A 57,671-nucleotide genomic window follows, 5' to 3' on the forward strand; every position below is an offset into this window, starting at 1 on the left:
TGGCCAAGGAGTCGGACGGCTACTACCGCGGCAGCACGTACTTCGCCGACGACACGACCCCGGGCGACTGGACCCTGGAGGTCTTCGCCACCAAGAAGGGTCAGACGCTCAAGGGCGTGGCGTCGTTCACAGTCGTGGCGCCCGCGGGCGGCGCGTCCAAGAAGACCAAGACGAGGGTCACGATCGCGGCGCCGAACAAGGTGGCCAAGGGCAAGACGTTCAAGGTGTACGGCAAGGTCTACCGGGGCTCGAAGGCGTACAAGGGCAAGACCGTCGAGGTGTACTTCAAGGCGAAGGGCACCAAGACGTACAAGCTCCTGGGCTTCGCCAAGGCCGGCTCGACCGGCAAGTACTCGAAGGTGTACAAGGCGAAGAAGGACGGCTACTTCCGGGTCAAGGTGCCCGGCACGAGCAAGACGCGCAGTTCGCTGTCGCCGCAGGAGTTCGTGGACGTCAGGTAGTCAACGTCCCAGGTACGTCAGCACGGCGAGCACACGCCGATGGTCCTCGGGCGCCGGCCCGAGGGCCAGCTTGGCGAAGATGCCGGAGATGTGCTTCTCGACCGCGCCCTCGGTGACGACGAGGCGGGCGGCGATGGCGGTGTTCGAGCGGCCCTCCGCCATCAGTGCGAGGACCTCGCGCTCGCGAGGAGAGAGCGTGTCGAGCGGGGCGCCGCGGCGCTGGCGGCTGAGCAGTTGGACGACCACCTCGGGGTCGATGACCGTGCCGCCCGCCGCCACCTGCCGCACCGCCTCCAGGAAGTCGGCCACGTCGGCCACCCGCTCCTTCAGCAGGTAGCCGACGGCCTTGCCGATGAGGTCGCCCGCGTATCGCTCCTCGACGTACTGCGACAGGACCAGGATCGGGAAGTCCGGCCGGGCGGCGCGGACCCGTAACGCCGCCCGCAGCCCCTCGTCGGTGTGCGTGGGAGGCATGCGCACGTCGACGATCGCCAGATCAGGACCGTGCTCCTCGACCGCGGCCTCCAGCGCGGAGCCGTCGGCGACGGTCGCCACGGTCTCGATCCCACCGTCGGCGAGGAGCCGGGCGAGACCCTCACGCAGCAGTACGGAGTCCTCGGCGATGACTACGCGCATGGCCACATGACTACCACTCGCAGGGCAGCTCCGCACGCACGATGGTGGGGCCGCCGATGGGACTGTGGACGACGAGCACGCCGTCGATGGTGGCCGCCCGGTCGGCCAGCCCCGACAGGCCGCCGCCGGGGGTGACGAGCGCTCCGCCGACGCCGTTGTCCCACACGTCGACGACCACACCGCGCCGGTCCCTGAACACCGACACCGACGCCTCCGTCGCGGCCGCGTGCTTGGCCATGTTGGCCAGCGACTCCGCGACGATGAAGTACGCGATGCTCTCCACCGCCGCCGGCGGCCGCTCCTCCAGCTCGACCGAGACGTCCACGTGGATCGGCGCCCGCGCGGCCAGCCCCGACAGCGCCGCGTCCAGCCCGCGGTCGCTGAGGATGGCCGGGTGGATGCCGCGCGCCAGGTTGCGCAGCTCGGCGATGGCGGCCTTGGTGCCCGCGTGCGCCTGCGCGATGAGCATCCTGGCCTCGTCGGGCTCGGCGTCGAACTTGGCCTGCGCCCGCCCGAGATCCACCGCGACGGACAGCAGCCGCTGCTGCGCGCCGTCGTGCAGGTCGCGCTCGATCCTGCGCCGCTCCGCCTCGGCCGCGTCGATCCCCCGGGCACGGCTGGCCCGCAACCGCTCCTCCTCGCTGCCGCCGAGCAGCACGACGGCGAGCGTGCCGTGCAGCCAGGACATCCCGCGCACGAAGTACGCCGTCGCCACGAGCAGCACGACGCCGAAGAACACGGCGACACCAGCGGCGACCCGGTCCCCGCCGAAGTAGTCGCCGTTCCCCGTCGCCTCGTCGATCCAGAGCAGGAGCGGCGCGAGCAATGTCGTGCCCGAGGCGATCCACAAAGCCGCCGACACGGCCGCCTCCACGAGCCCGAGAGGCAGCAGCATCAGCAGGTAGCCGAGGTCCTTCCAGGTGGCGGGGTCCGTCACCAGCCAGCGGATGTGCGCGCCCACCCCGCGCTCCGGCCGGCTCCGGTACGGATCCGCGATCTTGATCCCGAACGCCGCCTGCAACATCCTGCGCTCGAGCATCGCCCCGCCGCGCCACATCAGCACGGTCGCCATCGCCAGGGGCACGCCGACCCAGACGATCGTGAGCGTGAGCGAGATCGGCACCGCGAAGGACAACACGATGAACCAGCCGAACCCGAACGCCACGCTGACCAGTAAGTACGGTGCCGCACGCCAGGTCATCGGATCGACCAGGACCCCCAGCGGGCCTTTCGGCCCGAACGGCACGCGGTCTCTCAACGCCACCGATCGCATGCCCCAAGCGTGCCGCCTGAAGCGGCCGGAGTGAATGCGGCTGCCGTCCGTCACGAGGGTAGGGCTAGCCCCACTCCCGCCACGGGCCCTCCCCCCGCCCGGCCCCGCACGCCACCGCCACACACGGCGCGGCACCGTACAGACGGAAAAGGGGCGGCAGGGAAAGTAACCCCTGCCGCCCCTCCAACTACGGAGCCGCTAGTCGCGGTCGTTGCTCACCGTGGTCTTCTGGACCTGCAGGAGGAACTCCGCGTTGGACTTGGTCTCCTTCATCTTCTCCAGAAGCAGCTCAAGCGCCTGCTGCATGTCCAGCGCGTGCAGCACGCGGCGCAGCTTCCAGACGATCTGGAGCTCGTCCCTGGCCATGAGGATCTCTTCCTTACGGGTGCCGGACGCGTCCACGTCCACCGCCGGGAAGATCCGCTTGTCCGCCAGCGACCGGTTGAGCTTGAGCTCCATGTTGCCGGTGCCCTTGAACTCCTCGAAGATGACCTCGTCCATCTTGGACCCGGTCTCGACCAGGGCCGTGGCGAGGATCGTCAGCGAGCCGCCGTTCTCGATGTTGCGGGCGGCGCCGAAGAACCGCTTCGGCGGGTAGAGCGCCGTGGAGTCGACACCACCCGACAGGATGCGACCGGACGCCGGGGCCGCCAGGTTGTAGGCGCGGCCGAGGCGGGTGATCGAGTCGAGCAGGACGACCACGTCGTGGCCCAGCTCCACCAGACGCTTGGCCCGCTCGATGGCGAGCTCGGCGACCGTGGTGTGGTCCTCGGCGGGACGGTCGAAGGTCGAGTGGATGACCTCGCCCTTGACCGACCGCTGCATGTCGGTGACCTCTTCAGGCCGCTCGTCCACGAGCACGACCATGAGGTGGCACTCGGGGTTGTTGCGGGTGATCGCGTTGGCGATGGCCTGCAGCACCATCGTCTTACCGGCCTTGGGCGGCGAGACGATGAGGCCGCGCTGGCCCTTGCCGATCGGCGACACGAGGTCGATGATCCGCGTGGTGAGGATGTTGTGCTCGGTCTCCAGCCGCAGGCGGTCCTGCGGGTAGAGCGGCGTCAGCTTGTTGAAGTCCGGCCGGTTGCGGGCCTGCTCTGGGTCCATGCCGTTGACGGTGTCGAGGCGGACCAGGGCGTTGAACTTCTCGCGCCGCTCGCCGTCGCGGGGCTGCCGGACGGCGCCGGTGATGACGTCGCCCTTGCGCAGGCCGTTGCGGCGGATCTGGGCGAGCGAGACGTAGACGTCATTGCTGCCGGGCAGGTAGCCGCTGGTCCTGACGAACGCGTAGTTGTCGAGGATGTCCAGGATGCCGGCGATCGGGATGAGCACGTCGTCGTCGCCGATGACGGGCTCGCCGCCACCCTCGAAGCGGTCACGGCCTCGGCCGCGGTTGCGCTCCCTGAAGCGGCCCCTGCGGCCGCGCCCGCCGCGCTCGTCGTCGTCGCCGCCGCGCTGGTCGGCGCGACTGTCAGCACGACTGTCCGCACGGCTGTCGGCGCGACTGTCAGCACGGCTGTCCGCACGGCTGTCAGCACGACTGTCCGCACGGCTGTCGACACGACTGTCAGCACGACCGTCGGCGCGGCTGTCGACACGACTGTCAGCACGACCGTCGGCGCGGCTGTCCGTGCGGCTGTCGGCACGACTGTCCGTGCGACTGTCAGCACGGCCGCCCTCACCGCGGTCGCTGCCGGACCGGTCGCCGCCGCGCTCGCCGCGCTCACGGCGCTCGCCACGGCTGCGACGCTCGCGACGGCTCTCGCCGCGGTCGGCGCGTCCTTCGCTCTGCGCGGCCTCGACGGCCTGGGGCTGCTGCTCCACGACCGGCTCGGCCGGAGCGGCGACGGGCTCGGGCGCCGCGGCCACGGGCTCCGGAGCCGCGGCCACGGGCTGCTGCGGGGCGGGCTCCTCGGCGGGCTTGGCACGGGAACGTTCCCTGCGGGTGCGGGTGGGCCGCTCGGCGGCCGGAGCGGCCTCCGCCGCTACGGCGGGCGCCTCGGCTGTGGCCGCGGGAGCCTGCGTGGCTTCGCCGGAACCGCCACCCTGCTTCTCCTGGATGGCCGCGATGAGCTGGCTCTTCCGCATGCGCCCGGTCCCGCTGATGCCCAGCTCCGCGGCGATTTTCTGCAGCTCAGGCAGCACCTTGGCGGACAGGCCGGTGCCGGAGCGACGCGCACGCGGCTTGGCCGCGGCGCGGGTGGGGGTGTCGCCGGACGCCGGCTCTGCGCCTGATGCGTCGGAGAGGAGTTCGGTGGTGTCGCTCAACTAAAAGGTCCTTCCCAGGGGTCGGGCGCCGGTTTTGTTCTGCCGGGCGTCCCGGAGGTGCTTGCGATCCGGCGGGACAGACCGGGTCGGGGTGCACTTTGCGATCTTCGGCTGTCACTGGTAAGACGGCCGCCACTCTTGGGGAGGGGCTCGTCCACGCCGCCAATGGGCCGTGGCGCGTGGCTGACACCCCCCAGATTGCTGTCGCCAACCAGATGTCGATGTGATTCGAACGCGCAGGTCCCCGTCGTCGCCGCCTCGTTTCGAGCCAACCGGGTGTGGGCCAACCGGAGGCGGAAAATTCCGGGGAGACAGCCGCGCTGCCCACGCCTCGCGACGTGAAGCATGATGCAGCGATGTGTGGCTGACAAGCACGCACCCACCAAGGGGGCATCTGGTGCGGCTATCAGCCTAACATCACCAGCGCACACGGCTATTCCCTGAAGGTCTAAAGAGGCATCAGCGTGTCTCGGGGAACTGAACGTTCGCACCAACCGGGTCGACGTCCATTAGCTGGATGTGCCAGTCATTACCCACTTCTGGCGCGATCAAATCCTGCGTATCCGATGTCGAAAACGCAAGAACCGTGGGACCCGCTCCCGAAACGACCGCGGGCACGCCCACTGCACGGAGACGTTCTACCAGATCCACGCTATCCGGCATCGCAGGCGCGCGGTAATGCTGGTGGAGCCTATCTTCGGTGGCGGCGAGCAACAGCCCCCGTTCCGGACGCTGGGTCAGCGCGGCGATCAGCAACGCGGCCCTGCCGGCGTTGAAGGAGGCGTCCTTGTGGGGCACGTCCTTCGGCAAAAGTCCCCGCGCGGTCTCCGTGGCCAGCCGCGTCGATGGAATGACGGCGACGGGGCGGACCCGTTCGTCGGGAACCAGTTTCACCATATGCGGTGACCCGGTGTGGTCGGACCACGCCACGGTCAGCCCGCCGGCCAGGCAGGGCGCCACATTGTCGGGATGGCCTTCCATCTCGGTGGCCAGCGCGAACACCTCGTCGTCGGAGAAACCGGAGTATTCGCTCTCCGTGAGCGCGCGGGCGGCGAGAATGCCCGCGCACACGGCCGCCGAGGAGGAGCCCAGGCCCCTGGCGTGCGGAATCCTGTTGCGGCAACGCAGGTGTATCCCCTCGGGCTGAGGGACCCCCATACGGCCGAACGCCTCGCGCATCGCCCTGACCACCAGGTGACCCTCGCCGCGATCGACCTCCCCCGCACCCTCGCCCTCAACGTCGACGCGCACGCCCCGCTCATCGGTCAGCGTGGCCTCGATCTCGTCGTACAGGCTCAGTGCCAGCCCCAGCGCGTCGAAACCCGGTCCCAGGTTCGCCGACGTGGCGGGCACGCGGATGTCAACGGTCCTCATTCACTCACTTCCCGTAGCCCCCGTCAGGCGAGGTTGAGAGCCGCCGCGGCGGCGTGGACGTCGATGGGGATGACCACCGGCGCCGGTGCCCCCGAGATGGCCCAGTCCGGGTCCTTGAGCCCGTTGCCGGTCACCGTGCAGACGATGCGCTGCCCCGGCTCGACCATCCCCTGCTTGTGCGCCTGCAGGAGGCCTGCGACGCTGGCCGCGGAGGCCAGCTCCACGAACACGCCCTCCTCCTGCGCCAGCAGTTTGTACGCCGCCGCGATCTGCCGGTCGGTCACCGACTGGATGGCCCCGCCGGACTCGTCGCGGGCCGCCGTGGCCAGCGACCAGGAAGCCGGGTTGCCGATGCGGATGGCGGTGGCGATCGTGTGCGGACGGGCCACGGGCGCGCCCTCGACGATCGGCGCCGCGCCGCTGGCCTGGAACCCGAACATCCGCGGTCGCCTGGTCGCCACGCCGTCGGCGAAGTATTCCCCGTAACCCATCCAGTAGGCCGAGATGTTGCCCGCGTTCCCCACCGGGATGCAGTGGATGTCCGGGGCGTCGCCCAGCGTGTCCACGATCTCGAAAGCGGCCGTCTTCTGCCCCTGCAGCCGGAACGGGTTGACCGAGTTGACCAGCGCGATCGGATAGCTCGACGACAACTTGCGGGTCATCTCCAGGCAGTCGTCGAACGACCCCTCGACCTGCAGCAGCGTGGCGCCGTGCACGAGCGCCTGAGCGAGCTTGCCCATGGCGATCTTCCCCCGCGGCACCAGGACGGCGCACGTCAGCCCCGCGCGAACGGCGTAGGCCGCGGCCGAGGCCGAGGTGTTGCCGGTCGAGGCGCAGATGACCGCCTTGGCCCCCTCCTCGACCGCCTTGCTGATGGCCATGGTCATGCCACGGTCCTTGAAGCTGCCGGTCGGGTTGGCCCCCTCGACCTTCAGGTAGACGTCGCAGCCCGTCAGGGCCGAGACGCGGTGGGCGGGCACCAGCGGCGTGCCGCCCTCGAGCAGCGTGATGACAGGCGTCTTCGACGTGACCGGAAGACGCTCGCGGTATTCCTCGATGAGGCCACGCCACGACCTGCTCATGATGACTCCCTACCTGCGCTGTTGGGCACAGAGTGTACGGGGTGCGGGAGGCCGGCGAGGATCCGCGTCCCCCTCGGACGTACCGGTCGACCCCGGGTTGGACAGGGTGTTGGAAAGGGCGTTGGACAGGGTCACTATTCAGGAAATTCTCAGCATCTCCCGATAAGGTCTCGGGAGGGGGTCACGACCATGAACGCGCGTCCTGCCTTGACGCAGAACGACTATTCACCAGTTGCAGCGCCGCAGCTCGGCGCCTGGTCACCCGCCCTTTCCGTGAGCGTGGTGATACCCGCGCACGGCGGGCAGGACAAGCTCGATCTGACGCTGGCGGCACTGGCGACGCAGACGTACCCGGACCACCTGATGGAGGTCCTCGTCGTCGACGACGGCAGCGAGCCGCCGATCCGGTTGCCCGAGATCCGGCCGGTCAACACCCGCGTCGTACGCGTGCGGGACGGCTGGGGCATCTCCAACGCCGTCAACACCGGCGCCAAGGCCGCCGACGGCGAGATCATCCAGCGGCTCGACTCCGACATGGTGGCCTGCCGCGAGCACATCGAGGCGCTGGCCCGATGGCACCACGAGACGGACTACCTGGTCACGATCGGGATGAAGAAGTTCGTCGACACGCCGCCCCTCACGCCACGCCAGGTCTTCCAGGCGGGACACCTGGGAGAGCTGTTCAAGCTGGACGAGGCCGTGTCCAGTTCCACCGAGGCGACGATCGCCAAGACCGACGGGCTGCGCAAGAGCCGCAATCCCTACCACGTGTGCACGGGACCGACCTTCGCCCTTCCCAGGGAGGTCTTCCACGCCGTGGGCGGCCTCGACCCGACCGTGGCGCGGGGCGAGGACACCGAGTTCTCGTACCGGCTGGCGATGCACGGCGTGGTGTTCGTGCCCGACATGGACGCACAGGCCGTCCACCTGGGGCTGCCCGCGCAGCACCGCGACCGTGAGCGGGCCGTGCGGGCGGTGGAGCCCTATCTGGCGCACCGGATCCCGCTGCGCAGGGACCTGCGCAAGGATCGCGGGCGGCGGTGGCTGGTGCCGTACGTGGAGATCGTGCTCGATGTCACCGACACCTCCGAGTCGGTGGTGCGGGAGGCGGTGGCGGCGGCGCTGGACGGCAAGCTGCAGGACGTCGTGGTGACGCTGGTGGGGCCGTGGTCGCGGCTGAACGACGCGCGGCGGTCGGTGCTGTCGGATCCGTGCTTCGAGCTGCGGCTGATACGTGACCTGTTCGCGCACGACGACCGCATCCGCCTGATCGACGAGGCCGCTCCGACGCCCGCCCCGGTCCCGTTCCGCTACCGCGGGCCCGTTGACGTGCCGCTACACCGGGTGACGCTGGAGCGCATGATCGAGTCGGTCCAGAAGGACCTCACGGGCGTGCTCATCGTGGACCTCCCTGACGGCCGCGCCACCCGCCTGGAGCGCACCTCTGCGCTGGGCCGCGCCGTGCTGCTCGCCGACCCCGGCGCCGCCGACCTGGACGACATCATCGCCGTCACCCACGGTGTCCGTCATGAGTCCCCGGACCGCTACTGGCCCGCCCCCAAGCAGCCGGAACCGGTCACCATCCCGGCCCCGGTGACGGTGTCCGCGGAACCGCCGGAAAAGACCCTCCTGAGGCGCCTGAAGTCCGCCCTCCGCCCCAACTGACCCCGCCCCGGTATATGGGGCCCCGCCCGCCTCGGGAGGCCTCTCAGGACGTCCATACGCCCTGGTGGGCGGCCTTCGGATGCGGCGCCGCAACCGGCGGGCCGAGGGTCAGGGCACGCGTTTGCCCAGGGCGCGTCTCATCGTGGTGGACACCAGGGCACGCAGGCTCTTCTGGGCGCGGGTGGCGGCGGCGAGCTGGCGACGCAGGCCGCCGACCTCGCGGCGCAGGTCCACCGCGGACTTGCGCCAGCGCCCCGCCTCCTCCTTCCACTTGGCCACCTGCCCCCGCAACCGCTCGGCCTCCTTGGCCAGCCGGGCCGCCTCGGCCTCGGCCTCCACGCGGGCCCGGTACGCGCTCCGCCGCCCGAGCAGGGACGCCGCCTCGGTGGTGAACCCGTAGGTCTCGGCCTCGACCCAGGACACGCCCGACACCGCGTCCACCGCGTCGTCCAGGTCTTCCCCTCGCTCGGCCACGATGCGGGCCCGGGCGAAGGCGGACACGCGTTCCAGGCGGGCGGCGACGACGCCCTCGGGCGACTCGTGGAGCAGCACGTTCACGAGCCCCAGCCCCTCGTCGCGGGCGAGGTCGAGCAGGCGGGCCAGCGTGTCCTCGCCGGGCATCCAGCCGGCGGGCAGGCGCAGCACGAACGGCACGGCGGGGTCGACGTCCTCCCGGACGGAGAGGCGTACCCGGCCCTCGTGCCGGTAGTGGCCGTGGACCAGCACCAGGTCGAGGCCGGGGTCCCGCAGCGGGGCGCGGCGCTCGTGCTGGAGGGTGTCCCAGGGGCCCAGGAGGAGTACGGAAATGTCGGGAATAGTGCTGGCGAGCAGGGCATCCACGGTCGCCCGCACCACGTCGTAGCCCGCCGTCCCGTCCACCACCACGGTGACGTACGGGACCTTCCACTGCCGCCCCGGATGGCCGCGCAGCCAGCGGTAGGCCGGGACGCGGTCGGCCACGAAGGCATGGCTCACCCGGTCGATCGGCTGCTTGTCGCGCATCCGCATGGTCGGCCCGAGGTGGTAGGCGCGCGCGGCGGGCTCGGGCACGAAGACCGCGCCCGCCTGGGCCAGCCGGTAGCCCATCTCGGTGTCCTGGCCGAGGATCAGCTCCTCGTCCATCGGTCCCGCCGTCTCGATCAGCCGGGCGTTGACCGAGGTCGCGCCGCCGACGTGCAGGCTGAACGGGCGCTGGGGGTTGTCGGTGAGGCCGTTCGTGCGCTCGACGAGGTCCACGATCCAGGCGTGCGGCTCGGCGGGCTCGAAGTGCCGCTCCAGGTCGCCGGGCAGCTCGGCGGGCACGTCGGCGCAGGTGAACCGGATGTAGCCGGTGACGACGAGGTACGGGGCCGCGTGGTGCCAGCGCATGTGGGCCTCGATCGCGCCCGGGGTGAGCACCACGTCGGAGTCGAGCCAGTGGATCACGTCGCCCGTCGCCCGCGCCAGCCCGGCGTTGCGGGCCGCCGCCCGGCCCGGCTCCGGGCAGACGATCAGGCTGGTACGGGCGGGACGGCCCTCGGGCAGGCGTAGCGGCGGCACGCTGCCGTTGTCGACGACGATGACCTCGGTCAGCTCCGCCGGGTACGTCTGCCTGGCCAGCCCGGCGAGCACCAGGTCGAGCTTGTCCTGCCCGCCGTACGCCGGTATGACCACGCTGACCGTCAGCTCCGGCGTGAGGCGTTCAGGCGGCCGGAGCACGCGGTAGTCGTTGCCGCGCACCCGCGCACGGGCGGCCGCGCGGCTGCTGCGCTCGCTCATGCGGCTTCCATCAGCAGGCTCGGGCGGAAGCCGCGCCATTGGTTGGCGGCCACCTTGAGGAAGTGGGCCAGTGGAAGCTGCCATGTGTGCTCGTCGCTGAGCCCTCTGCGCAGGACGTAACCCAGTCCGTGCGTACGGTAAATGCGCGCTCCCGCCTGGTGCGCCGCCTTCAGGAACTCGAGATCGACGGCCCGGAAAACACCAGGAAATCCACCTATTTCCCGAAACTTTACCAAAGACACCACGATCGTGCCCCCGGCCACATGGTCGGACCACACCTCGCTCGGATAGCCGGCCCCGCTGGCGAACGTCGTCCGCCTGATCGTGGCCTTCAGCGGTTCCAGGTAGAAGAACTCGGCCGTCGTGCCCACCACGTCGGCCCCCGCGTAGGTGAGGGCCATGAAGAGGTCGGCGAGGTGGCGCGGGCCGTACCAATCGTCGTCGTCCCATTTGGCCAGGTAGTCGCCGCTCGCGAGAGCCGCCGCCCGGTTGAGCACCTCGCCGAACGGCACGGATGCGTCCGCCTCGACCCATTTCACGGGCAGCGCGCTGCCCTCGACGGCCGCGCGTACCTGCTCGAACGCCACCCCGTGCAGCCCGAGCAGCACCTCGGTCTCGACGCCGCGCTGCCGCTCCATCTGGGCGAGCGCCGCGCCGACGAGGCCCGGCCGCTTGGTCGACATGACGATGCTGACCTTGGGCGTGGGTATGGGGTGCGCCAAGCGGCGCAGGCGTACGCTGTGCTCCTCGCGCCGCAGGTCGGCGAGGCAGCCCGCGGTGCCGTCGGCGGCGTGGTCGAGCCAGGCTCGGTCGGTGAGCAGCGCCGCGAGACCGGCCGGCGCCCAGGGCATCGCGCGGTCGGCCGTCAGCGGAATCCCGGCCGCGGCCAGGCGCAGCAGGCCGTCCAGGGGCACCGGTGCGTCGGGCCACTCGACCTCGAGGCCGCGCAGCGGGCGCAGCGCGGCCACGTCCGGCGGCTGACCCTCGACCGCCCAACCGGCGTCGGCCCAGTGCAGGCGGGCCAGCCCCTTCTCCGGCGTTCGCGCGAAGCCGCAGGGGGTGACGGACATGGATGCGTGCTCCTCGACTGCTGGGGATCAGTCGGCGCCTACCTTACGCCGGTTTTACCGACGAGTAGACGCGAGGTCACACTTTCGGCAGGACCTGCTTTGCAGGTGGGGAGAGGGAGATTGCCAGTTTTCCTCCAGGAACTTATGGCACGGTAGTGGCGAATGTTTATTAAGGTGTCAATAATCCCGACTTGTCCATGACGCCTCCAATGCCCAACAAGGCGTGATCTACGAAAGGTATGCGCGGATGCTCTCGCCCCGCCGACTGGCAGCGACCGGCGCACTCCTCTCGGCCGTGGTCGCCGGTGTGCTCGTGGTCCTCGTACTCGCCGGCCTGATCACTCTCGGCGCGGCGGCGGCCACAGTGGCGTTCCTGGTCGCCCTGGCGGCCCTCGCCTTCCTCGTGCTCATCGTGCGCCGCCTCGACGGCAAGGCCCACCGCATCGACCAGCGGATCAAGAAGTACGAGACCGAGCTCGTCCGCACCACCACGGCGCTCAAGAACATCGAGACCAGGCTCGACCTGCTGGTCCAGGCCGTGGAGGACTCCGCGGCGCGGCGGGCCGACGACCTCGGCGCGATCCTGGCCTCACTCGGAGAGGACCGGGTCAACGCCATGGCCCGGGCGCGCGAGGTGGAGGAACTGCGCGCGGAGGTTCGCGCGCTGGCCAGGGACGCGGTGTGACGGGCGCGCGGATCAGGCACAACGACTACGGCGTGCTGCGGCCGCCCGCGATCGGGGCCTGGGAGCCCTCGCTGACCGTGTCCGTGGTCATTCCCGCGTACAACTGCGCGGAGGCGCTGGAGCGCACGCTCGCGGGGCTGGCGCGGCAGACGTACCCGGCCGAGCTCGTCGAGGTGATCGTCGCGGACGACGGCAGCGAGCCGGAGCTCGCGCCTCTGGACGTGCCGGGCGCCCGGATCGTACGGGTGACCGGAGGATGGGGGCGCGGCGCGGCCAGGCAGGCCGGGCAGCTGGCGGCCTCCGGCGCGGTGATCCACTGGCTGGACTCCGACATGCTGCTGGCCGAGGACCACCTCGAGGCGCACATGCGCTGGCACCACCTTGTCGACTACGCCGTGGTGATCGGCGAGACGCGGTTCGTGGAGGCGCCGGGCGAGGAGGGCGTCCAGTCCGAGTACACGACGAAGACGCTGGAGTCGACCAGGCGGCTCAAGGACGCCGGGGCCTCCGCGTACCTGCTGCACACGGGCGCGTCGACGTCCGTGCGGGCCGAGCTGCTGCGCGCGGCCGGGGGCGTGGACGCCGCGCTGAACATGGCCGAGGACACCGAGCTGGGATACCGCCTGTCGCAGGCCGGGGCGGTGTTCATCCCCGACGCCGAGGCCAGGGCGTGGCACGTCGGGCCCTCCACCGTGATGTTGCGGGAGAAGGAGGTGCACCGGCACAACTGGTCCTATCTGGGCGACCTGATCCCCGACCTGCGCTGGCTGCGCAACCACCCGCGGCGGCACTGGCTCGTGCCGTACCTGCGGGTGGTCGTGACGGCCACGACGTACGAGCAGACGCGGGCCAGCGTGGACTCGGCGCTCGCCGGGACCCTCACGGACGCCGCCGTCACGCTCGTCGGCCCCTGGGGCAAGCTGACCGGCGAACGCCGCTCCAACCTCGACGATCCCCTGCTGGACCTGCGCCTTCTTCACAATCTCTACGCTCACGAGCCGCGGGTCGCGTTCGCGGAGAGCGTACCCGGCTCCGCCGCCCCCTCTCCCTTCCAGCTGCACCTCCCCACCGGCTGGGTGCTGGGCGCCGACACGCTCGCCGCGCTCGTCCGGCACGCAGGCAAGGACCTGCTCGGGCTGGTGAGCGTGGCCTTGACGGAAGGCTCGGACGGGGTCGTGGCCGCGCGGCTGGAACGCACGGCCGCCTTCTCCCGCGCCGCCCTCTTCGAGGGCGCGGCCGACGACCTGGTTGATGAGATGTACGGGTCCGAATGGGTCAGCGGGAACGAGTACGGCTTCGCACCGGCCGAGGAGGCCGAGCCGCTGACCGGCGACGCGGCGAAGTGGCGGGCGATGGCGGGACAGCGGCTGGGTGAGATCAAGGAGCTGCGGAGCACGGTGGAACAGCTGAAGGCCGAGGTCGAACGGCTGTCGGCGGCGGCCGAGCCGCCCACGGAGAGCGGCGGGCGCGGGCCGTTGCGCTCGCTGATCAGGCACCTGCGGAGCGCCGGGTGATCCGGGAACTGCTGGCGGAGCTGCGCGGGTCTCGCGTGTTCTTCGCCGGGATCGACGACGTCGAGCCGATCTACGCCGCGGCGGGTTGTGGGGGCGGCCCGGGCTCGGGCGACGGGACCGGCCTGGACATGCGGGACAAGGTCGTCGATCTCGATCGCGATCTCCTGGAGCCGGTCGCCGATCCCGAGCAGGTGCGGGAAGTCCTGGTGCTGGCCAAGACGCCGTCCGACCTGCGGCGGATCGCCACCCTGCACAAGCTGTTGCCGCAGGCCGAGCGGGTGGTGGTGGCCGTGCTCGACACGCCTGCCGCCCATCCGGCGCCCGTTCCCACGCCGACGCCCGCGCATCGGTGGCGGTCGCTGACGGATCTGCGGGTGTACCAGCCCAAGAACCGGGTCTGGGTGGTGGACGCCCGCTTCTCGGCGTCCACGCCCTCCGGCCGCACGGTGACGGCCACGGCTCGGGCGTTCGCCGGACATCGACTGGACGTGATCACCGCGCCCGCGGCCGCGATCGCGGGCGTCGGCGCGGCCGACTGGCGCCCGGGCGACCCGAACGCGACGCCCGCCGACGTCACGGGCCCCGTCCCCGAGCGCGTCGGCGCGCCCGGCAGCGACATGGTCCTGCGCACCAGCGCCTACCCCGACCGAGCCCAGGACTCGCCGGCCAACGGCTCGCCCACCGAGCGACCGGTCACCACCGCACCGACCGCCGGCGCACAGGGTCCCAGCTCGCACGATGACGCGACGAGCGCCAGGGATGCGGCTCCGGCCGCGCAAGACGACAGCACGCACGGCGACGGCATGCGGGGCGAGCCCGCAGACCGGCAGGGCGGCGAAGGGGGCGTGGCTGAGTGGGCCGGGGACCAAACGCCCATCGAGCGGCCGACCATTCAGGCGGTGAGCTGGGAGCGGCTCGGCCGGCCCGGGATGGCGCACTCGCCGCTGGCCGATCCCGACGTGCTCGGCGAGCCGTCGATGATCCCCCCCGTGGACGAACGCCTGGTCAACCCCATGGGTTTCGTGACCACCCCGTCCCGCGGCATGGCGTCGCTGGCCGAGCGGGACGGTCGGTGGTCGGTGGTGCTGGAGGGAAAGGTCGTGACGACGTTCGCGGAGTCGGGCGGGGTCACCGACGCAGACGTGTCCCGGTTGCGGCAGATCCGCGGCGTCGAGGTGGACTGGCGGCACGCGCACAGCGGCCCGCTCGCGGCGGTACGGGTCCTGGCCGGGCTGGCCGCCGCCGGGGTGCCCCTGGCGGCGGACGCGGTGCCGCGCTGGGCGGGCGCCCTCGGGAAAGACCTCGTCGAGCTCATCGAGCGCCGCCCGGACCTGACGGACGAGCTGCGGCGTGAGGAGCACAGCATCCGCCTGCGCCGCGCGGCCCTGCGTACCCACGGGGTCGCGGCCAGGTGGGAGCAGCTCGGCGCGCCCGCTCCCGCTCCCCCGCTCACGTCGGTCCTGCTGGCCACCCGCCGCACCGACATGGTGGCCTTCGCCCTCGACCAGATCGCCCGCCAGCGCGACGTCCAGCTCGAGGTGATCCTCGCCCTGCACGGCGTGCCGAAGGGCCATCCCGACGTGGCGGCCGCGATCGCGGCGTTCGGGTGCCCGCTGACCGTGTACGAGGCCGACCATCAGGCCGTGTTCGGCGAGGTGCTGAACGAGGCGGCCGCCAGGGCGTCGGGCTCGTTCCTGCTGAAGATGGACGACGACGACTGGTACGGCCCCGACTTCCTGTCGGATCTGCTGCTGGCGCATTCGTACTCGGGGGCCCAGGTGGTCGGCACGGTGCCGGAGTTCGTCTACCTGTCCTCCATCGACGTCACCGTGCACCGCAAGCAGATCACCGAGCAGATCACCAGCTTCGTCGCCGGCGGGACGATCCTGGTGGAGCGGTCGGCGTTCCAGGCGGTCGGCGGGTTCCGGCCGTTGCGGCGCTCGGTGGACACCCAGTTCCAGGAGGCCCTGCAGGCGGCGGGCGGGCAGATCTACCGCACCCACGGCCTGGGGTACATCCTGCGCAGGGGCCCGGCGGCCAACCACACGTGGCAGGAGCCGATCGGCACGTTCCTGCAGCGCAACCGGCGTCAGTGGCGCGGCTTCCGTCCGAACGCCCTCATGGAGCTGGACGGGAGCCCCATTCGATGAACCCGTCCATGATCCCTCGGATTCCGCACAACGACTTCGGCGTGCTCACCCCGCCCGCGCTGGGAGCGTGGGAGCCCACATTGACGGTCACGGTCGTCATCCCGGCCCACGACCGCCAGGAGACCTTGGACCTGACCCTGGCCGCCCTCTCGGCCCAGAGCTACCCGGAGCACCTCCTCGACGTGATCGTGGTGGACGACGGCAGCTCCACCCCGCTGCGCGTCCCCGGCCTCGCCCCGGCCAAGACCAAGCTGATCTCCAGCCCGCCGGGCGGCTGGGGCCGGGCGTGGGCGGTGCAGGCGGGACTGGACGCCGCCACCGGCGAGGTGGTGTTCGTGCTGGACGCCGACATGGTGCCGCACCGGCGTCACGTGGAGGCCCAGCTGCGCTGGCACCACCTGGCGCCGTACGTGGTGGCGCTGGGCTGGATCGACTTCACCGCGCCCGACGCGCTCCCCTCGCCCGAGCAGGTGCGCGAGGCCGTGGAGTCGGGCGCGGAGCACGCTCTCTTCCCTCTCGCCCCCGAGCGGCACGACTGGGCCGAGAAGATCATCCTGGACCACGACGGCCTGCGCGGCGCCCCCAGCTCGCTGGCGACCCGCATCCACGTGGGGGCCACGGTGTCGTACCCGGCCGCGCTGCTGCGGTCGATCGGCGGCATGGACACCTCGCTCGTGCTGGCGGAGGACACGGAGCTGGGCTACCGGCTGACCCAGGCCGGGGCGGTGTTCGTCCCGGATCCGGAGTCCCGCGCGTGGCACATCGGCCTCCCGACGGCGATGCGCGACTTCGCGGCGCTGAAGCGCTACAACGACCCGTACGTCGCCGACCGCGTCCCCTACCGCCGCTACCTGCGCACGGACCCGGGCCGTCAATGGCTGGTGCCGTACGTGGACGCGGTGGTGCCACCGGGCTCGTACGAGGACGTCCGGGCGACCGTCGACGGCCTGCTGGCGAGCTCGATCCCGGACGTCCGGGTCACGGTGCCCGGCCCCTGGGACGCGCTGCCCGCCGGCCGTCGTTCCCCGCTCGGCGACCCGGACCTCGACCTGCGTCTCATCCACGCCACGTTCGAGCACGATCCACGCGTCCGCCTCGCGGTGGGCGAAGCTCCCGCGGGATCCCCGTTCCGCCTCCAGGTGCCCCCTGGCTGGGTCCCGTCGAAGGACACGCTGGAGAACCTGATCGCGTACATGGAGGAGCACGACACCGGCACCCTCTGCGTCGCCCTGGAGGAGAGCCGGCAGGGCGTGACGGTGGCCCGCCTGGACCGCACGGCCGCCCTCTCCAGGGCCGCCCTGGTCGCCACCCCCGAGGACGACCGGGACGACCTCATCGACGCTCTCTTCGGCCTGGAATGGGCAGACGGCGAGACGCTGGGCTTCAAACGCCGCCCGGCCGTCTACCCGCCACGCAAACGGCCGGTCTCGGAGCTCGCCCGGCTCACGGCCAGGCACGAGAAGGAGATCGCCCTCTACCGCAAGCGCGTGGCCGCCCTCCGCGCCGAGATCGCGCAGATGAAGCGGGAGGCCGGCAAGAACAGCAGGGACGCGGCCCGCTGGCGCGAGAAGGCCGAGGCCTGGCGCAGGGAGGCCGTCCGCCTCGCCCGCGCCCAGGACCGCACCGTGCTGAAAAGAGCCGTCCGCCGCGTCCGCGACATCGCCTTCCCGGACCGCTAGTCGTCGCCCTCCACGCGCATCACGCTGGCCACCGCGCGGACGATGTCCAGCTCCCGCAGGCCCTCCATCGTCGCCGACAGGGCGGCGTCGGTGGCGCGGTGGGTGACGATGACGAGCTGGGCGTCGTCCCCGTGCCCCTCCTGGCGCACGGTCTGGATCGACACGTCGTGCTTGGCGAACAGCTCCGCCACGCGGGCCAGCACGCCCGGCTTGTCAGCGACGTCCAGCGCCACGTGGCAGCGCGTGACGGTCTCACCCATGGGGTGCACGGCCAGGTCCGCGTACGTCGACTCCTCCGGGCCGTGGGTGCCCGCCAGGCGGTTGCGGGCCACGGCCACCAGGTCCCCGAGCACGGCCGAGGCCGTGGGCGCCCCGCCGGCCCCCTTGCCGTAGAACATCAGCTGCCCCGCCGACTCCGCCTCCACGAAGACCGCGTTGTACGCCTCCCGCACCCCCGCCAGCGGATGCGTCCGCGGGATCATGGCCGGGTGCACGCGCACCCCGACCGAGCGGCCGTCGTCGGAACGGGCGCAGATGGCCAGCAGCTTGATGACGTAGCCCATGGCCTTGGCGGAGGCCACGTCGGTGGCGGTGATCTCGGTGATGCCCTCACGGTGCACGTCGGCGGCCGTGACGCGGCTGTGGAAGGCGAGTCCGGCGAGGATGGCGGCCTTGGCGGCGGCGTCGAAGCCCTCGACGTCGGCCGTCGGGTCCGCCTCCGCGTAGCCCAGGGTCTGGGCCTCCTCCAGGGCGTCGGTGAAGGACGCGCCCGTGGTGTCCATCTTGTCGAGGATGTAGTTGGTGGTGCCGTTGACGATGCCCAGCACCCGTTTGACGTGGTCGCCGGCCAGTGACTCGCGCAGCGGCCGCAGCAGCGGGATGGCTCCGGCGACGCTGGCCTCGAAGTAGAGGTCGCCGTCACCGGCCCTGGCGGCCTCGTGCAGGGTGGCGCCGTCCTCGGCCAGCAGCGCCTTGTTGGCGGTGACCACGGACTTGCCCTTGGACAGAGCGGAGACGATCAGCGTGCGGGCGGGCTCGATGCCGCCGATGACCTCGATCACGATGTCGACGTCGTCGCGGGCGACCAGCGACTCGGCGTCGGTGGTGAGCAGCGCCGGGTCCACGTCGATGTCGCGCTTGCGGCCCATGCGGCGCACGGCGACCCCGGCCAGCTCCAGCGGGGCCCCGATGCGGGCGGCCAGGTCGCCGGCCTGCTCGTGCATGAGCCTGATGACCTGCGAGCCGACGACCCCGCAGCCGAGCAGCGCCACTTTCAGCGGTTTCACAGCTGTCCCCTCAACAGGTCGTCCTCGGTCTCGCCCCGTACGATCACCCGGGCGGCGCCGCGCGAGACGGCGACCACGGCGGGCTTGGGCAGGTAGTTGTAGTTGCTGGCCAGCGAGCGGCAGTAGGCGCCGGTCGCGGCCACGGCGACCAGGTCACCCGGCGCCAGGTCGGCGGGGAAGTGGCAGTCGCGCACGATGATGTCGCCGCTCTCGCAGTGCTTGCCGACCAGGCGGCTGAGCACGGGCTCGGCGGTGCTCTCGCGGCTGGCCAGCATGGTGGTGTATTCGGCGCCGTAGAGTGCCGTGCGGACGTTGTCGCTCATGCCGCCGTCGACGCTGACGTAGGTCCGCAGCCCCTCGACGTCCTTGACCGTGCCGACCTCGTACAGCGTGATGCCGCCCGGCCCGACGATGGTCCGGCCCGGCTCGACGGTGAGCCGGGGCACGGGCAGGCCGGCGCCCACGCACACCTTGGTGACGATCTCGCGCAGCCCGTCGGCCAGCTCCTTGATGTCGGGGGCCTCGTCGCCCTCGATGTACGCGATGCCGTAGCCGCCGCCCAGGTCCAGCTCGGGCAGCACGACGCCGTGCTCGTCCTTGATCTGCACGAGCAGCGTGGCCAGGCGCCGCGCGGCCACCTCGAACCCGGCCGTGTCGACGATCTGGGACCCGATGTGCGAGTGCAGGCCGACGAGCTCCAGCTGCGGGAGGGCGAGGATGCGGCGCACCGCCTCGGCCGCCGCCCCGGTGCTGAGCGACAGGCCGAACTTCTGGTCGTCGTGCGCCGTGGCGATGAACTCGTGCGTGTGCGCCTCGACCCCGGTGGTCACCCGGATCATCACCTTGGGCCGCTTGCCCTGCTGCTCGGCGAGGTAGCCGAGCCTGGCGATCTCCTCGTAGGAGTCGACCACGATGTGCCCGACCCCGGCCTCCAGCGCCCTGGACAGCTCGGCGACGGACTTGTTGTTGCCGTGCATCGTGATGCGCTCGGGCGGGAAGCCGACGCTGAGCGCGACCGCCAGCTCACCGCCGCTGGCCACGTCGAGCCCGAGGCCCTCGTCCTTCAGCCAGCGGACGATCTCCTTGCACAGGAACGCCTTGCCGGCGTAATGCACGTCGGAGCCGGCGAACGCGGTGGCGTAGTCGCGCATGCGCGAGCGCACGTCGTCCTCGTCGAGGACATAGAGCGGGGTGCCGTGGTCGCGGGCCAGATCGCGGACGTCCACGCCGCCGACCGTGAGCGCGCCATCGGTCCGGGCCGACGTTCGGGGCCAGATCGCGGGATTGATCCGGTTGAGGTCGTCAGGCGCCTGCGGAGGGCGCTCGTGGGGCAGCATCTCGGCGTGCCGGTCCCCGGCGGGATGGACGAATCGACTCACCCGATCGAGGCTATCGGAACCGCAACTCCGCCATGACCGGCTGCCCACGTATCGAGACGCGATCAAGGTCCAGAAGGGATATTTTTACGATTTTTCGCCTTTTGGCCGGATATTTTGCGATTCGGTTACAACCGTTCTGGTCCCATCAACACCGCCGCCACCGCCAGCGCCAACCGCACCCGTGCCGTGTGCACCGGCCCGGCCTCCTGGTCCCCGCGGGGCACGGCGGGCGCGTGCTCGTGCGCGTCGTGGTAGGCGAGCGCGAGCCGCACGAGGTACCTCTCCCAGCCGGGATCCCGGCTGATCACTCGCCCGGGCAGTTCGGCCAGCACCCGCAGCACTCGCCGGTCATGGGGGTCGTCGAGGGTTTCGGGCCGGAACCCTCGCTCCGGCACCCCCAGCTCCCTGGCCCACCGCCGCACGGCGCAGGCCCGCACATGCCCATATCTAACGACAAATCCAGGGTTGTCCCACGTGCGGGGAAAATCCGTCCACCCGGGCTCCGGGATCTCCACCGGCTCCATGGACTCCAGCAGCTCACCGGGCACCGGCACGACGATGCGCAGGAACCCGTTCGGCAGCACCGCGACCTCGCCCACGCCGGGCAGCTCCCGCATCCGCCCGGCGAGCCCGTCCGCGGGCACCCGCCGCCGCAGGGCAGCCGCGGAGACGTACGCCGCCTCCCGCTCCCAGGTCCCCTCGGGCACGGGTGGCTCCCCCAGCGCCTCCGTCAACTCCTGGAGCGTCATGGCGACGAGCCTATGCCAGGCTCCTTTCCTTCATCAGTGACTGTCAGTGATCGCGTGATTTGTCCACCGGCACCCGGACACGGAGACGATCGGTGCATGCCGGCACTTCGCCGTGCACTGTTCCTGGAGATTCCTCAGGATCGCCAGGCCGATCAGAGACGCTGCTGCTCTGCCTGGCCGCGGGCATCGGCGATCCGGCTCAGATGAGCGCGTGCGGTTCGGCGGAGCCGTATTCGACCAGCTGGGCCGCGCCCAGCAGCCAGCGGTCCTCGTCGCGCACCCGTACGTACCCGAACCGGTCCGCCGAGAACACCTTGATCCCGTCCGTACGGCACTGCCGCATCATGACCTCGTCCCAGTCGTCGGTGAGGTCGGCGAAGCCCAGCTCGCGCAGCGCGTTCCTGCGAGCCAGGAGGGTCGCGCCGGCGATCTCCGGGATGTAGGAGTACTCGGCGTCGGGCTGCTCGAGCAGCGTGGCCTGGGGCTTGCGCAGGTGGGCGTAGAAGGCGGCCTTGCCGACGATGTCGGCGGTGCTGAACAGGAAGGCCCGGCGCAGGTCGGACAGGTAGTGCGGGCCGTACACGTCGCGCGGGTCCATGACCGCCACCAGGTCCGCCTCGCACAGGTCGAGCCCGGCGTTGAGCATCGCGCCCTCGGTCATCGAGGGCTGCGGGCGGCGGTAGAGGACCTCCATGCCGGGCAGCATGTCGCGGGCGCGCAGCTCCGCCTCCGGCGGGCCGATGACGATCACCTGGACCACGCCCGACTGCTTGGCGACCTGCGCCAGCCCGTGCTCCATCAGGTACGGGTCCATGATCGGCAGCAGCACGGAGGTGTTGAGGGTGGCGCGGGCGCTGGGCAGGCCGATCGCGTCGAGCATCTCGTCGATCCGCTCGGTCATCGTGCCCATTTGGTACGCCCGCCGCAGCGCCACGTGCGCCCGCCGCCCGTCCGGCTCCGCGCCGATGGGCGTGCCGCAGGCGGCGATCTCGGCCAGCCGCCACTGCGGGGTGCCCGGCGGGCAGTCGGCCGCGGACGGCCAGCGGTAGGAGGTCAGCACGTCGGGGTACGACAGGTGCTCGGGCAGGAGCTGGTCGAGCGTGAGCACCCGGTCGATGCGGCCGCCCGCGAGCGGCAGCGGGTTGTGCACCCGCGGCTGGACCCCGAACTGCAGCCGCGGCCAGGCCACCGACAGGTCGTTCGTGAACCGGTGATCGAACAGCTGGGCCGTGGCGGCGTACGCGTCCACCTCGCCCTGCGTGTGCCAGAACACGGTGCGGATGCCGCGCTCGGCGCACCAGGCCAGCAGCGCCCTGATCCCCTCGCCGGGCTCTCCGGTGATCTCCCCGGCCCAGGGCCCCTTCGTGACCGATTCGACGACGAGCAGGTGGGGCATCTCGAGCGGGAGCACCCGGGCGAAGTCGCGCGGCGTGAAGCCGGTCGTCTGCCGCCACTCGTACCGCAGCAGCGCCTCGGCGTGCGGGTCGGCGATCACGGCCGCCGTCAGGTGCGGCCGGGTGTTGGGGCCGGTCGGCACCCGGAACGGCTTCAGCTTGAACGACGCGCCCCCGAGCGTCCTGGTCGAGGACGTGGCCTGGAAGGCGGCTCCCGGCCGCTCTTCCTTGGCGGCCGCGGCCGTGGCCACGGGCTTGCGCTTGGGCGCTGTGGGCCGTTTGACCGGCTTGGCGGCGCCCCGGAGGCCCTTGGCGAGCCGCACCGGGTTGCTCTTGCCGCTCTTGATGGCGTCGCCGAGGCGGTTCCAGCGGGCCACCTTGATCGAGGACAGCTTCCATTGGGCCACCTCGGCCTGGAAACTCTGCTCGGCCAGCTCCTTGCGCAGCTTGTCCGCGGCGGCCTGCTCGGCCGCGAGCCGCTCCTCGGCCTCGCTCAGCCGCTCGGCCAGGACCTTGGACTCCTCGACGCTCCGCTCGGCCTCGGCCAGCCGCGCCTGGGCGGCGTCCAGCAGCCTGGCCAGTTCGGCCGCACGCTCGGCCTGCGCGATCGCATCCCGCAAGGCCCTGCGCGTGCTCTCCAGCTCTGTCGACACCGTGCCTCCTTCGTCGGCCCGGGTCGAGACGCTGTGTCGAATTGTTCACTCGCTTCGCTCGCTCACGGGCCATCCGCTCCCTCAGCCCGGCAAAGGATACTCTTTTGCAGAAGCGTCTCGAAGGGATGAGATCCGGTGCAGTTCAACGTGAGACCCTACGTATGCGGCGCTCTCGGCCGGATCGATACCGCCATACTCGGCAAGCTCACCGCCGCGGGCCCGCGCGTGCGTCCGGCCCTCCAGACGGCCGACGCCGCGCTGTTCAGTTCCACGCCGCTGCCGCCCTATCACCGGGCCGGGGAGTCGTACGCGTTCGCCTGGGGCGAGCGCAGGCCGCCGGCGGCCGACGACTGGATCACGATCGCGGAGACGTACGAGACGCCCGGGTTGATCGGCGACGCCCGCAAGGTCACGCTGCACACGGGCGCGCTGGGGCTGGTGGACGTCTACTACGTGCGCCAGGGCGACGCGGTCTACTTCTCGTCGCTGATCCAGCCGCTGCTCAGCCTGGTCCCGATCACGATCGACTGGTCGGCGTGGGCCTCGATCATCCAGGTGACGTTCCCGCTGGGCGAGGCGACCCCGTACACCGAGGTCAAGCGGCTGCCCGGGGCGAGTGCGCTGGTGTGGGAGCACGGCAGGATGGCCACCGAGCGGCGGCTGCCGCGCTGGCTGCGCACCGAGCCCTACGAGGCGTGGATCAGCCCTCAGGAGATCGTCGAGCTGCTGCACAAGGTCTATGAGGAGTACGACGGCCGCAAGCTGCTCGTGCCGGTCAGCGGCGGCTACGACTCGCGGTTGCTGGCCGGCGTGGCCAAGGCCCGCGGCGCGGACGTCGAGTCGTGGACGACGAGCCCGGACGACGGCACCGACACCGACATCGTCTTCGCCCGGGCGATCACCAAGGAGCTGGGCATCCCGCACCGGGTGGTCACCCAGGACGCCGCCGACTACCCCGCGGACGCGGCCGAGGTCGCCCGCAGGCTCGAATACCTGACGCCGCACCACGCCTGGTACGCGCCCTTCGCCAAGGAGGTGCACGGCGCGGGCCGGATCCTCGTCGACGGGCTGGCCGGCGGGCCGCTGCTGAAGAACTTCATGGTCAGCGGCGCCGCGCTGGAGGCCAGGACCCAGGCCGAACGGTCGGCGGCCGTGCTGAGGTCGCTGTCGCTGGGCGCCCCCTCGCAGCCGTTCCTGTCCGAGAACGCCGCCCAGTGGATCGAGGAGACCGTACGCGAGCAGTTCGCCGCGGCCACCTCCATGCTCCACGGCCACCGGGCCGAGCTGCCGCTGTCGGTGCTGCACACCAGGACCGTGCGGGGCATCGCGCGCTCCGCGGTCAACCTGGTGGGCCCTGAGGCGTCGTTCGCGGCGCCGTTCATCCACCCCGAATTCTTCGACGCCGCGCTGTCGGTCGGCGTGGCACGCAAGGACAAGGGCCGCTTCTACCGCGAGGTGCTGTACGCGGCCAATCCCCGGGTGGCCGCCCTCCCGTCGACGAATGTCGTCAAGCAGCCGCTCCAGCGGGTGCCGCTGCGTTCCACGGCCGCGCCTGCCCGAAATTATGCGCACAGCATGCTCGAGACGGTCGTGAACCGGGTGCCTGGACTGCTGTCGGAGGAACTGCACGAGGTGGTCGCGGGCGGGCCCGACGCGCTGACCAGGTTCACCGGCTGGAATGACCGCTTCTGGGTGCGCGGATTGGTACTCTTCGGACTCTGGCTGAGTGACTTCGAAAACGACCTCACGGACGTCGTGACACCTTTTTGATGAACTCTCGGTAACAGGGCGATTACATATGGATCTCGCGGGTATTAAACCTCGCACAGCAGAAGCGGGTTCCGGAAAGCCAACGGGCTGGTAGTGTTCGGCCCGTAAGCGCCGCACAAACGGGCACCGGATCACAAATCCGGTCTCGTTCGAGGGCATGGAGTTCGCAGGGATGACGACTCCAAGCGGCGCGGTCACCAGCAAAGAACGCCGGGGCAACCGGTGACTTCGTCCTGCCCACATCTCTTCCTGTGAGCGACAATATGATCAACGCATCCCCAATGCCGGAGCCGATCTCCGAGGCGTTCGTCTCGGAGGATCCGGCCTGGTACAAGCGGGCGGTGTTCTACGAGGTTCTCGTCCGGGGGTTCAAGGACTCCAACGGCGACGGCACCGGCGACCTGCGCGGTCTTATCGAGAAGCTCGGCTATCTCGAGTGGCTCGGCGTCGACTGCCTGTGGCTGCTGCCGCTTTACGAGTCGCCGCTGCGCGATGGCGGCTACGACATTTCGGATTACATGAAGATCCTGCCGGATTTTGGTGATCTGGGGGATTTTGTCCAGCTGATCGAGGCCGCCCACGAACGCGGCCTGCGCATCGTCACCGACCTTGTGATGAACCACACCAGCGACCGGCATCCCTGGTTCCAGGCCTCCCGGCACGACCCCGAAGGGCCGTACGGCGACTTCTACGTGTGGTCGGACCACCCCGGCGGCTACCCCGACGCGCCGATCATCTTCATCGGCGCCGAGGAGTCCAACTGGACCTACGACCCGGTGCGCAAGCAGTACTACTGGCACCGCTTCTTCCACCACCAGCCGGACCTCAACTATGACAACCCGGCGGTCCAGGAAGCGATGCTGGAGGTGCTGCGGTTCTGGCTCGACCTGGGCATCGACGGGTTCCGGCTGGACGCGGTCCCGTACCTGTTCGAGCGGGAGGGCACGGCGTGCGCCGGGCTGCCGGAGACGCACTCGTACCTGAAGAAGATCCGCGCCGAGGTGGACCGCCTCTACCCGGACCGGGTGCTGCTGGCCGAGGCCAACGGCTGGCCGGAGGACGTCGTGGAGTACTTCGGCGACCCCACCACGGGCGGCGACGAGTGCCACATGGCCTTCCACTTCCCGCTCATGCCGCGCATCTACATGGCGGTGAAGAAGGAGACCCGCGAGCCGATCTCCGAGATCATGTCGCTCACGCCGAAGCTGCCGGAGAACGCCCAGTGGGGCATCTTCCTGCGCAACCACGACGAGCTCACGCTCGAGACGGTGACGGAGGAAGAGCGCGACTACATGCACAAGGAGTACGCCAAGGACCCGCGCATGCGCGCCTACCTGGGCATCCGCCGGCGCCTGGCCCCGCTGCTGGACAACGACAGGGACCGGATCGAGCTGTTCACGGCGCTGCTGCTGTCGCTGCCCGGCTCGCCGATCATCTACTACGGCGACGAGATCGGCATGGGCGACAACATCTGGCTGGAGGACCGCGACGCGGTCCGCACGCCGATGCAGTGGAGCCCCGACCGCAACGCCGGCTTCTCCACGGCCGACCCCGGGCGGCTCTACCTGCCGGCCGTCATGGATCCCATCTATGGCTACCAGGCGGTCAACGTGGAGGCGCAACAGCGCCACGAGGGCTCGCTGCTCCACTTCACCCGCAAGATGCTGGAGATCCGGCGCAAGCACCCGGTGTTCGGCGTCGGGGCGTACACGGAAATGTGGTCCTCCAACCCGTCCGTGCTCACGTTCGTCCGCGAGGACCGCGACGACGTGATGTTGTGCGTGAACAACCTGTCGAAGTTCCCGCAGCCGGTCGAGCTGGACCTGCGCAGGTTCGAGGGGCTGATCCCGGTCGAGGCGCGCGGCGGGGTGCCCTTCCCGCCGATCGGCGAGCTGCCGTACTTGCTGACGCTGCCCGCGCACGGCTTCTACTGGTTCGCGCTCAAGCGCGCGGAGGTCGTCAGCGCGACGTGACCGGCACCTGGGCACGGGCCGCCCGGCGCGCGGGAATGAGCGCGACCGCGAGGGCCGTGCCCACGGCCGCCATCACGGCGACCGCCAGCGTCAGGGCTGAGGGCGCGCGGCCGATGCCCGCCCCCACGCCGCTCGTGTGGCCCTGCAGGTCGATCAGCCCCGTCACCACGGACATGCCCGCCGCGGCGCCCGCGCCGACGCCGAGCACGACCAGCAGGCCGGTGCCCGTCACGAGCGTGGCCATGACCTGGCGCGGCGTCAGCCCCATGGCCTTCAGCACGGCCAGGTCCAAGGCGTGGTCGCGCAGCCCGAGCGCGCTGGCGGTGAGCAGGTTGGCCAGGCCGATCAACGTCAGCACGGCGATCAGCGCCACGATCACCACCCTGATGATCGCGAGCCGGTCGGCCGGGTTGACCGCGGCCTGCACGTCGAGGCTCTCGGCCGACGCGGCCAGCAGCCGGCCCCGCACCTCGGCCTGGTCGGCGCCCGGCTTCAGGGCGAGCGCGTAGAACTCCGGCGGCGTCGAGTCCTTGGCCGCCAGGCTGTCGAGCCCCACCGACAGCACCTCGCCGTCCAGGTCGGGCTCGACGGTGCGGCCGACGATCCTGACGATCAGCGGCGTGCCGCCCACGGTGAGCCGCACCCGGTCGCCGATCTTCACGCCCAGCAGGTCGAGCAGGCCCTGCCCGGCCACGGCCTCGCCCTGCTGGGCGTACATGCGGCCCTCGACCACGGGGAACGGGTACGGATCCGTCGAGCTGCCGATCGCCCGCACCCTCACTGAGCGGGCCTCGCCCGGCGCCAGGGCGTTGACGTCGGTGCCCGGGTAGACCGCGGCCACGTCCTTGTCCTGCTCGGCGATGCGCTTGGCGTCGGCCGCCTCCTCCAGCTTGCCCTGCCTGACGTAGAGGGACGCGTGCTGGCCCACCTGGTCGGGATGGTCGGCGAAGTCGTCCAGCGTGGCCCACACGCCGAGCCCGATCGTGATCATCATCATCGGCACGGCCAGCCCGAAAGCCGTCAGGAACGCCGGGACCCGCCTGGTGAAGGCGTCCCTGGTGCCGAGGACGAGGGCGGGCGGGAGGCGTACGAGCAGAGCGAGCCTGGCCAGCCTGGACAGATGGCCGCGCGGCGGGGCGGCGGGCACGTCCGGAATCGGCGGCGTGCGCCCGCCGCGCCAGGCCGGCAGCCCCACGGCGGCCAGCACGACCAGCGCCGTTCCGCCGATGATGGCCAGCACCGGCCTCGGCGCCACGGAGGTCGCCCCGAGCACCAGGGCCATCACTCCCCAGCCGGCAATGGCGCCGAGCGCGACGCCGAGCAGGCCCAGTGCGCCGTGCTCGACCAGGAGCAGCAGCGCGACCTGCCCCTTGGTGAAGCCCATGGACTTGAGCGTGGCCAGGTCGCGCAGCTGGCCGAGCACGCGGCCGCCGGCCGCGTTGGCCAGCGCGAGCGCGGCCGCCACCAGCCCGACCACCCCGAACAGCGCCAGCAGTGTGCCGAGCAGCCGGTTGTCCAGCTCCATGGCGGCGCTGACCTCGCGCCAGGTGTAGACCCGCTGCAGCTCGTCCTCCAGCATGACGACCGCACGCTGCGAGACGACCTGCGTGGCGTCGGGGTCGGCCAGGCGCAGCCCGGTCACCCACTCGCTGCGGCCGAGCATGGGCTCGATCCGGTCCAGCATGGACGGCAGCACGTAGGCCAGGCCCGGCGTCCACTGGGGGTAGAAGCCCTGCTCGGCGGAGTCGGCGATGCCGCGCACGTACAGGGTGTGGCGTTCGCCGATGAGCGAGATGACCGTGAAGGGCGCGCCCACCCTGAGCCGCAGCGCGTTCGCGAACGACCGCTCGACGACCACCCCGTCGGCCTGGGCCGGATCCAGCCATCTGCCCTCGGCCACCAGCGGGTGCGCCACCTGAGGCGGCGTGGCCGGCATCGCGCGAAGCGCCGCCGGCTCCTTCTTTCCGCCCTGCGCCACCGTCACGGGCGCCGACCGGTACGGGCCCGCGATCTGCGTCACGCCGTCGATGCCGCCCAGGGCCGCCTGCGGGCTGTCGTCGGTGTAGAGCCAGACGTGGGCCCCGTCGGTCTGGGCGAACAGGCTCCGCCACGGGTTGGTGCCGTCCTCGAGCAGGGTCGCCGCCGTGATCAGCGCGGCCACGATCCCGGCCACGGCCATCACGGTCAGCACCGCCTGGCCCTTCCTGGCCCGCAGGTCGGCCTTGACCCACCGGCTCCCCGCCAGTGCGGCGCTCACCGCTCCTCACTCACTCCGCTGCGAACCCTGCTCCTTGCCCCGGCCCGGACCACGCGCCCGCCGCCCCGGGTTGCCCGCATGATCGGTGCCGTCCTGCCCATTCGTCGCACTTTGCACCGGTCCGTCACCGACGGGACCATGGGAGAGACGATCCTGCGAAGTACGCGGCCGACGGGGCGCCGGCCGGGCCAGGGGGCGCGCGGCGGGGCGGGGCTCATCGGAGATCGATCACCTCGCCCGCCGTGCCGCTGCGGCGGCGCGCGATGCGGCCGTCGTCGACGATTTCCCCGTCGAACAGCGACACCAACCGGTCGGCCAGGCTCGCCACGCGGGCGTCGTGCGTGACCATGACGATCGTCTGGCCCTCCTTGTGCACGTCGCCGAGCAGGCGCAGCACGTCGCGTGTGTTGCGGCTGTCGAGGTTGCCCGTCGGCTCGTCGGCCAGCAGCAGGCTGGGCTGGTTGGCCAGCGCCCTGGCCAGCGCGACCCGCTGCTGCTCGCCGCCGGACAGCTGGGCGGGCGCGGCGTCGGCGCGGTCGGTGAGATTGAGCGCGGCCAGCAGGCTCTCCCTGCGCTCGCGGGCCACCTTGGGCGAGGCCCCGGCCAGCAGCGCGGGCAGTTCGACGTTGTCGCCGACGGTCATGTTGGCCACGAGGTTGAAGAACTGGAAGACGAAGCCGACCTTCTTGCGCCGCAGCACCGCCCAGGCGCTCTCCGAGAGCGTGTCGGCGCGCTTGCCGTCGAGCCAGATCTCTCCGCTGGTCCGGGTGTCGAGGCCGCCCAGCATGTGGATCAGCGTGGACTTCCCCGACCCGGACGGCCCCATGATCGCCACGAACTCGCCCGCTTCGACCTGCAGGTCCACCCCGCGCACGGCGGGCACGGGAACCGCACCATCCTGGTAGATCTTGACCAGATTGACCGTTTTCACGACTGAGGTCATGCCAGATCCTCCTGGCACCGCTCCAGCCAGTCAAGATCGGCCTGCAGGTGCAGCATGGCACCCTCGATGAGCAGCATGGCCACGCGGTCGGCCGGCGGCGTGCGGGACAGGAGGTCGTTGAGGTCGCTCATGAGCCCGAGGTAATGGCGGCGCTGCCGGTTGATCAGCGCCATCCGGTCGGCGATGCCGGTGAGCGGCGCGAGCACGAGCTTCATGAAGAACTCGTCACGCACCCTGGGGCCCTCGGTGGGCTCGTCCACCCAGGTCGTGAGCACGTCGCGGCCCTTGGCGGTCAGGTAGTAGACCTTCTTGTTGGGCCGGTTGGACTGCTCGACGTCCACGGCCCTGACCAGGCCGTCCTTCTCCAGCCGGCCCAGCGTCACGTAGATCTGCCCGATGTTCGGGGAGGGATAGGCATTGCCGAAGGTCTGCTCGAGCGCCTGTTTCAGCTCATAGCCGTGCGCCGGCTCCTTCGCCAGGAGCGCCAGCAGGTGCTGCCGCACGCCTCACCTCCCCACCGTGTTACGAATGCGTTACGCAGTTATCCGTTGACCTTCAGATTACAGGTGTGCATAACATGAATGCATCTACCTAACACGTATGTATCCACTCTGAAATCGGAGGAAACAGAGTGTTGCGCTCGCTCCCGCTCATGCTGGCCGTCCTCCTGGCGGCCGGATGCGCGGCGACGGGCGAAGAGGGCGGCGGCGACACCGGGACGAGCGGCACGGGGCCCATCACGTTCGCCACCGGCCGCGACACCACGGCGTACCTGCAACCCCTGCTGGATCGCTGGAACCAGGCCCACCCGGCCGAGAAGGTGACGCTGCTGGAGCTGCCCGAGGTCGCCGACGAGCAGCGGGCGCAGATGGTGGCCAACCTCCAGGCCCAGAGCAGCCGGTACGACGTGCTGGGGCTCGACGTGGTGTGGACCGCCGAGTTCGCGGAGAACGGCTGGATCATCCCCCTGGAACGCGGGTTGTTCCCGCTCGACAGGTTCCTGCCGCCGGTCGTGGAAACGGCGGTCTACAAGGGCAAGCTCTGGGCTGTGCCGTACACGAGCAACGCGGGACTGCTCTACTACCGGACCGACCTGGTCAAGAAGCCGCCGAGGACGTGGGCGGAGCTTCGCGACCAGTCACGAGAAATTACGAAAAAGCACAACATAGAGGGCTATGCCGGGCAGTTCCTCGCCTACGAGGGGCTGACGGTGAACTTCTCCGAAGCCGTGCAGTCGGCCGGAGGGCAGATCCTCGGCCACGACGGCACGGAGGTGACGCTCGACCCCGCCAAGGGCGCGATCGCGCTCGACTTCCTGATGCGGGGGCTCCGCGAGGGCTGGATCCCCAAGGAGTCGCTGAGCTTCAAGGAGGAGGAGTCGCGCCTGGCCTTCCAGGACGGCAGGCTGGCCTTCGCCCGCAACTGGCCGCACGCCTACGGCCCCGCCAAGGCGAGGCTGGGCGACAAGCTCGGGGTGACCCGGCTGCCCGGGCTCGACGGCCCGGGGTCCAGCACGCTCGGCGGCGCCAACCTGGCCATCAGCGCCTTCTCCAAGCACCAGCACACGGCGCAGGAGTTCATCCGCTACTTCACGAGCCTGGAGAACGAGCGCCGGGTCCTGACCGAGGGCTCGTTCCCGCCCGTGTGGACCGAGCTCTACGACGATCCCGACCTGATCAAGCGCTTCCCGTACCTGCCGGTGCTCAAGGAGAGCATCCTCGCCGCCAAGGCACGGCCGGTGAGCGCCAACTACAACCAGCTGAGCCTGGTGATCGCCAGCTCGGTCGCCAAGGCCCTGAGCACCCCCACCACCGAGTCCGCCGACGACGTCGCGGCCTCCATGAAGTCCGAACTCGAAGAGATCATCAGAACCCAGTGAGGCAGCAATGCGAAAAGCCAGAGCAGCAGCGATCCTGGCGGGGCTCGCGGTAGCCGTCGCCGCCTGCGGCAACGCACCGACGACGACGCAGCCCACCGCATCGGAGTCCGCGCCGGCGACCGGCGGCGCCAAGACTCTCCAAGGCGTGAAGCTCGAGGTCGCCGCCAAGTGGACCGGACAAGAGCAGAAGAACTTCGAGCAGGTGCTCAAGGCGTTCTCCGACAAGACCGGCGCCGAGGTGACCTACGCCTCCACCGGCGAGGACACCGGCGCCTACCTCGGCCCGCGCATCCAGGGCCAGAATCCGCCGGACGTCGCGATCCTGCCGCAGCCGGGTCTGGTGCAGCAGTACGTCCAGCAGAACGCGCTCAAGCCGCTGACCGACGCCGTGACGACCGAGATCGACGCCAACTACACGCCGTACTGGAAAGAACTCGGTTCCGTCGACGACAAGGTGTACGGCGTGCTGATCAAGGCCGCCCACAAGTCGCTGGTCTGGTACAGCTCGCAGGCATACGAGGACGCGGGTGTGCAGCCGGCGACGACCTGGGACGAGCTGGTCAAGAACTCTCAAACCATCGCCGACTCCGGCACCGCGCCGTTCTCGCTGTGCGGCGCCTCCGGATGGACGCTGACCGACCTGTTCGAGAACGTGTACCTGTCCACCGCGGGCCCGGAGAACTACGACAAGCTCGCCAAGCACGAGATCAAGTGGACGGACCCGACCGTGACGACCGCGCTGGAGAAGATCCAGCAGATCGTCGGCAAGCAGGAGTTCCTGGTCGACGGAACCTCCGGCACGATGCAGACCGACTTCCCCGGTTGCGTGAGCAAGGTCTACAGCACCAATAAGGCCGCCATGATCATCGAGGCCGACTTCGTGGCCGTCGAGGCCGTGCAGTCGGGCGCCAAGGTCGGCGAGGAGGCGAAGTACTTCCCGTTCCCCAAGTCCGGTGACACCGCTCCGGTCGTGCTCGGCGGCGACGTCGCGGTGGCGATGAAGGACTCCCCCGGCGCCATGGCGCTGCTGCAGTTCCTGGCCTCCAAGGAGGGCGGCGAGGTCTGGGCGAAGCTCCCCGGCTACCTGTCGCCCAACAAGAACGTCTCCCCCGACAACTACCCCGACGAGCTGACCAAGCAGCTCGGTCAGACGATCATCTCGGCCGGCGACGCCGTCCGGTATGACATGTCCGACCTGGCTCCGAGCGCGTTCGGCGGCACCGACGGCAAGGGCGAGTGGAAGGTCCTGCAGGACTTCGTCCGCAAGCCGACCGACATCAAGGGCGCCCAGGAGGCGCTCGAAGCAGAGGCCGCGAAGGCCTGGAAGTAAAGAGGTAAGGCCGTGACCGAACGGTTGGACGGCCCGAAGGTCCCGCCCGTGGAGATCACGGGCGGGGCCGCCACCGGACCGGCTGAAACCCCCCGAACGAAACTACGCCTCGGCCCCTCCCCGGCGGTCGCCATCGCCTTCCTCCTCCCGGCGGCGCTGCTGCTCGGGATCTGGGTGGTCTACCCGATCGTCTACTCGATCTTCCGCAGCCTGTTCGACGCGACAGGCAACGGATTCGTGGGGCTCGGCAACTACATGACGATCTTCACGGACGCCGGCACGCTCACCACGATCCGCAACAACCTCATCTGGGTGGTCATCGCCCCGATCGTGGTGACCACGCTGGGCCTGATCTTCGCGGTGCTGACCGAGCGCATCAAGTGGGCGACCGCGTTCAAGCTGATCGTGTTCATGCCGATGGCGGTCTCGCTGATGGCGGCGGGCGTGATCTTCCGCCTCGTGTACGAGGAGAATCCGGACAAGGGCCTGGCCAACGCCATCCTGACCACGGTGCACGACACGTTCTCCTCCTCGCAGGGCTACCCCGAGGCCCGCCCGCGCGAGGGCGCGCAGTCGGCGGTCGCCGCCCAGAACGGCGCGGTCGTCACCAAGCAGCCCGTCCAGGCGGGCCAGCCGGCGCTGATCCCGATCGTGGGCGTCAAGCCGCAGCTCGTGCCTTCGAATGCGCAGCCCGCCAAGGCCCCCGCGGCCGGCGGCGCGGTGTCCGGAACGGTGTGGTTCGACTTCACGGCCGGAGGCGGCGGCCAGAGCGGCGCGATGGACGCGACCGAGAAGGGCCTGCCCGGCATGACCGTGGAAGCGGTCCAGAACGGCCAGGTCGCGGCCACGGCGACCACGGCCGACGACGGCACCTTCCGCTTCGAGGGCCTGCCCGCGGGCTCCTACACCGTGCGGCTGCCGCAGTCGAACTTCGAGGCCGCCTACGGCGGTCTGACCTGGCTCGGGCCAGCGCTCATCACCCCGGCGATCATCGGCGCGTTCGTCTGGGTGTGGGCCGGGTTCGCCATGGTGCTGCTGGCGGCCGGTCTCGCGGCGATCCCGCGCGACGCGCTGGAGGCGGCCCGCATCGACGGCGCCACGGAGTGGCAGGTGTTCCGCAAGATCACGGTGCCGCTGCTGTCGCCGGTGCTGCTCGTCGTCTTCGTGACGATGATCATCAATACGCTGAAGGTGTTCGACCTGGTGTTCATCATCGCGCCGTCCTCGGTCCAGCCGGAAGCGAACGTGGTCGCGTTGGAGATGTGGCGTGTGTCGTTCGGCGGCGGCAACAACCAGGGCCTGGGCAGTGCGCTGGCTGTGTTCCTGCTCATTCTGGTCCTTCCCTTCATGATCATGAATATCCGCAGGTTCAGAAGGGAGAACACATGACGACCGCGACCGCCACCGTTCCGTCCAAGCTGGAGACGGGCGCGCCGCGCAGGGGTGTGCTGGGCAGGATCGTCGATCGGATCGGCAGCGGGGCCGTCCAGGTCGTCATGGTGCTCCTGGGCCTGTTCTGGCTGGTGCCGACGCTCGGCCTGCTGGTCGTCTCCATGCGGACCAATCAGGTCAACAGCGCCGAGGGCTGGTGGACGGTCTTCACCAAGCCGGCCGAGCTGACCATCCAGAACTACCAGAACCTCCTGGGCAGCGGCTTCACCGCGTCCTTCTGGAACACCATTCTCATCACGGTGCCGACCACGGTCCTGGTGATCGGCATCGCGGCCATGGCGGCGTACGCGTTCGCCTGGATGGACTTCCCCGGGCGGGACCTGGGGTTCCTCATCGTGGTCGGGCTGCTCATCGTTCCCATCCAGATCGCGCTGATCCCCGTCGCCAGCCTCTACGGAGGCGCCGGGATCTTCGGCACGATCCCGGGGGTGGTGCTGTTCCACGTGGCGTTCGGCCTGCCGTTCGCGATCTTCCTGCTGCGTAACTTCTTCGTCGGCATCCCGGCCTCGCTGCTGGAGGCGGCGCGCATGGACGGGGCCGCGGAGTGGAAGATCTTCGTGCAGGTGGTGTTCCCGCTGGGCAAGCCCGCCATCGCCTCGCTGGGCATCTTCCAGTTCCTGTGGGTGTGGAACGACATGCTCATCGCGCTGGTCTTCGCCGACACCGGCAACCAGCCGATGACCAAGTATCTGCAGTCCCAGATGCGGCAGTTCGGGTCGAACGTTGACATCCTCTCGTCCGGCGCGTTCCTGTCGCTGATCATCCCGCTGCTCCTGTTCTTCGCGTTCCAGCGGTACTTCGTCCAGGGCATGATGGCCGGCTCGGTGAAGTAGGCCACAGTCAGGCGCCCGCCTTTCGAGGGTTGAGGCGGGCGCCTGTGATCATTCCGGTACGGCGGGAGCCGACGTTTCGGCCTCAAGCCGTGCCAGACCTGGATAAGCTCAACGGCCATGGCCGGTCGTCCCCTGAACGAAGTCGTCGAAGCCGGATGGGCCACAGCGCTTGAGCCCGTCGCCGAGCAGATCTCCCAGATGGGCGAGTTCCTGCGCAAGGAAATCGCCGAAGGCAGGCAATACCTCCCCGCGGGCCAGCACGTGCTGCGCGCGTTCACCCAGCCCTTCGACGAGGTCAAGGTGCTGATCGTGGGCCAGGATCCCTATCCGACGCCCGGCCACCCGGTCGGGCTGTCGTTCTCGGTGGCGGCCGACGTGCGGCCCCTGCCGGGCAGCCTGGTCAACATCTACAAGGAGATGGAGACCGATCTCGGCCTGCCCCGGCCTGCCAACGGCGACCTCACGCCGTGGGCCGAGCAGGGCGTGCTCCTGCTCAACAGGGTCCTCACCGTGATGCCCGGCAAGCCGGCCTCGCACCGCGGCAAGGGCTGGGAGCAGGTCACCGAGCAGGCCATCCACGCCCTGGTGGCGCGGAACAAGCCGATGGTCGCCATCCTGTGGGGTCGCGACGCGCGCAACCTGGCGCCGATGCTCGGCAGCGTGCCGCGCGTCGAGTCCGCCCACCCCTCGCCGCTGTCGGCGCGCAGCGGCTTCTTCGGCTCGCGGCCGTTCAGCCGGGCCAATGAGCTGCTGATCCAGCAAGGCGCGGCGCCTGTGGAGTGGAAGCTGCCCTAAAGTCGTCGCCATGAGTGATGAACCGAAGTTCCTGCGCCTGACGGTCGAGCTGACCGTCGAGGTGCTCGACATGGACGCGCTGCAGGCTGCGGCGCTGGCCGAGATCAGGCATCCCGACGCGGACCTCACCGAGGAGGAGCGTACGGAGCAGGCAGAGCTGGTCAAGGCCGACGATACGGGCGCCTCGGCGCTGCAGTGGCTGATCGAGCCGGACCACGTGCTGGGACTGGTGGAGCACATCACCGAGATCGAGCCGCGCGAGGCGGTGCTCGGGGTGGAGCCGTCCGAGGGGCCCAGCGAGGAAGAGGAAGAAGAGCACGACCACGTGTGACGGTGCTCAGCGGTGGCCACGACGTTCGGCGGCGTCGTGGCTTTTCGCGTTCCGGGGCTCGGTTGGGAGCGGTAGGCTCCTGGCCGAGTTCGTGGGCGCGGAGGGCCCGTGCCCGTCGCCGCAAGGGGGCACGCAGTGATCGTCGCATTCTCCATCACTCCGCTGGGCGTCGGCGAGGGCGTCGCCGAGCCCGTAGCGCGCGCCGTCAAGGTGGTTCGCTCCAGCGGGCTGCCCAACCGGACGGATGCGATGTTCACCACGATCGAGGGTGAGTGGGACGAGGTCATGGACGTGGTCAAGCGGGCCGTGGAGGCGGTGGCGGAGGTCGCGCCGCGGGTGAGCCTGGTGCTCAAGGCCGACATCCGGCCGGGGGTCACGGACGGCATGACCTCCAAGCTCGAATCCCTGGAACACCACCTCTCATAGCGTCACGCCGAAGGGCCGCCCGAGCATGAATCGCTCGGGCGGCCCTTCGCGCATTTCGAGATATATCTTGACTGTCGCGACAGACGCGACATATCGTGTCCTGCGACAGTAAACGCGATAGTACGCGTTCCGGAGGTGGAGAGCAATGGAGCAAGAGCGAGTGCCGGTCCTGGTGGTCGGCGGTGGGTACGCGGGGCTGAGCGCGGCGCTGCTCCTGGCCTGGCGCGAGGTGCCCGTCATGCTGGTCGAGCGGCACGCGAGCACCTCGATCCAGCCCAAGGCGTTCGGCGTCGGCCCGCGAGCCGTCGAGCTGCTGCGCCCCGTGCCGGGCGTGGAGGAGGCGCTGAGCCGGATCTGGGCCGGCATCGGCGACAACATGCGCATCTCGATCGCCAAGGACCTGGCCGACCCGAACCCGCACATGATCATGAACGACGAGAACGAGGAACTGGCCTTCCTCTCCGGCATCACCCCCGTCGCGACCGTCGGCGCACCCCAGGCCGAGATCGAGCGCGTGCTGCGGCGCAAGGCCGAGGAGTGCGGCGCCGACCTGCGGTTCTCCACCGAGCTGATCTCGCTGGAGCAGGACCAGGACGGCGTGACGGCGCGCATCCGCACTGCCGGCGCGGAGAGCCTCGTGCGGGCCGACTACGTGGTGGCCGCCGACGGCTACCGCAGTCCGCTGCGAACTCTCCTGGGCGTGCCCACCTCGGGCAAGGACGAGCTGGGCCAGATGTGCTCGATCATGTTCGACGCCGACCTGGCCGGCCTGGTGCGCGAGCGCGAGGTCACCCTCTGGTATCTGCAGAACGACGTCTTCACCGGCGTGATCGTGACCGGCACGGGCGTGGGGGCGCACGTCCTCGGCGTCAACCTGAAGGAGGGCGAGAGCGAGGCCGACTTCACCGACGAGCGCTGTGTCGAGCTGGTACGCATCGCCGTCGGCCGGCCCGGGCTCGACGTGCGGATCCTGGACAAGACGTCCTTCGCCATGGCGCATGTGCTGGCCGACACCTACCGCGCCGGCCGGGTGTTCTTCGCCGGGGACGCGGCCCACACCATGCCACCCACCGGCGGGCAGGGCGGCAGCACCGCGCTCCAGGACGGCTGCGACATCGCCTGGCGGCTCTGGCTGGTGCTCACGGGCCAGGCCGGGCCGGGCTTCCTGGACACATACGACGCCGAACGCCGCCCGATCGGCGCGCTGACGGCCGACGCCCAGCTCGCCAACCTCGGCGTACGCATGCCTCCCGCGGCCCGCGTCGGCTACCCGGAGCCTCTCGAGGACCCGGTGGGCGCCCTCATCGGATTCCGCTACCACTCCACGGCGATCCTGGACGAGCCCGGTGACGACGGCTCCATCCTGGAGGACCCCCGCGTGCCGAACGGCCGCCCCGGCAGCCGCGCCCCGCACGTGGTGCTCGACTGGGAGGGCCTGCGCATCTCCACCATCGACCTGTTCGGCTCCGGCTTCGTGCTGCTGGCCGACAAGCAAGGGGGGCAGGCGTGGATGGACGCCGGGCGCCTGGTCAAGGAGCGGCTCGGCGTGCAGCTCACGCGGCTGCTGGTGGGCGAGGAGCTGGTGGACGTGGAGGGGCGGTGGCAGGAAAGATACGGCGTCAGCGGGGGCGGCGCCGTCCTGGTCCGCCCGGACGGGTACGTGGCCTGGCGCGCCCTGGACACCGATCCGGACCCGGCGGCCACGCTGGAGCAGGTCATGCGCCGAATCCTCAGCCGCTGACCGTCCGGCCGGACCTCACCCGTACGGCGCGGGGGCGCACTCCGTGTCCAGCCGGCTCAGCCGAGCAGCAGCTCTTCGCGCCGGTCAAGGAGCCTGTCGCGTAGCGTTTCCAGCTCCCGGCAGCGCTCTTCCAACCGCTCCACCATCCCCCGCGCGTCACGCAGGCCTTGAGCGCCGTTCAGCGCCCCCGGCTCCACCCGCATCCCGAGTGCCTGGAGCTGCCGGACGAACTCGGCCATCGCCTGCCGATCGCCGGGCCGGCGCAGGGCCGCCAGACCAGTCCCCCTCGCACGTTCCCGGGCAGGCAGCTCCACGTCCAGCTCCGCCATCAGCCGCCCGATCTCCAGCAGCTCGGCGCCCTGCGGATCCGCCGACTCCACCAGCCGCCGATCCTCGCGCAGCAGCAGTTCCTCATAGAGCTCCCGCGCCGGCCCCACCTCGGCCAGCTCCTGCTCCACGGACGCTAGCACGCGCCCGAACGCCCTGAGCCTGGCCTCCTCCGCGGCCACGGTCTCCTGATCCCACACCCCGATCAGGTCGAGCGCCTGCCGGACCTCCTGGATCCGGTAGGCGACCGCCCTGCGGCGCTCGTCCAGTTCGTCCCAGCGACGCGCCCGCCGGCGCGCCGTTCGCAGATCTTCGTCGATCATTTCGAACCGAATCACGTCACTTTGACGTGCCCACGCCTCGGATGGTTCAAGACGACCATCCTCATTTCCTCATAAACCAGGTCAGAACCGTCGCAGCCGTCCCACGGTAACCCGAGACCGCCGGCCACCGGCCGGCCCGTCCTCGGGCGGGACGGGACCGCCGGCGTAGCGCCCCACCCCCTAGGCCGCCATGACCTGGACCGGGTCAGGGGTGCGGCAGCCGATCGAGGTCAGGGTCGCGTGGTGGGATGCCCGGGTCGCGCAGAGCCAGTCGTTCAGAGAGCCGGTGAAGCCCGAGGGCGGGCCGACCTTCAGGCAGGTCACCTGGCCGGTGCCGGGGGCGGGGCCGACCTTCAGGCGACGGATGCTGCCGGTGCGGCCAAGCTCGCCCACCTCCGCATCGTAGGGGGTCAGCTGGACGCCGAAGGGGAGCCCTCCGCCGTCTGACGGCTGGATCCGGAGGAAGTCGTCGATCAGGCGCTCGGTGGCGGCCGGGTGGGTGGCGACGTAGGCCAGGTGGTCCGTGGCCAGACGGTGGGCCACCGTTCGCAGGAGGTTGGTCGCGCACAGGTTGTGGGCGCAGGCGGCGCCGTCGAGGGTGACCTCCGGCAGGGCGAAGCGGCGCAGGCCGCGCGAGGTGACGCGCAGGCAGTCGCACACGGCCGTGTCGGCCGGGTCCCAGGGCGGGCAGGTCGCGTCGTCGTGGACCTGGACGTCCCAGCTCAGCCAGTCGTCTCCCAGGCTGAAGTCCGGGGGCTCGCCGGCGCACCTCCCGCAGGTCAGGATGGTGGAGCCGGTCAGGGGGTCGATCAGTACGCCGTCGCATTCGCGGGCCAGCGCCCGGGCGACCGCCCGGGCCGCCTGCACGGCGACGGGAAGCCGGTGCGGGGGCGCCGTGGCGGACACCACGATGTGCTGCTTCGCCCGCCGCAGGCGGCGCCTGTCGTCGTCCGTGAGCGCGGCTCCGACCGGTCTCCACGGGGTCGCGTGGTGGGTCACGGTGAGGGACCGGCTGCCGATCGCGCTGATCACCGCCCTTTTGTACGGCCCACCGACGCGCCAGGGCACGAACGACCCGAGATCGAACGGCAACTGCTCCATGGCGATGACGAACAGCGAGGTCAGCGTGCGAGGCAACGGGAGGGTGATCTTCATGAGTAGCCTCCGTGATCGTGATTCGGATCCCGTCGGGTTGGTGAGGCAACTCAGGATCGAAGATGGCGTGCAGTCCGGGTGGAGCCGAATCCAATTCTGTGGACAAGGCCACCAGGGCATCCCGCCCCTGTGGACGAAGGCCGGTCAGCGCTCGGCGGGGCGGCAGATCACCATCGACTGCCCCGGCAGCCGCAGCCCGCCCTCGTCCACCGCGACAGGCTCGTCCGAAGTCAGCAGCACCGTCCCCGCGGACACCGGCACCGTCACCGACTCCTGCGCGAAGTTCACCGAAACGGCCAGCGCCCCCCGCCACATGACCAGCCACTTACCGAGCGGATCCACCTCCACCCGCACCCGCTCCAGCCGCGGATCCGACAGCTCGGGCAGCGCCTTGCGCAGCGCGATCAGGTCGCGGTACCAGCACAGCAGCGACCAGTGCGCCTCCTCCTTCACCTCGCTCCAGTCCAGCTTGGACCGCAGGAACGTCTCCTTCTCCGACGGATCCGGCGCCTCCCACGCGTACCCGAACCCGTCGAACTCCCGCGCCCTCCGCTCGCCCTCGCTCTCCCGCAACTTCGGCTCCATGTGATCGGAGAAGAACAGGAACGGCGTACGCGCTCCCCACTCCTCGCCCATGAACAACATCGGCGTGAACGGCGAGGTCAGCAGCAGCCCGGCGCCCAGCTTGAGCGCCGGGATCGGCAGCCGGTCGCCGGCCGGCCGGTTGCCGATCTGGTCGTGGTTCTGCAGGCAGGCCACCAGCCGGTGCCCCGGCACGCCGGCGAAGGACCTCCCGTGCGATCGCCCGCGGAAGCTCGAGTACGACCCGTCGTGCAGCACGCCGCCCGTCAGCACCTTGGCCAGCGCGGGCAGGCCGGCGAAGTCCGCGTAGTAGCCGTGGCGCTCGCCGCTCACCGCGCAGTGCAGCGCGTGGTGGACGTCGTCGTTCCACTGCGCGGTCATGCCGAGCCCGCCGGCCTCCAGCGGCCGCACCATGCGCGGGTCGTTGAGGTCGGACTCGGCGATCAGCGACAGCGGCCGGCCGACGGAGCAGGCCAGCGCGTCGACCTCCTGCGCCAGATCGGCCAGCAGGTGCGTGGCGCGGCCGTCGTGCAGCGCGTGCACGGCGTCCAGTCGCAACCCGTCGATGTGGTAGTCGCGCAGCCACTGCAGCGCGTTGCCGACGAAGTAGCGGCGCACCTCGTCGGAGCCCGGCCCGTCCAGGTTGACCGCGTCGCCCCAGTAGCTCCCCTTGAACCCGGCGAAGTACGGCCCGAACGGGTGCAGGAAGTTCCCCGACGGCCCCAGATGGTTGTAGACCACGTCCAGGATCACGCCGATGCCGGCCCGGTGGCAGGCGTCCACGAAGGATTTGAGCCCGTCAGGGCCGCCGTACGTCTCGTTGACGGCGTACAGATCGACCCCGTCGTACCCCCAGTTCCGCCCGCCGGGAACGGGCGCGACCGGCATGATCTCCACGAAGTCGACGCAGAGCTCGACGAGGTGCTGGAGCTTCTCGATGGCCGCCTGGAACGTCCCCTCTGTCGTGAACGTCCCGATGTGCAGCTCGTAAATCACGGCCCCGCGCAGGTCACGGCCCTTCCAGCCGTGGTCGGACCAGGTGAAGCGGGCGTGGTCGTACACGGCGCTGGGACCGAAGATCCCGTCCGGCTGCCGCCGCGAGCGCGGGTCGGGGTACGGGCCGTCGCCGTCCACCGCGTACGCGTACCTGGTGCCGTGCTCCGCCCCTTCGACCTCGGCGGACCACCACCCCTCCGCGCCGCGAGAACCGCGCGACATCGGCCGGCGTCCGCCCAGGACGACGACCTCGACTGCCGTGGCGTTCGGTGCCCAGACCTCAAAGATCATGTCTCTCCAGGAGTGCGACCGGGTACTGGCCGAGCAGGTGCGCGAGCGGGATCCGGCCGGCGTGGAGCGAGTGCGTGAGCAGGTCCCGCCACGTGCCCGCGGGCAACGTCAACGTCGTGCCTCCCCATCCCGTCCGGGCCAGGCGCACAGGGAGCCGGGTGGCCACCGCCACGGCCCGCGGACGGGCGCCGTCGCCGCGGGCGAAGGCGATCACGTGCTCCGCCGCCTCCCCTTCCGCCCGGAGCGGCTCGTACGCCGCCGCGCCCCCGAGCCGCCGCCGCAGCCGCAGCGCCTGGGTCGTGACCAGCAGCTTGGCCGCGTCCCACGAGTTCTGGGGCTCGCGCGGGTACGTCACCGGCCGCCGGTTGTCCGGATCGACCAGCGAGAAGTCGGTGGTCTCGTTGCCCTGGTACACGTCGGGCACCCCGGGCATCATGAGCTGCACGAGCTTGGCGCCCAGCGAGTTGGACATGGCGAAGGGATCGATCCGCGCGGTGAACTCCCCGACCGGCAGCCGGACGGCGGCCTCGGCGAACTCCCGCAGTCCCCGCTCATAGACCGGATCCGGATTCACCCAGGAAATGGTGGTCTTCGCCTCGCGGGCGGCCTTGAGCAGGTAGTCCGTGAACCGCTCGGCGGAGATCGGCCAGGCCGCCATGAGGTTCTGCCAGGCCAGGTAGTCCAGGCAGGGGTCGAAGCGCACGGCCGACGACCACTCCTTCACCGCCGCCGCCCACTCGTCGGGCAGCTCCGACAGCACCGACAGCCGCGCCCTCACGTCCTCCGACCGCTTGGTGTCGTGGGTGGACAGCGTGGTCATCGTGTACGGCCGCAGCTCGGCGCAGAAGTCGTGGAACTCCTCCACCGCCGGCCCGAACACGTCCGGCTCGCCGCCGACCTCATTGAGGCAGGCCAGCGGGTACCACCGGTAGAGCGCCGTGTCCTCCACGCCCTTGGCCATGACCGGGCCGCACGCCTGCTGGAAGCGGACGATCGACTCGGCGGAGCCGTACAGGACCTCGCGGACGAGCGGCTGCACGGCGGGAGAGCAGGCCTCGGCGGCCAGCTCGACGATCTCGGCCGACTCGGGCGGCGGCGGCTCCCCTGGCACCACGTACGCGCGGTAGACCGGCATCGCGGCCAGCAGCTCGCGTATCGCCGCCGGATCGCACGAGGTCACCTTGGCCAGCCGGTTGACCTCGGCGCCGAAGAACAGGTCCAGGACCTCCCGCTTGGCCTGCGCCATCACCGGCCGGTATTCGGCGGGCTGCCCGGTCAGCTCGGCGAAGAGCCCGACGAGCGGATCCTTGCCCGCCGGGTCGACGAACAGGCCGTTGACCCGGTTGAGCACGTCGTAGCCGGTGGTGCCGTCGCAGGCCCAGTCGTCCGGCAGGCGTTCGGGGCCGATGAGGATCTTCTCGACGACCGTCCAGGTCTCGCCCGTACGGGCGCGCAGCCGCTCCAGGTAACCGCGCGGGTCGGCCAGCCCGTCGGGGTGGTCCACGCGCAGCCCGTCCACCAGCCCTTCGTCGAGCAGCCAGAAGATCACCTCGTGCGTGGCGAACAGCACGGACGGGTCCTCGACACGCAGCCCGATCAGCGTCGACACGTCGAAGAAGCGCCGGTAGCCGGGCCCTTCGCGCCAGTCGACCAGCCGGTAGTGCCCGGGGTGGGGGAAGGCGTGCTCGTGGTAGCGCAGCACGTCGCCGTCGACCACCGGCTCGGTGTCGTCACCCAGCACAGGCAGCGCGACCTTCCCGTCCACCCAGTCGATGTCGAACCAGCTCGCGTACGGCGAGCCGGGCCCGTCCTTTAACACCGACCAGAACTGCGCGTTCACCGTGTTCATGTGGTTGGGCACGATGTCCACGACCACGCCCAGGTCGTGGGCGGCCAGTTGCTGCGCCATCTCCCTGAACCCGGTGGCCCCGCCGAACTCCTCCCTGATCCTGGAGTGGTCGGTGACGTCGTAGCCGTGCAGGGACCCGGGCGTCGACTGCAGGATCGGCGACAGGTAGACGTGGCTCACGCCGAGGTCGCGCAGGTAGCCGGCGATCTCGGCCACCTGGGCGAAGCCGAAGTCCGGGGTCAGCTGCACCCGGTACGTGGACGCCGGCCTAGACACGGCGCAACACCCGCACGCTGCGGCCGGGTACCGCGATCGCCTCGCCGCCGCGGCACATCCGCGCGTCCAGCATGATCGGCATGGCGGTGTCGATCTCCGTGTGCCACATTTCGCCGTAGTCCTTGGGGATCGTGAACTTGATCGTGTCGTAGTGGGCGTTGAACAGGACGAGGAACGAGTCGTCCCTGATGGGCCGGCCGCGCCGGTCCGGCTCGGTGATGGCGTCGCCGTTGAGGAAGACGGCCAGCGACTTGGCGTATCCCACGGTCCAGTCGCCGTCGGTCATCTCTTCTCCGGAGGGGGTGAGCCAGGCGATGTCGTTGAGTCCGCGTACCGGCTTGCCGTAGAAGAACCTCCTGCGCCGGAACACCGGATGCTTCTTGCGCAGCTCCGACAGGCTCTGCGTGAACTCCAGCAGCAGCCAGTTCTCCCGCACGTCGGACCAGTCGACCCAGGTCAGCTCGTTGTCCTGGCAGTAGCCGTTGTTGTTGCCCTTCTGCGTGCGGCCCAGCTCGTCGCCGTGGGAGAGCATCGGCACGCCCTGGGACAGGAACAGCGTGGTGAGGAAGTTGCGTTTCTGCTGCTCGCGCAGCGTTTCGACGGTGATGCCCGCCGGGCCTTCCTCCCCGCAGTTCCACGACCTGTTGTCGTCGGTGCCGTCGCGGTTGCCCTCTTTGTTCGCCTCGTTGTGTTTGTGGTTGTACGAGACGAGATCCTGGAGCGTGAAGCCGTCGTGGCAGGTGACGAAGTTGATCGAGGCGGCGGGACGGCGGCCCGAGGACTCGTAGAGATCGCTCGACCCGGTGAACCTGGACCCGAACTCGGGCAGCGTGGCGGCCTGGCCGCGCCACAGGTCCCGGATCGTGTCGCGATAGCGCCCGTTCCACTCCGTCCACAACGGCGGGAAATTTCCGACCTGGTAGCCGCCCGGGCCCACGTCCCACGGCTCGGCGATGAGCTTGACCTGCGACAGCACCGGATCCTGCTGCACCAGGTCGAAGAACGCGCTCAGCCGGTCGACCTCGTGCAGCTCCCTGGCCAGCGTCGAGGCCAGGTCGAACCGGAAGCCGTCCACGTGCATCTCGATGACCCAGTAGCGGAGCGAGTCCATGATCATCTGTAGCACGTGCGGCGAGCGCATGCGCAGGGCGTTGCCGGTGCCCGTGGTGTCCATGTAGTACCGCTTGTCGCCCTCGACCAGCCGGTAGTAGTGAAGATTGTCGATCCCGCGGAACCCCAGCGTAGGCCCCAGGTGGTTGCCCTCCGCGGTGTGGTTGTAGACGACGTCCAGGATGACCTCGATGCCCGCCTCGTGCAGCGCCCGCACCATGGCCTTGAACTCCAGCACCTGCCCGCCGCGCTGCCCTTGGCTGGAGCAGCGGTTGTGCGGGGCGAAGAACCCGATCGAGTTGTAGCCCCAGTAGTTCGACAGCCCGCGCTGCTCCAGGATGTGGTCGGTGACGAACTGGTGCACCGGCATCAGCTCCAGCGCCGTCACGCCGAGCCGGGTGAGATGGTCGAGGATCTCCGGGTGCCCGAGCGCCGCGTACGTGCCGCGCAGCCGCTTGGGGATCTTGGGGTGGCTGATCGTCAGCCCTCGCACGTGGGCCTCGTAGATCACGGTGTCGTGGTACGGCGTCGCCGGTGGCCGGTCGTGGCCCCAGCCGAAGAACGGGTTGATCACGATGGAGCGCGGCACGTACGGGGCCGAGTCCAGGTCGTTGCGGGTGTCGGGGTGGCCGAAGCGGTAGCCGTACACGGCCTCGTTCCAGGTCACGCCGCCCTCGATGGCCATGGCGTACGGGTCGAGCAGCAGCTTGTTCGGGTTGCACCGCAGCCCGCGCGCCGGGTCGTACGGCCCGTGAACGCGGTAGCCGTACCGCTGGCCCGGGCCGATGCCCGGCAGGTAGCCGTGCCAGATGAACCCGTCGATCTCGGTGAGCGGCACACTGGACTCGACGTTGTCCTCGTCGAACAGGCACAGCTCGACCTTGTCCGCGACCTCGGTGTAGAGCGAGAAGTTCGTGCCGGCGCCGTCATAGGTGGCCCCGAGCGGATAGGGGTCTCCCGGCCAGATCTCGATCATCGAGGCTCCCTTGCGGTCTCTCCCCATGTTCCGTTCCCCCGCTCAGCCGGACAAGCCCGGGCGCCGTTGACCTCCTTCTTCCTTCCCACGCTCCCCGCGTCGTTACTCCAGCCGAATCCCTCCTGCGAAGAACGGGCCGGACAGGGTGGGCCGTCCCGACGGCGCGGTGTCGGAGACGGCCCACGCTCCCAGCATGCCCGTACTCAGCTCGCGGAGGAGCTCACGGCCGGGCGCGTGCGGCGGCGCACCTGCAGGCCGTACGCCTGCCGGGTTTCAGACCGCCTGCCTCGGCAATGGGCCGACCCCATGAGCGGTTTCAAGCAGTTCTTACTCCGCGGCAACATCGTCGAGCTGGCCGTGGCCGTGATCGTCGGCGCCACGTTCAGCGGCCTGGTGCAGGCGCTCGTCACCGACCTGATCACCCCGCTGATCGGCGCGATCACCGGCGGCAGGCAGCCGAACTTCGCCGACTACTCCTTCACCGTCAACGGCAGCCAGTTCAAGTACGGCGACTTCCTCAACCACCTGATCACCTTCTTGGTCATCTCGGCGGTCGTCTACTGGCTTGTCGTGGCCCCGATGACCCGGCTGATCAGCCTCTTCGACAAGAGCAAGGCGGCCGCGACCAAGCAGTGCCCCGAGTGCCTGAGCGACATCCCCGCCGAGGCCCGGCGCTGCGCCAGTTGCACGGTCGAGCTGGTGCCCGAATCGCAGAAACCCACGTAGCCGCGTTTCTAGGGCCCAGTGGCGCACGGTCGCGGTACGGGTTCGACAAGATGGACTGATGAGCGTTGAGTTGATGGTCTGGGACGAGCCGGTGCCGATCAGCAGGGACCAGGCCCGCGCTGCCTACCTGGCGGTCAAGCGCACCGAGCCGGTGACCGGCGACGGGCCCGAGGTCGCCAAGGAGTTGCCCGGGGAGGTCACGCTCTACCCGGGGCACGTGCTGGTGACCATGGACCTGGACACGATGGACGAGACGTCCGCGCAGGTGTTCACGATCGCGCGGGCGCACGGGCTGGTGTGCTACGACCCTCAACGCGACCTCGTGCACAACGTGGCGCCACTGGGCGTCTACGAGGGCATGCAGCTCCACACCGGCGACGGGATGATCGTGCACGACCCTGACCTCGGCCTGGTGCACGACGTGCTGGGCACGCTGTCCCCGCAGAACCCGTTCGTGACCCTGGTGAACTTCGGGCGGCACTTCCTGCAGGTGTCGCCCGGATATGAGCTGGAGTACAAGGAGGGGACGCTCATCCGGACGATGGTGGCGGAGCTGGAGGAGGTGCGGCAGGCGTTCAACGAGTACGCGACCGGCGACCGCGCGTTCCTGGCGCGATACGAGTGGACCTAGTCTGCCCGGGGCCGCCGCGCCGGCTGCGGATGCGGCAAGATCGAGGGCCATGAGAACTTTGTACCCGCCCATCGAGCCGTACGACTCCGGCATGCTCGACGTAGGCGACGGCAACCAGGTCTACTGGGAGGTCTGCGGTAATCCGGACGGGAAGCCGGCCGTCATGTTGCACGGCGGGCCGGGCGGCGGGTGCTCCGCCAAGCACCGCCGCCAGTGGAACCCCGAGCTCTACCGCATCGTCCTGTTCGACCAGCGCAACTGCGGCCGGAGCCTGCCGCACGCCAGCGACCCGGCCACCGACCTTACCTCCAACACCACCTGGAACCTGGTGGCGGACATGGAGCGGCTGCGCGAGCACCTGGGCATCGACAGGTGGCAGGTGTTCGGGGGGTCGTGGGGCAGCACGCTGGCGCTGGCGTACGCGCAGACGCACCCCGAGCGGACGACCGAGCTGGTGCTGCGCGGCATCTTCACGTTGCGGCCCCAGGAGCTGCGCTGGTTCTACCAGGAGGGCGCCTGTTACCTGTTCCCCGACCTGTGGGAACGGTACGTGGCCCCGATCCCGGAGGAGGAGCGGGGTGATCTGATGGCGGCCTTCCGCAGGCGGCTGGAAGGGGATGACGACCACGTCCGGCTGGCGGCCGCGAAGGCGTGGGCGCAGTGGGAGGGCGGCACGGTCACGTTGCTGCCCGATCCCGAGCTGGTCGCCGAGTTCGGGGAGGACAAGATGGCCGTCAGCTTCGCCCGCATCGAGAACCACTACTTCCACCACGGCGGCTGGCTCGAGCCCGATCAGCTCATCGGCGACGTGGACCGGATCCGGCACATCCCCGCCGTGATCGTGCAGGGGCGCTACGACGCCTGCACGCCGATGGCCACCGCGTGGGACCTCCACAAGGCGTGGCCGGAGGCCGAGTTCCACGTGGTGCACGACGCCGGGCACGCCTTCTCCGAGCCCGGCATTCTGGACCGGCTCATCGCGGCGACGGACGGCTTCTCGCAAGACGTACGGCAGGGATGACGCCGCCCACGGCCGGCAGCACGATGATCACCTTTGACGTCCGCTTCACCGGATTCTTGCGGCTCGGAAGGTTTACAACGTTCGGATCAAGGCCGCGTATTCCCAGTTCAGAGCGGGTAAGAGGGCAGTCGTGATCGGAGAGCACGTGATCGTCGGCTACACCACCGACCCGGGCGGGCGCGATGCGCTGGCCCTCGGCGCCGCGATCACGCGGGTCACCGGCGGCGAGCTGACGGTGGCGACGATCTACCCGCCGGGCAGCCCCGGGCTGGCGGTCGAGGCGCAGGCCAACCTGGCGGACGCGGCCGAGGAGCTGGGGCCGGCGCCGGCCGAGTACATCACGTACGAGAGCCGGGGCGCCGGCCGCGGCCTGTCGGTGCTGGCCAGCAGGATCAGGGCCGACCTGATCGTGGTCGGCTCGTCGGACGGCAGGCAGCACGGCCGCATCGCGATCGGCTCCACCTCCAACCACCTCCTCCACTTGTCGTCGGAGGCGGTGCTGGTGACGCCTGCCCACTACATCCCGGCCGACGGCCCGGACCGGCTCACGCTGGCCTACGTGCACCGGCCGCAGTGCGACGCGGCGGTCGAGCGGGTGGCGCAGGCGGCGCTGCGGCTGGGCGTGCCGCTCCGGCTGATCACGTTCGACCTGCGTACCGACGACCGGGTCAAGCTCCGGGACGATCTCGCGCTGGCCGTGCGGCTGGCCTGGGAGACCACGGGGATCGAGGCGGAGTCGGAGGTGGCCGAGGGCCACGACGTGACCGCCGCGATGGCGAAAGTGGAGTGGTTGCCCGGCGAGCTGCTGGTCTGCGCGGCCAGCGAGGACGCCCAGCCGCACCGGGTCTTCCTCGGCGAGGTGTCCATGAAGATGCTGCGGGCCTCCCCCTGCCCCGTCACCGTGCTGCCCCGGGGCTTCTCCTAGCGGCCCCGGACGACCGTCTCGTACAGCTCCAGGTAGCGCTCCGCCATCACCGACGGTGAGAAGCGGCGGCGGGCCTCGGCTCGGCACTCCTCGGGGTCGATCTCGTCCACCCGCAGGACCCACTCCGCCAGCTCCTCCTCGCTGTCCGCCAGGAAGCCGGTGCGGCCGTGGTCGATGATCTCCGGCAGGCAGCCGCGCCGCAGCCCCACCGGCGGCACCCCGAGCGCCAGCGCCTCGACGACGGCGGTGCCGCCGGGTTCGTCCCATTGGATGGGGAAGAGCGCGGCCCGGGCCGTGGCGTACAGGTGGTCTCTGGCCGTCCCGCCCAGGGCGCCGACCCACCTGACCAGCTCGCCGTCCAGATAGCGGGAGACCTGGTCGAGGTGGTAGCGGACGTCGGGGTGGCCGTGCAGCGGGTGGTACGGGTTCTGGGCCACGAGGTCCAGCTCGGCCGGCGTGTTCCGGCCGCTGACGGGCCCGGCCAGCACCAGCGGCAGCCCGAGCTTCTGGCACAGCCGGGCCGCCACGTGCTGGCCCTTGAGCTGGCAGATCCGCCCCATGACCACGAAATGCTCCTCCCGCGCGACCCGCAGGTCGCGGTCCGCGAGCGGGGTGGCCAGGTGGATCGCGCCGAGCGAGGCCGCGCGCAGGGCGTCCGGGGCGCGGGCGAGCTGCGACTCCGAGACGCCGTTGACCGCGATCGACGACGGGAACGCGCCGTAGAAGTCCGGATGTTTACGCAGGTCCCAGTGAAGGGTGTGCAGGACGGGCGGGCGATTCATCTGGCCGCCGAACGCGGACAGCACCGCGGGCCCGACCACCTCCAGGTGGTCGTGCACGAGGTCGATGTCGTCGCGGGAGCGCAGCTCGGCGACCACCCGCGCTTGGTGCGCGTGCGCGATCCCCATGACCTGGTTGTACGGCTTCTGCAGCTCCGTGAACTGCCCCTCGTCGTAGACGCTGATCATCTCGTCCACTTCCAGCGTGCTGGACCCCGCGGCGGCCAAGATTACGTGTACGCCGCGCTCGCGCAGCGCGGGCACGAGCGTGGCCACCACGTTCTCGATCCCGCCGTAGCCAGGGGGCGGAACCGTGAGCCACGGCCCCGCGTTCACCAGGACTTTCATGCCACATCCTCCTCCATCAGGAGCGAGGCGAGCGGAGGTCGCTCCGCCACGGCCACGTCGACCAGATCCGCCTGCCCGTCGAGCCCGAACTGCAACAGCGTGTGCGCGGGGGACTCCGACGCCATGACGCGCCCCTGGCGCTCAAGGCGGGACCAGGCGGTGAGCATGATCTGCCCGGCCATCCGGCCGAGCGCGGTCATCGACTGGTGGGTGTGCGTGCGGTTGCCCAGGTCGACCTGGGCCATCGCGTCCAGCCCGACGAGCTGGAGCAGGTCGACGAGGAGCCCGAACTCCACGCCGTACTCGGTGACGAACGGCACCTGTTCCAGCACCGCGCGGCGGGCGGCGTACTCGCCGCCGAGCGGCTGGGCGAATCCGGCCAGCTCCGGCCAGAACATGTTGATCAGCGGCCTGGCCACCAGTTCGGTGACGCGCCCGCCGCCGCCTCGCTGGACGGCGCCGTCGGCCCCGATGTACGGCCGCTCGTAGGTGGCCTTGACGAAGTGGGTGCCGGCGTCCGCCAACAGGGGTCCCACCAGGCCGGATATGTAGTGCGCGCCGAAACTCCGGAGGTCGGCGTCCACGAACACGACGATGTCGCCGCCGGAGGCGGCCAATCCCTTCCACAGCGCTTCGCCCTTGCCCGTCAGCGCGGGCAGGTGCGGGAGCACCTCGTTCTGTGCCACCACGCGGGCGCCCGCCTCGCGGGCCCGTTCGGCGGTCTCGTCGGTGGAGTTGGAGTCCACGACGACGATCTCGTCGACGAGCGGCGTCCGCTCGACGAGGTCACGGCGGATGACGGTGACGATGTCGCCCACTGTGCGCTCTTCGTCGCGGGCGGGCAGGACAACGCTCACCGTGGTGGTTCCCTTGGCCAGCATTAAGGCGTCGACCGGCCACTCGGCTGCTGCGCTCGAGTGCGTGCCGTACCACTCCTGGACCTTGGCCAAGGCTCGCAGATCTGTCTCCATGCAGTAAGCCCCGATCTCAGTGAGGTCACGACTTCTGCCCGGAATGAGCCCTTACGAACCTGTTGTTTGCTCACGCCTAGACGTGGCATATGCCGTGATGTGTCCCCAATGACCCGTGTCGGCATCATAGGTGCCGGAAATGTCGCCGCCCGCCATGCAGACGTCCTGTCCGCGTTCCCCGATGTCACGATTGCTGGGATCGCCGACACAGACTCCCACAAAGCCAAGGCCCTGGCCTCCCGGCATGGTTGCCCCGCCTTTGGCGGACATGCGGACCTGCTCGGTGCCGGCGGTCTGGATGCGGTTTACGTGTGTGTGCCTCCTTTCGCGCACGGTAACCCGGAGCACGATGTCCTGTCGTGTGATCTCCCCATATTTGTGGAAAAGCCGCTGTCACTGGACCTCCCAACCGCGGAAAAGATTGCGTCCGAAATCGAGCGGAGATCCCTGCCTTCCGCGGTGGGTCACCACTGGCGCTACCTCGACATCGTCGAGCGCGCCCGGGGCCTGCTCGACGGCCGCCCGGTACGCCTCGCGCTCGGCCACTGGCTCGACAAGGTCCCCCCGGTCGCCTGGTGGCTCAAGCGCAGCATGTCCGGCGGCCAGATCCTCGAGCAGGCCGTCCACGTGCTGGACCTGGCGCGGATGCTGGTGGGCGAGGTGGCCATGGTCCACGCCGTGCCCGAGGAGAACACGGTCGACGGCGAGGTGGACCGGGCCACGGCGGCGGTCCTGCGCTTCGCCGGCGGCGCGGCGGGGCTGCTGGCCACTTCCTGCCTGCTCACCCGCAAGCACCGGGTGGGGCTGGAGGTCTGCGCCGACGGCATCGCGCTGGAGCTGAGCGAGACGCGGCTGCTGGTCGACGGCGAGCGCGTGATCGAGGACGACGGCCGGGCCAAGACGCGGGTGGACCGGGAGTTCATCGACGCCGTCCAGGGTAAGGACGCGGACGTGCGGGCGCCGTACGGTGAGGCTCTGCGGACCCACCGCCTGGCGCTGGCGCTCGCGCGCTCCGCGACAGAACGGAGACCGGTGATGCTGGATGAATAAAGTTTTGACGATCGAGGCGCCTGGGCGGGTGGCGCTGGTCGAGGAGAAGCTGCCGGACGTGCCGGACGGCGGCTTCATGGTGGCGACCCTGTACAGCGGCGTCTCGGCCGGCACCGAGCTGACCTACGTCAAGGGCACCAACCCCTACCTGACCTCGACCTGGGATCAGGCGCTCGGGTTGTTCGCGGACGGCACGCCCTCGGTCGAGTATCCGGTGCGCGGCGTGGGATACATGCAGGTCGGCCGGGTGGTGGAGACTCGTACGCGCGCCGTGCGCGAGGGCACGCCGGTGGCGATGTGCTACGGGCACCGCACGGCGTACGTGGCCGACCCCATGGAGGACCGGTTCGTCGAGCTGCCCGGCGGCCTCGACCCGCTGCTCGGCATCTACGTCGCCCACATGGGCCCGATCTGCGCCAACGGCCTGCTGCACGCGGCCCACGACCTGCACGGGCCCGCCGTCCAGCGACTCGGCGACGGCGTACGCGGCCGGAGGGTCGTGGTCGTGGGCGCGGGCGTCGTCGGGCTGCTGACCGCCTGCTTCGCCAGGTCGGGAGGCGCGGCCGAGGTCGTCGTGGTGGACGAGACCCCGGCCAGGCTCGCGGTCGCCGAGGCGCTCGGCGTGAACGTCATGGACGCCGGCGACGACCCCGCGGTCGCACTGAAGCGCCGCTGGCGGCACGGCCCGAACGACCGCGGCGCCGACCTGGTGTTCCAGTGCCGCGGCCGGCCCAGGGCGCTGGCGCTCGGGCTGCGGCTGCTGCGGCCCCAGGGCACCCTGGTCGACCTGGCCTTCTACACGGACGGCGCCCAAGAGGTGCGACTCGGCGAGGAGTTCCACCACAACGGGCTGACCGTGCGCTGCGCCCAGATCGGCAGAGTGCCGCGCGGCCTGGCGCACGCATGGGACAGGGAGCGGCTGTCGTACGAGACGATCTCCCTGCTCAGCGAGTACGGCGAGCGGCTACGCGACCACCTGGTCACTGACGTCGTCGCGTTCGCCGACGCTCCCCTCTTCCTCACCGAGCTCGCGGACCGGCGGCGTCAGACGATCCAGGCCGTGTTCCGCGGCGACGTCGAGAAGGAGGGCGGCTGACCAGCTGAAGTCCGAGCAGCCGTGACCCCGCAGCGTGAACGGGTCGAAGTACTCGCGGAAGCCGGACTGCCCCACCGCGTTGATCATGCCGTCGGCGAGCGGGCCCGCCAGGTCGGGGCGGCGCTCCTTGAGCCCCTGCCAGACCAGCCAGCTGAGGTTGATCCAGCTCGGGCCCCGCCAGTAGCGGACCGGGTCGAACTCCGGCGCGGACGGCGAGAAGCTCGGCAGCACGCCGTCCTTCAGCGCGAACCGGTCCAGCGCGGTCGCGATCAGCGTGTCGGCGATCTCGGCCGGCAGGCCGGGCAGCAGGAGCGGCGTGAGCCCGGCCGCGCTGGCGGAGTGGATCAGGTGGCCGGTGTTGACGTCGCGCGACTGGAAGAGGCCGCCGTCGTAGAGGTGCTCGACCATGGCCGAGGTGACGGCCGCCGCCTCGCGCTCGTGCGGCTCGGGGTCGAGGCCGCACACCTCCGCGATATCGGCAAGGGTCGACTCGGCCATGCCGTACGCGGCGTTGAACAGCGGGTCCTCGATGTGGAACGCGCCAGGCCGGCGGTAGCCGGAGTCGCGGTAGGCCCGGGCGAGGGCCACGTAGCGCTCGTAGTCGCGGTTGGTGGGCCGCTCGTCGGCGCTGACGGAGTCGAGGTCCCTGCGGACGAAGCCGACCGGCCGGTCCCGCACGGCCTGGAGCGGCACGTCCCAGGCCGGGCTGTTGTCCATGCCCGACTCCCAGGGATGCACGATCGAGATCAGGCCCTCGGGGGACCGCCGGGCCGTGCGCAGGAACTCCTGCTGGGCCACGAGCCGCGGGTAGATCCGGCGCAGGAACGCCGGGTCGGGCTCGGCAAGGTGCGTCTTCCACGCGGCCAGCGCGTGGACCGGCGGCTGGATGATGCCGGAGGTCATGGTCCCGGACGGCGCGCGGGTCTGCCAGAAGTCGGGGCCGGGGAAGTACGCCCCGTCCGGCACCTTCGGGTTGAACACGATGTGCGGCACCCGGCCGTCGGCCCACTGCGCGCCGAACAGGCTGAGCAGCTCCGCCCTGGCCCTTCTGGGGGCCCAGCGGGCGTGGCCGATCGCGATGAAGGCCGAGTCCCAGCTCCATTGATGAGGGTAGAGACGACGGGAGGGGACCGTGTGACTGCCGTCCCAGTTCGCCACCAGGACGCGCACGGCGTCGCGAAGGATCATACGAACTTCCTGATGAAGGCCGCGGTTTGGGGGAGGACGATCTCGGGCTCGCCGCGCAGGCGGCATTCGAGCGCGAGGTAGCCGTCGTAGCCGTAGGCGTCCAGCGTGGCCAGCTGCGCGCCCCAGTCGAGGTGGCCGGTGCCCGGCTGGTTCCTGTTGGACTCGCTGATCTGCATGTGCGCGAGGTAGGGGGCGGCCTCGGCCAGCGCGCGGCAGGGGTCGTCCTCCTCGATGTTCATGTGGTACGTGTCGCCGACGACCCTGATCGAGTCCATGGCGCAGTAGGAGACTGCCTCGGCGAGCGTGTTGACCATGTGGTTCTCGTACCGGTTGAGCGGCTCCAGCATGATCAGCACGCCGTTGCGCTGCGCGTGCTCGCCCAGGATGCCCAGTGCCTCGGCCAGCACCTCGCGGTCCTCCTCGGGGCTGCGCGGCGGCTCGAACGGCGGCAGCCGGCGGGAGAACTGCCCCCACGAGGCCGGGGTCATGACCCCGATGCCGCCCAGCTCGCCGATCACCGTGAGCTGGGACCTGAGCTGCTGGATCGCGTCCTTGCGCTTGGCGGGGTCGAAGTCGCCGATGAAGTGCGGCATGTCCACGCAGACCGTCGGCATGACGACGCCGTCGGCCAGGGCGCGCTTGAGCTCGGTGAGCCGCCCCGCGAAGTGGAAGTCCCCCTTCCCGCGCAGCTCGATGGCGTCGAACCCGGCATCGAGCGCGAAGGCGAACTTCTCCTGCAGCGTGCGGCCCGGCAGAAGCTGCTCCTGTACGGCGAGCTTCACTGTTTCTACTCCTCGAATCGGAAGACGAGCTGGAGCACTTCGGACTGATGCTTGTCGAGCAGGTCGAAGGCCTCCGCGGCCCGCTCGACGGGGACCACGTGGGTGATGAGCTCGGCGACGTCCACCTCGCTCCGGTGCACGAGCTCCATGAACGTGCGCTGCAGCCGCTCGACGTCCCACCGGTGGGCCAGCCACGAGGCGACGCCGCCGATCTGGGAGGAGACGAGCTGGACCTGGTTGTGGTGGAACTCCTCGCCCAGCCGCAGCCCGATGCCGTCGCCCTGGTAGAAGCCGGCCGCCACGACCCGCCCGCCCTTGCGCACGGTCCTGATCGCCTCGTGCAGCCCGAGGTGGCTGCCGCTCAGCTCGATGACGGTGTCGGCGCCCTCGATGCGCTTGCGCATGAACTCGGCGACCGACCCCGAGCCGATGTCGAACGTCTCGGCCGCGCCGAACCTCCTGGCGAGCTCGAGCCGGTCGGGCACGCCGTCGGCGGCGACCACCCGGGCGCCGCTGAGCACGGCGAGGCGGGTGGCGAGCAGCCCGATGACACCCTGGCCGAAGACCGCGACCTGGTCGCCCAGGTGCACGTCGGCGGCGTGGACGGCGTTGAGCGCGATGGCGCCGACGCGGGCGAAGACGCCGGTCAGCGGGTCGACGCCGGTCGGCAGCACGTGGCCGACCAGCTTCTCCGCCGGGACGACGGCCTCGGCTCGGTGGCCCCAGATGCCCCACACGAGGCTCCCGACGGGGGGATCCGCGACGTCCGGGGCCGCCTCCACCACCTCGCCGACCTCCTGGTATCCCCAGCCGGACAGTGGGTAGGCATGCGTGTGACCGTCGACGAAGAGCCGGCGCTCGGTGTCCCACTTGCGGCTGAGGTAAGGGTTGGTTCCGCGGTAGGCGGTGAGCTCGGTGCCGGCTGAGACGCCAGAGTAGAGCGTTCTAATCCGGACGGAGCCCGGCACGAGTTCGGCGGGAGATTCCAGGCCCACGCGGACATGGCCTGGCTCCTCAAAAGTGATGACGCGCATTCCCCACACTTACGCTTAATGATCAATCAAAAGACAAAGATTTAGTGCTTGTTTGCACACGATAGATGCGCCCGTAACACTCTTAAGTCTACGACTTCTGCAGGAGGCTGCTGATGAAATTGGGGTTTCTGACCGCGTGTCTTGTGGAAAGCGACCTTACCGACATTGCGCACTGGGCTGTTAACCAGGGCTTCGAGGCCCTGGAGGTGGCCGGCTGGCCGTCCTCCGATGGCCGAAGTCACATTAAGGTAGATCGTTTCGAAGACTCCGAATACGATCGAATCCGGAGGATCTTCACCAAAACCGGACTAACCCTTTCCTCGATCGCGTACTACGAGAACAACCTCCATCCCGAGCACGGACCGCAGGTGAACGCCCACGTCCGGCGCTGCGTGGACGCCGCCGCCGCGCTCGGCTGCCCCACGGTCG

At 70.3% G+C, this 57,671-nt stretch carries 46 protein-coding genes and 2 pseudogenes (2 of these 48 cut by a window edge); 24 read left to right on the plus strand and 24 right to left on the minus strand.

Annotation, left to right across the window (positions count from 1 at the left end):
- On the plus strand, window positions 1–461 hold the final stretch of the coding sequence (locus ACIBX3_RS01365) for a hypothetical protein (protein WP_397111868.1). 583 nt of this gene lie to the left of the window's left edge; only the last 461 of its 1,044 coding nucleotides appear in the window; its start codon lies beyond the left edge, outside the window; the stop codon is at window positions 459–461.
- Here ACIBX3_RS01365 and ACIBX3_RS01370 read toward each other — a convergent pair whose 3' ends face one another.
- The 5 genes from ACIBX3_RS01370 to thrC form a co-directional block, all read right to left on the minus strand.
- On the minus strand, window positions 462–1,097 hold the full coding sequence (locus ACIBX3_RS01370; protein ID WP_397111870.1) for a response regulator transcription factor: 636 nt from the start codon (window positions 1,095–1,097) through the stop codon (window positions 462–464).
- Between the two features lie 10 nt (window positions 1,098–1,107).
- On the minus strand, window positions 1,108–2,370 hold the full coding sequence (locus ACIBX3_RS01375; protein ID WP_397111872.1) for a sensor histidine kinase: 1,263 nt from the start codon (window positions 2,368–2,370) through the stop codon (window positions 1,108–1,110).
- Window positions 2,371–2,568: 198 nt separating this feature from the next.
- On the minus strand, window positions 2,569–4,638 hold the full coding sequence (gene rho, locus ACIBX3_RS01380; protein WP_397111873.1) for a transcription termination factor Rho: 2,070 nt from the start codon (window positions 4,636–4,638) through the stop codon (window positions 2,569–2,571).
- Between the two features lie 459 nt (window positions 4,639–5,097).
- A complete protein-coding gene (thrB, locus tag ACIBX3_RS01385) occupies window positions 5,098–6,012 on the minus strand; it encodes a homoserine kinase (RefSeq protein ID WP_397111875.1) in 915 nt (304 codons plus the stop codon).
- Window positions 6,013–6,035: 23 nt separating this feature from the next.
- On the minus strand, window positions 6,036–7,094 hold the full coding sequence (thrC, locus tag ACIBX3_RS01390; RefSeq protein WP_397111877.1) for a threonine synthase: 1,059 nt from the start codon (window positions 7,092–7,094) through the stop codon (window positions 6,036–6,038).
- 189 nt (window positions 7,095–7,283) lie between these two features.
- On the opposite strand from thrC, the gene ACIBX3_RS01395 reads away from it, so the two are divergent.
- Window positions 7,284–8,759 carry a glycosyltransferase family 2 protein gene (locus ACIBX3_RS01395; protein ID WP_397111878.1) on the plus strand — a complete coding sequence of 492 codons (1,476 nt, stop codon included), beginning with the start codon at window positions 7,284–7,286 and terminating at the stop codon, window positions 8,757–8,759.
- 108 nt (window positions 8,760–8,867) lie between these two features.
- Here ACIBX3_RS01395 and ACIBX3_RS01400 read toward each other — a convergent pair whose 3' ends face one another.
- Together ACIBX3_RS01400 and ACIBX3_RS01405 are read right to left on the minus strand one after the other, a co-directional pair.
- Complete coding sequence (locus tag ACIBX3_RS01400) at window positions 8,868–10,517, minus strand: glycosyltransferase family 2 protein (RefSeq protein WP_397111880.1); 1,650 nt, start codon at window positions 10,515–10,517, stop codon at window positions 8,868–8,870.
- On the minus strand, window positions 10,514–11,587 hold the full coding sequence (locus ACIBX3_RS01405) for a glycosyltransferase family 2 protein (RefSeq protein ID WP_397111882.1): 1,074 nt from the start codon (window positions 11,585–11,587) through the stop codon (window positions 10,514–10,516). Before ACIBX3_RS01405 ends, ACIBX3_RS01400 begins: the two co-directional genes overlap by 4 nt.
- A gap of 247 nt (window positions 11,588–11,834) precedes the next feature.
- Between ACIBX3_RS01405 and ACIBX3_RS01410 the strand changes: the two genes are divergently transcribed.
- The 4 genes from ACIBX3_RS01410 to ACIBX3_RS01425 are packed head-to-tail and all read left to right on the plus strand — an operon-like array spanning window position 11,835 to window position 17,615.
- Complete coding sequence (locus ACIBX3_RS01410) at window positions 11,835–12,272, plus strand: hypothetical protein (protein ID WP_397111883.1); 438 nt, start codon at window positions 11,835–11,837, stop codon at window positions 12,270–12,272.
- A complete protein-coding gene (locus tag ACIBX3_RS01415) occupies window positions 12,269–13,786 on the plus strand; it encodes a glycosyltransferase (protein ID WP_397111885.1) in 1,518 nt (505 codons plus the stop codon). The genes ACIBX3_RS01410 and ACIBX3_RS01415 overlap by 4 nt, the downstream gene beginning before the upstream one ends.
- Complete coding sequence (locus ACIBX3_RS01420) at window positions 13,783–15,936, plus strand: glycosyltransferase (RefSeq protein WP_397111887.1); 2,154 nt, start codon at window positions 13,783–13,785, stop codon at window positions 15,934–15,936. The genes ACIBX3_RS01415 and ACIBX3_RS01420 overlap by 4 nt, the downstream gene beginning before the upstream one ends.
- Window positions 15,937–15,944: 8 nt before the next feature.
- Window positions 15,945–17,615, plus strand: coding sequence for a glycosyltransferase (locus ACIBX3_RS01425; protein ID WP_397111888.1), 1,671 nt, complete (start codon window positions 15,945–15,947; stop codon window positions 17,613–17,615).
- Here ACIBX3_RS01425 and ACIBX3_RS01430 read toward each other — a convergent pair.
- From ACIBX3_RS01430 to ACIBX3_RS01445, 4 genes are all read right to left on the minus strand, one after another.
- Window positions 17,612–18,901, minus strand: a complete 1,290-nt coding sequence (locus ACIBX3_RS01430; protein WP_397111890.1) for a homoserine dehydrogenase — start codon at window positions 18,899–18,901, stop codon at window positions 17,612–17,614. The genes ACIBX3_RS01425 and ACIBX3_RS01430 overlap by 4 nt on opposite strands.
- Window positions 18,898–20,280, minus strand: a complete 1,383-nt coding sequence (lysA, locus tag ACIBX3_RS01435) for a diaminopimelate decarboxylase (RefSeq protein WP_397111892.1) — start codon at window positions 20,278–20,280, stop codon at window positions 18,898–18,900. Before lysA ends, ACIBX3_RS01430 begins: the two co-directional genes overlap by 4 nt.
- 125 nt (window positions 20,281–20,405) lie before the next feature.
- On the minus strand, window positions 20,406–21,029 hold the full coding sequence (locus ACIBX3_RS01440; protein WP_397111893.1) for an anticodon-binding protein: 624 nt from the start codon (window positions 21,027–21,029) through the stop codon (window positions 20,406–20,408).
- 199 nt (window positions 21,030–21,228) lie between these two features.
- Window positions 21,229–23,076: a hypothetical protein gene (locus ACIBX3_RS01445; protein ID WP_397111895.1), complete on the minus strand. Its 1,848-nt coding sequence runs from the start codon at window positions 23,074–23,076 to the stop codon at window positions 21,229–21,231.
- A gap of 147 nt (window positions 23,077–23,223) precedes the next feature.
- Here ACIBX3_RS01445 and ACIBX3_RS01450 point away from each other — a divergent pair, with 147 nt between their 5' ends.
- Together ACIBX3_RS01450 and treS are read left to right on the plus strand one after the other, a co-directional pair.
- The gene (locus ACIBX3_RS01450) at window positions 23,224–24,846 is read left to right on the plus strand and encodes an asparagine synthetase B family protein (protein ID WP_397111896.1); all 1,623 of its coding nucleotides are present in this window, start codon (window positions 23,224–23,226) and stop codon (window positions 24,844–24,846) included.
- A 281-nt stretch (window positions 24,847–25,127) separates the two neighbouring features.
- On the plus strand, window positions 25,128–26,819 hold the full coding sequence (gene treS / locus ACIBX3_RS01455) for a maltose alpha-D-glucosyltransferase (RefSeq protein ID WP_397111898.1): 1,692 nt from the start codon (window positions 25,128–25,130) through the stop codon (window positions 26,817–26,819).
- On the opposite strand, the gene ACIBX3_RS01460 is transcribed toward treS, so the two are convergent.
- From ACIBX3_RS01460 to ACIBX3_RS01470, 3 genes are all read right to left on the minus strand, one after another.
- Window positions 26,806–29,076, minus strand: a complete 2,271-nt coding sequence (locus ACIBX3_RS01460) for an FtsX-like permease family protein (protein ID WP_397111900.1) — start codon at window positions 29,074–29,076, stop codon at window positions 26,806–26,808. The two genes, treS and ACIBX3_RS01460, sit on opposite strands and share 14 nt — an antisense overlap.
- A gap of 214 nt (window positions 29,077–29,290) precedes the next feature.
- On the minus strand, window positions 29,291–30,019 hold the full coding sequence (locus tag ACIBX3_RS01465; protein ID WP_397111902.1) for an ABC transporter ATP-binding protein: 729 nt from the start codon (window positions 30,017–30,019) through the stop codon (window positions 29,291–29,293).
- Window positions 30,016–30,522 (minus strand): PadR family transcriptional regulator, encoded by a 507-nt coding sequence (locus ACIBX3_RS01470; RefSeq protein WP_397111904.1) that lies wholly within the window; start codon window positions 30,520–30,522, stop codon window positions 30,016–30,018. The genes ACIBX3_RS01465 and ACIBX3_RS01470 overlap by 4 nt, the downstream gene beginning before the upstream one ends.
- 128 nt (window positions 30,523–30,650) lie before the next feature.
- Here ACIBX3_RS01470 and ACIBX3_RS01475 point away from each other — a divergent pair, with 128 nt between their 5' ends.
- From ACIBX3_RS01475 to ACIBX3_RS01510, 8 genes are all read left to right on the plus strand, one after another.
- Entirely contained in the window at window positions 30,651–31,898 is a 1,248-nt protein-coding gene (locus ACIBX3_RS01475; RefSeq protein WP_397111906.1) for an ABC transporter substrate-binding protein, read from the plus strand.
- 7 nt (window positions 31,899–31,905) lie between these two features.
- A complete protein-coding gene (locus ACIBX3_RS01480) occupies window positions 31,906–33,228 on the plus strand; it encodes an ABC transporter substrate-binding protein (RefSeq protein ID WP_397111908.1) in 1,323 nt (440 codons plus the stop codon).
- Between the two features lie 12 nt (window positions 33,229–33,240).
- Window positions 33,241–34,617, plus strand: coding sequence for an ABC transporter permease subunit (locus tag ACIBX3_RS01485; protein ID WP_397111910.1), 1,377 nt, complete (start codon window positions 33,241–33,243; stop codon window positions 34,615–34,617).
- On the plus strand, window positions 34,614–35,513 hold the full coding sequence (locus tag ACIBX3_RS01490; RefSeq protein ID WP_397111912.1) for a carbohydrate ABC transporter permease: 900 nt from the start codon (window positions 34,614–34,616) through the stop codon (window positions 35,511–35,513). Before ACIBX3_RS01485 ends, ACIBX3_RS01490 begins: the two co-directional genes overlap by 4 nt.
- 117 nt (window positions 35,514–35,630) lie before the next feature.
- Window positions 35,631–36,308, plus strand: a complete 678-nt coding sequence (locus ACIBX3_RS01495) for a uracil-DNA glycosylase (protein ID WP_397111914.1) — start codon at window positions 35,631–35,633, stop codon at window positions 36,306–36,308.
- Between the two features lie 10 nt (window positions 36,309–36,318).
- Complete coding sequence (locus tag ACIBX3_RS01500) at window positions 36,319–36,639, plus strand: hypothetical protein (RefSeq protein ID WP_397111916.1); 321 nt, start codon at window positions 36,319–36,321, stop codon at window positions 36,637–36,639.
- A 135-nt stretch (window positions 36,640–36,774) separates the two neighbouring features.
- The gene (locus ACIBX3_RS01505) at window positions 36,775–37,065 is read left to right on the plus strand and encodes an MTH1187 family thiamine-binding protein (RefSeq protein ID WP_397111917.1); all 291 of its coding nucleotides are present in this window, start codon (window positions 36,775–36,777) and stop codon (window positions 37,063–37,065) included.
- Between the two features lie 145 nt (window positions 37,066–37,210).
- Window positions 37,211–38,806, plus strand: a complete 1,596-nt coding sequence (locus ACIBX3_RS01510) for an FAD-dependent monooxygenase (protein ID WP_397111919.1) — start codon at window positions 37,211–37,213, stop codon at window positions 38,804–38,806.
- A 56-nt stretch (window positions 38,807–38,862) separates the two neighbouring features.
- Here ACIBX3_RS01510 and ACIBX3_RS01515 read toward each other — a convergent pair whose 3' ends face one another.
- The 5 genes from ACIBX3_RS01515 to glgX form a co-directional block, all read right to left on the minus strand.
- Window positions 38,863–39,456: a hypothetical protein gene (locus ACIBX3_RS01515; RefSeq protein WP_397111921.1), complete on the minus strand. Its 594-nt coding sequence runs from the start codon at window positions 39,454–39,456 to the stop codon at window positions 38,863–38,865.
- Between the two features lie 180 nt (window positions 39,457–39,636).
- Window positions 39,637–40,611, minus strand: coding sequence for a hypothetical protein (locus tag ACIBX3_RS01520; protein WP_397111923.1), 975 nt, complete (start codon window positions 40,609–40,611; stop codon window positions 39,637–39,639).
- Window positions 40,612–40,755: 144 nt separating this feature from the next.
- Window positions 40,756–42,480, minus strand: coding sequence for a malto-oligosyltrehalose trehalohydrolase (gene treZ / locus ACIBX3_RS01525; RefSeq protein ID WP_397111925.1), 1,725 nt, complete (start codon window positions 42,478–42,480; stop codon window positions 40,756–40,758).
- Window positions 42,470–44,605 carry a malto-oligosyltrehalose synthase gene (gene treY, locus ACIBX3_RS01530; protein ID WP_397111927.1) on the minus strand — a complete coding sequence of 712 codons (2,136 nt, stop codon included), beginning with the start codon at window positions 44,603–44,605 and terminating at the stop codon, window positions 42,470–42,472. The genes treZ and treY overlap by 11 nt, the downstream gene beginning before the upstream one ends.
- Window positions 44,598–46,691 carry a glycogen debranching protein GlgX gene (gene glgX / locus ACIBX3_RS01535; protein WP_397111929.1) on the minus strand — a complete coding sequence of 698 codons (2,094 nt, stop codon included), beginning with the start codon at window positions 46,689–46,691 and terminating at the stop codon, window positions 44,598–44,600. The genes treY and glgX overlap by 8 nt, the downstream gene beginning before the upstream one ends.
- Window positions 46,692–46,997: 306 nt before the next feature.
- Here glgX and mscL point away from each other — a divergent pair, with 306 nt between their 5' ends.
- The 4 genes from mscL (at window position 46,998) to ACIBX3_RS01555 (ending at window position 49,994) form a co-directional block, all read left to right on the plus strand.
- A complete protein-coding gene (mscL, locus tag ACIBX3_RS01540; protein ID WP_397111931.1) occupies window positions 46,998–47,417 on the plus strand; it encodes a large conductance mechanosensitive channel protein MscL in 420 nt (139 codons plus the stop codon).
- A 58-nt stretch (window positions 47,418–47,475) separates the two neighbouring features.
- Window positions 47,476–48,048 carry a hypothetical protein gene (locus tag ACIBX3_RS01545; protein ID WP_397111933.1) on the plus strand — a complete coding sequence of 191 codons (573 nt, stop codon included), beginning with the start codon at window positions 47,476–47,478 and terminating at the stop codon, window positions 48,046–48,048.
- A 49-nt stretch (window positions 48,049–48,097) separates the two neighbouring features.
- Window positions 48,098–49,069: a prolyl aminopeptidase gene (gene pip / locus ACIBX3_RS01550; protein WP_397111935.1), complete on the plus strand. Its 972-nt coding sequence runs from the start codon at window positions 48,098–48,100 to the stop codon at window positions 49,067–49,069.
- 130 nt (window positions 49,070–49,199) lie between these two features.
- Window positions 49,200–49,994 (plus strand): universal stress protein, encoded by a 795-nt coding sequence (locus ACIBX3_RS01555; protein ID WP_397111937.1) that lies wholly within the window; start codon window positions 49,200–49,202, stop codon window positions 49,992–49,994.
- On the opposite strand, the gene ACIBX3_RS01560 is transcribed toward ACIBX3_RS01555, so the two are convergent.
- Entirely contained in the window at window positions 49,991–51,121 is a 1,131-nt protein-coding gene (locus ACIBX3_RS01560) for a glycosyltransferase (protein WP_397111939.1), read from the minus strand. The genes ACIBX3_RS01555 and ACIBX3_RS01560 overlap by 4 nt on opposite strands.
- A complete protein-coding gene (locus tag ACIBX3_RS01565) occupies window positions 51,118–52,092 on the minus strand; it encodes a glucosyl-3-phosphoglycerate synthase (RefSeq protein WP_397111941.1) in 975 nt (324 codons plus the stop codon). Before ACIBX3_RS01565 ends, ACIBX3_RS01560 begins: the two co-directional genes overlap by 4 nt.
- Before the next feature lie 108 nt (window positions 52,093–52,200).
- On the opposite strand from ACIBX3_RS01565, the pseudogene ACIBX3_RS01570 reads away from it, so the two are divergent.
- From ACIBX3_RS01570 to ACIBX3_RS01580, 3 genes and pseudogenes are all read left to right on the plus strand, one after another.
- A pseudogene (locus ACIBX3_RS01570) lies at window positions 52,201–52,548 on the plus strand (Gfo/Idh/MocA family protein); the annotation flags it as partial.
- Between the two features lie 3 nt (window positions 52,549–52,551).
- Window positions 52,552–53,142 carry a Gfo/Idh/MocA family oxidoreductase gene (locus ACIBX3_RS01575; protein WP_397113355.1) on the plus strand — a complete coding sequence of 197 codons (591 nt, stop codon included), beginning with the start codon at window positions 52,552–52,554 and terminating at the stop codon, window positions 53,140–53,142.
- Window positions 53,135–54,238, plus strand: a complete 1,104-nt coding sequence (locus ACIBX3_RS01580) for a zinc-binding alcohol dehydrogenase (RefSeq protein ID WP_397111943.1) — start codon at window positions 53,135–53,137, stop codon at window positions 54,236–54,238. The genes ACIBX3_RS01575 and ACIBX3_RS01580 overlap by 8 nt, the downstream gene beginning before the upstream one ends.
- Window positions 54,239–54,247: 9 nt before the next feature.
- On the opposite strand, the pseudogene ACIBX3_RS01585 reads toward ACIBX3_RS01580, so the two are convergent.
- The 3 genes and pseudogenes from ACIBX3_RS01585 to ACIBX3_RS01595 form a co-directional block, all read right to left on the minus strand.
- Window positions 54,248–55,492 (minus strand): annotated as a pseudogene (locus tag ACIBX3_RS01585) (MGH1-like glycoside hydrolase domain-containing protein); the annotation flags it as partial.
- A complete protein-coding gene (locus tag ACIBX3_RS01590) occupies window positions 55,423–56,208 on the minus strand; it encodes a sugar phosphate isomerase/epimerase family protein (RefSeq protein ID WP_397111945.1) in 786 nt (261 codons plus the stop codon). The pseudogene ACIBX3_RS01585 and the gene ACIBX3_RS01590, both read right to left, overlap by 70 nt.
- Window positions 56,209–56,213: 5 nt before the next feature.
- Window positions 56,214–57,203, minus strand: a complete 990-nt coding sequence (locus ACIBX3_RS01595; RefSeq protein ID WP_397111947.1) for a zinc-binding alcohol dehydrogenase — start codon at window positions 57,201–57,203, stop codon at window positions 56,214–56,216.
- A gap of 152 nt (window positions 57,204–57,355) precedes the next feature.
- Between ACIBX3_RS01595 and ACIBX3_RS01600 the strand changes: the two genes are divergently transcribed.
- Window positions 57,356–57,671, plus strand: the 5' end (the start) of a protein-coding gene (locus ACIBX3_RS01600; RefSeq protein WP_397111949.1) for a sugar phosphate isomerase/epimerase family protein. 572 nt of this gene lie beyond the right edge of the window; only the first 316 of its 888 coding nucleotides appear in the window; its start codon is at window positions 57,356–57,358; its stop codon lies beyond the right edge, outside the window.

The organism is Nonomuraea sp. NPDC049480 (genome assembly GCF_044465905.1).
Classification (GTDB): Bacteria; Actinomycetota; Actinomycetes; order Streptosporangiales; family Streptosporangiaceae; genus Nonomuraea.

Coding starts and splice junctions, on each gene's coding strand:
- ACIBX3_RS01370 (WP_397111870.1), bottom strand. CDS start 1,097: ATGCGCGTAGTCATCGCCGAGGACTCCGTACTGCTGCGTGAGGGTCTC.
- ACIBX3_RS01375 (WP_397111872.1), bottom strand. CDS start 2,370: ATGCGATCGGTGGCGTTGAGAGACCGCGTGCCGTTCGGGCCGAAAGGC.
- thrB (WP_397111875.1), bottom strand. CDS start 6,012: ATGAGGACCGTTGACATCCGCGTGCCCGCCACGTCGGCGAACCTGGGA.
- thrC (WP_397111877.1), bottom strand. CDS start 7,094: ATGAGCAGGTCGTGGCGTGGCCTCATCGAGGAATACCGCGAGCGTCTT.
- ACIBX3_RS01395 (WP_397111878.1), top strand. CDS start 7,284: ATGAACGCGCGTCCTGCCTTGACGCAGAACGACTATTCACCAGTTGCA.
- ACIBX3_RS01400 (WP_397111880.1), bottom strand. CDS start 10,517: ATGAGCGAGCGCAGCAGCCGCGCGGCCGCCCGTGCGCGGGTGCGCGGC.
- ACIBX3_RS01405 (WP_397111882.1), bottom strand. CDS start 11,587: ATGTCCGTCACCCCCTGCGGCTTCGCGCGAACGCCGGAGAAGGGGCTG.
- ACIBX3_RS01410 (WP_397111883.1), top strand. CDS start 11,835: ATGCTCTCGCCCCGCCGACTGGCAGCGACCGGCGCACTCCTCTCGGCC.
- ACIBX3_RS01425 (WP_397111888.1), top strand. CDS start 15,945: ATGATCCCTCGGATTCCGCACAACGACTTCGGCGTGCTCACCCCGCCC.
- ACIBX3_RS01440 (WP_397111893.1), bottom strand. CDS start 21,029: ATGACGCTCCAGGAGTTGACGGAGGCGCTGGGGGAGCCACCCGTGCCC.
- treS (WP_397111898.1), top strand. CDS start 25,128: ATGCCGGAGCCGATCTCCGAGGCGTTCGTCTCGGAGGATCCGGCCTGG.
- ACIBX3_RS01465 (WP_397111902.1), bottom strand. CDS start 30,019: ATGACCTCAGTCGTGAAAACGGTCAATCTGGTCAAGATCTACCAGGAT.
- ACIBX3_RS01480 (WP_397111908.1), top strand. CDS start 31,906: ATGCGAAAAGCCAGAGCAGCAGCGATCCTGGCGGGGCTCGCGGTAGCC.
- ACIBX3_RS01490 (WP_397111912.1), top strand. CDS start 34,614: ATGACGACCGCGACCGCCACCGTTCCGTCCAAGCTGGAGACGGGCGCG.
- ACIBX3_RS01495 (WP_397111914.1), top strand. CDS start 35,631: ATGGCCGGTCGTCCCCTGAACGAAGTCGTCGAAGCCGGATGGGCCACA.
- ACIBX3_RS01500 (WP_397111916.1), top strand. CDS start 36,319: ATGAGTGATGAACCGAAGTTCCTGCGCCTGACGGTCGAGCTGACCGTC.
- ACIBX3_RS01510 (WP_397111919.1), top strand. CDS start 37,211: ATGGAGCAAGAGCGAGTGCCGGTCCTGGTGGTCGGCGGTGGGTACGCG.
- ACIBX3_RS01515 (WP_397111921.1), bottom strand. CDS start 39,456: ATGATCGACGAAGATCTGCGAACGGCGCGCCGGCGGGCGCGTCGCTGG.
- ACIBX3_RS01520 (WP_397111923.1), bottom strand. CDS start 40,611: ATGAAGATCACCCTCCCGTTGCCTCGCACGCTGACCTCGCTGTTCGTC.
- treZ (WP_397111925.1), bottom strand. CDS start 42,480: ATGATCTTTGAGGTCTGGGCACCGAACGCCACGGCAGTCGAGGTCGTC.
- glgX (WP_397111929.1), bottom strand. CDS start 46,691: ATGATCGAGATCTGGCCGGGAGACCCCTATCCGCTCGGGGCCACCTAT.
- mscL (WP_397111931.1), top strand. CDS start 46,998: ATGAGCGGTTTCAAGCAGTTCTTACTCCGCGGCAACATCGTCGAGCTG.
- ACIBX3_RS01545 (WP_397111933.1), top strand. CDS start 47,476: ATGAGCGTTGAGTTGATGGTCTGGGACGAGCCGGTGCCGATCAGCAGG.
- pip (WP_397111935.1), top strand. CDS start 48,098: ATGAGAACTTTGTACCCGCCCATCGAGCCGTACGACTCCGGCATGCTC.
- ACIBX3_RS01560 (WP_397111939.1), bottom strand. CDS start 51,121: ATGAAAGTCCTGGTGAACGCGGGGCCGTGGCTCACGGTTCCGCCCCCT.
- ACIBX3_RS01565 (WP_397111941.1), bottom strand. CDS start 52,092: ATGGAGACAGATCTGCGAGCCTTGGCCAAGGTCCAGGAGTGGTACGGC.
- ACIBX3_RS01580 (WP_397111943.1), top strand. CDS start 53,135: ATGAATAAAGTTTTGACGATCGAGGCGCCTGGGCGGGTGGCGCTGGTC.